A 55,894-nucleotide genomic window follows, 5' to 3' on the forward strand; every position below is an offset into this window, starting at 1 on the left:
GCCGAGCGCATGCCCGGCCTGAAGACCGGCGAGCGGACGGGGTCAAGGCCGCACGCCGCCGGAGGCGGGGGCGCGCAGCGCCAGCCTTGAGCCCGGCCGATCACCGGTCTAACAACACAGTTGCTTCCCGGTGACCGGGCTTTCTTGCCACCGTCATCTCTCGCGCGAACTTCTTCGCGCCAAAGATTTAGCGCCAGCGTCGGGGCGCCAGAACCACACGACCTCGCCGTCCACGGATACTCACGCTCGTCAGTCGCAACATCCGCGTCCACCGCATCTCACCGCAACGTTCGTGACGATCGCGAGCCGCCCCTCATTCGGGTGAGACGCGCGGAGTTAAATCACTGATTTGCCCGACGACGGAAGCGGAATGTTTTTTGCGGCAGGGCTGGACGGGGCAAATCACGTTGGAATTATTGGCGAATTTTTCGCGTCTGTCATTCCGGGGCGATGCGAAGCATCGAGCCCGGAATCCATTTCTCCACCTGCGCCTGCGGCCCGATGGATTCCGGCTCGCGACTTCGTCGCGCCCCGGAATGACGAAGAGTGATAGACCGTGGTCTATCCCGCGAGACGCCGCTTCGCGGCCCCTCGGGATGAGGATTCGGGACCAACGGCCGCCACTTGACGGCGAGAGCTGAAGGCCGCCAGTTACGGGCGGCTCAGCTCACGCGTAGCGGCCGTGGCAGTGCTTGTACTTCTTGCCGCTGCCGCAGGGGCAATCCTCGTTGCGGCCGACCTTGCCCCAGGTGGCGGGGTTGTTCGGATCGCGGTCGGAGGGGGCGGTCTTCGGCACCAGCGAGGCATTGGCGAAGGACATCTCGTCCTCGCCGGTGTTGGGATCGAACTTGTGCGCTTCCATCGCCGGCAGCACCGGCTGCTGCTCCTCCGGTGGGATGATCTCGACCCGCATGAGCTGCGCGGTGACGGCCTCGCGCAGATGCGCGCTCATCTCCTGGAAGAGGTTGAAGGCCTCGGTCTTGTACTCCTGCAGCGGATCGCGCTGCCCATAGCCGCGCAAGCCGATCACCTGACGCAGATGGTCGAGCATGATCAGGTGCTCGCGCCAGAGGTGGTCGAGCGTCTGCAACAGGGTCGTCTTCTCGACGTAACGCATCACGTCTGGACCCCATTGCGCGACCTTCGCCGCCATGCGCTCGTCGACATGCTTCTCGATCCGCGCAAGCAATTCCTCGTCGGCGATGCCCTCTTCCTTGGCCCATTCGTCGACCGGCAGGTCGACATCGAGCACGCGCTTCAATTCGTCCTTCAGCCCCGCCGTGTCCCACTGCTCGGCATAGGCATGCTCGGGGATGTGCTTGGCCACCATGTCCTCGATGAAGTCGTGGCGCATGTCGGTGACGGTCTCGGCGACGCTGTCCTCCTTCATGAAATCGACGCGCTGGTCGAAGATCACCTTGCGCTGGTCGTTCTGGACGTTGTCGAACTTGAGCAGGTTCTTGCGGATGTCGAAGTTGCGCGCCTCGACCTTCTGCTGCGCCTTCTCCAGCGCCTTGTTGATCCAGGGATGGATGATCGCCTCGCCCTCTTTCAGGCCGAGCCGGGTCAGCATGCTGTCGAGCCGGTCGGAGCCGAAGATGCGCATCAGATCGTCTTCCAGCGACAGGAAGAATTTCGAGCGGCCGGGGTCGCCCTGACGGCCGGAACGGCCGCGGAGCTGGTTGTCGATGCGGCGGGATTCATGCCGCTCCGAGCCGATGATGTAGAGGCCGCCGGGCTTGGTCACCGTCTTCGCCGGCTTGCTCCCCTTGGCGGGCTCGATTTCGACGACTTCCTCGGCCTTCAGGACGATCTCGCGGAAGCGCTCGATGTCGGCCTTGATCTGCTCGATCTTCCTGGCCTTCTCGGCTTCATCGGTGATGCCAGCCGTCTCCTGCTGGATCCGCATCTCGAGCGAGCCGCCGAGCTTGATGTCGGTACCGCGGCCGGCCATGTTGGTTGCGATCGTGATCGCGCCGGGCACGCCGGCTTCGGCGACGATATAGGCTTCCTGCTCGTGGAAGCGCGCGTTCAAGACCGCGAACAGCTTCGCCGGCTTGCCGGCGCGGGCCGCGGCATAGAGCTTGTCCAGCGCGCCGTGATTGCCGAAATCGATCTGCTTGTAGCCGTGCTTGCGCAAGTACTCGGCCAGCACTTCCGACTTCTCGATCGAGGCGGTGCCGACCAGCACCGGCTGCAGCCGCTTGTTGGCGCGTTCGATCTCGGAGAGGATCGCGGCGTATTTTTCGGTCTGGGTGCGATAGACCTCGTCGTCCTCATCGAGGCGCGCCACCGGCAGGTTGGTCGGGATCTCCACCACCTCGAGCTTGTAGATGTCGAACAATTCGTCGGCTTCGGTGGCGGCCGTGCCGGTCATGCCCGCCAGCTTCTCGTACATGCGGAAGTAGTTCTGGAAGGTGATCGAGGCCAGCGTCTGGTTCTCCGGCTGGACCTGGACGTGCTCCTTGGCTTCCAGCGCCTGATGCAGGCCTTCCGAGTAGCGGCGGCCCGGCATCATGCGACCGGTGAACTCGTCGATGATGACGACCTCGCCGTCGCGGACGATGTAATCCTTGTCGCGGGTGAACAGCGTGTGCGCGCGTAGTGCCTGGTTGACATGGTGGACGACGGAGACGTTCTCGACGTCGTAAAGCGACTCGCCCTTGAGCTGGCCGGCGTCGCGCAGCAATCCTTCGAGCTTTTCCATGCCGCCTTCGGTCAGCGTCACCGTGCGCTGCTTCTCGTCGACCTCGTAGTCCTTCTTGTCGAGCTGCGGAAAGAACGCGTCGATGGTGTTGTAGAAATCCGAGCGGTCATCGAGCGGACCGGAGATGATCAGCGGCGTCCGCGCCTCGTCGATCAGGATCGAGTCGACTTCGTCGACGATGGCGTAATAGTGCCCGCGCTGGACCATGTCCTCCAGGCGGTACTTCATGTTGTCGCGGAGGTAGTCGAAGCCGTATTCGTTGTTGGTGCCGTAGGTGATGTCGCAGCCATAGGCCGTCTTGCGCTCGGCATCGTCGAGCCCATGGACGATGACGCCGGTGCTCATGCCGAGGAAGGAATAGATCTGGCCCATCCAGCCGGAGTCGCGGCGGGCGAGGTAGTCGTTGACAGTGACGACATGGACGCCCTTGCCGGCAAGCGCGTTGAGATAGACCGCGAGCGTCGCCACCAGCGTCTTGCCTTCGCCGGTTTTCATCTCGGCGATGTCGCCCTCATGCAGCACCATGCCGCCGATAAGCTGCACATCGAAATGGCGCTGGCCGAGAGTGCGCTTGGCGGCCTCGCGGACGGTGGCGAACGCCGGAACCAGCAGGTCATCGAGGGTCTTGCCGTTCGCCAGCTCCTGCCGGAATTCGGCGGTGCGGGCCTTCAGCGCCTCGTCCGAAAGCTTTGCGAGCTCAGGCTCCAATGCGTTGATGGCGTTGACTCGGGCCTGATAGCCCCTAACCCGCCGGTCGTTGGCGGAGCCGAACAATTTGCGGGCGAGCGCGCCGATCATGCGTAGTTCCTGTTCTTCTGCGTTGCAACCAGAGCGTGGTGCAGCCGGTTGTCTATCAACTCACCGTGACGCGCCCCGGCAACGGCCCCAACCTGGGGCCCGATCCGCCAATTGAGTGGGAAGCAAGCAATCCAAGGTTCAACGGCCAAAAACGTAAGCAAAATGAGCGCTATCGCCATTGACACGACGGGGCACAGATATGGCCCGCCCCGGGGGTTGTCAACGCTCGCAGGATGTCAAGGAATTCATCATTTTGACAGACTTTTCGCGTTGCCAAGCCGCCTTGATTGGGCGAGTGTCCGCCGCGCTCAAGACAACGTCCTCCCGTTCGAGACAAGTTAAGGATTTTGCATGACCACCTCGTTCGCCGAAATGAAGCCCGGCTTGCGCATCGGCCTCGCGTCCCTGGCCGTGACCGGCTCGATCGCCGCGGTTCTCGCCTTCGGCCTGCCGGTCCGCGCCCAGGATTCCAACCCGGTGCTCGCAAAGGTCAATGGGCAGGAAATCCGCCAGAGCGACGTGGCGATCGCCGAGGAGGAACTCGGGCCGAGCCTGCAGCAGATGGATCCCGCGGCGCGGAAGGACAACATCCTGGCCTTCCTGATCGACATGAAAATCGTCGCCAAGGCCGCCGAGGACAAGAAGGTCGACAACACCGATGAATTCAAGAAGCGCCTCGCCTTCACCCGCAACCGGCTCCTGATGGACAGCCTGCTCTCCAGCGAGGGCAAGGCCGCGACCACCGACGACGCCATGAAGAAGGTTTATGAGGAGGCGTCCAAGCAGATCACCGGCGAGCAGGAAGTGCACGCCCGCCATATCCTGGTCGAGACCGAGGACGAGGCCAAGGCGATCAAGGCCGAGCTGGCGAAGGGCGCCGATTTCGCCGAGCTCGCCAAGAAGAAGTCGAAGGATCCCGGCGCCTCCGATGGCGGCGATCTCGGCTTCTTCACCAAGGAGCAGATGGTGCCGGAATTCTCCGCCGTCGCCTTTGCGCTCGAGCCGGGCAAGATCTCCGATCCCGTGAAGTCGCAATTCGGCTGGCACATCATCAAGGTCGAGGAAAAGCGCAACCGCACCGCGCCCCCTTTCGATCAGGTCAAGAGTCAGATCGAGACCTATGTGACGCGCAAGGCGCAGGCCGACTATGTCGCCAAACTGCGCGAGGCCGCCAAGATCGAGCGCATGGACAAGCCGGAAGAGACCGCAAAGAGCGACAGCAAGCCTGATACGACGGCGCCCGCCGCCAAGCCGTCCGACTCCAAGATGGCGCCGCCGGCGAAGAAGTAAGAATTCGCTGTCACTTCAGCGGCGCCAATAGTATCTACACTCGTCATGGCCGGGCTTGTCCCGGCCATCTACGTCTTGACGCCTTGCCGGCTGGGAAAGGACGTGGATGGCCGGGACAAGCCCGGCCATGACGATCATTCATTACTCACGTCCCGCCGGATTCTCAGCCATGTCCACCGCCGTTTCTCCCCTCGCCCCGACAGACGTTCCCGATTTGCCCGCAATCGCGGGCGTCAGGCTTGCGACGGCGGCGGCCGGCATCCGCTACAAGAACCGCACCGATGTGCTGCTCGCGGTGATGGACAAGGGCACCGCTGTCGCCGGCGTCTTCACCAAGTCCAAGTGCCCCTCGGCCCCGGTCGAATGGTGCCGCGCCAAGCTTGGCAATGGACAGGCTCGCGCGCTGGTGGTCAATTCCGGCAACGCCAACGCCTTCACCGGCAAGACCGGCAAGCAGGCGACCGCGCTGACGGCGCAGATCGCCGCCAAGGCGGTCGGCTGCGGCGTCAACGAGGTGTTTTTGGCCTCGACCGGCGTGATCGGCGAGCCACTGGATGCGACCAAGTTCGACGGTGTGCTGGCGACGCTGGCCGAGACGGCGGCGCCCGACGACTGGATGGGCGCGGCCAAGGCGATCATGACCACCGACACCTTCCCGAAGGTCGCAACCGCAACCGTGAAGCTCGGCAAGGCCAAGGTGACGATCAACGGCATGGCCAAGGGCGCCGGCATGATCGCGCCGGACATGGCGACGATGCTGTCCTTTGTGTTCACCGACGCGCCGCTGTCATCGGCTGCGCTGCAACAGCTCCTGAAGAGCGGGGTCGAGGACACCTTCAACGCCGTCACCATCGACGGCGACACCTCGACCTCCGACACGCTGCTGGCATTCGCGACCGGCACCGCCGCCGCCAACGGCGCGCCGAAGATCAGTCGCGCCAGCGATCCGCGGCTGAAAGCCTTTGCGAAGGCGTTCCGCGACGTGCTCGCCGACCTTTCCGAACAGGTGGCGCGTGACGGCGAAGGTGCGCGGAAGCTGGTCGAGATCATCGTCGATGGCGCCACCACGAAGGCGTCAGCGCGCAAAATAGCAATGTCGGTGGCGAACTCGCCGCTGGTGAAGACCGCGATCGCGGGCGAGGACGCCAATTGGGGCCGCGTGGTGATGGCGGTCGGCAAAGCCGGCGAGCCCGCCAACCGCGACAAGCTCTCGATTGCCTTCAACGGCATCCGCGTCGCCAAGAGCGGCGCCCGCGATCCTTCGTATAACGAGGCGGAAGTGTCGCAGGCGATGAAGCAGCCGAAGATCCAGATCAAGGTCAACCTTGGGCTGGGCAAAGGCCGCGACCGCGTGCTGACCTGCGACCTCACCAAGGAATATGTCGCGATCAACGGCGATTATCGGTCGTGACGTCACCGGTGAAATCGGCGGGACTACTAGACCCTCATGGTGAGGAGCACGTAGCGCGTCTCGAACCATGAGGCCCCGCCGGTGGCCTCGCCCTTCGAGACGGTCGCTTCGCAACCTGCTCAGGGTGAGGAGCGAGAGTGGGCGTTGCGAGTTGTAGGGTGGGCCAAGCGCAGCGTGCCTACCATGCGAGCAGAGTGTTGACGGTGGGCACGCTGCGCTTTGCCCACCTCACGATTCAAGCGTGTGGTGCATGACCGATATCAAACTCACCCTCGTGGTTGCCTGCGCGCTCATTGACGCCGACAAGCGCGTGCTGCTGGCGCAGCGGCCGGCGGGCAAGCCGATGGCCGGGCTCTGGGAATTTCCGGGCGGCAAGGTCGAGGCGGGCGAACGGCCGGAGGCGACGCTGATCCGCGAATTGCACGAAGAGCTCGGCATCATCGTCGCCGAGCCCTGCCTGGCACCGCTGACCTTTGCGAGCCATGCCTACGAGACGTTTCACCTGCTGATGCCGCTCTATATCTGCCGGCGCTGGGACGGCATGGTGACGGCGCGCGAGGGACAGAACCTCGCCTGGGTCCGCGCCAACAAATTGCGCGACTACGAGATGCCGGCCGCGGACATTCCGCTGATCCCGCATCTGATTGATCTATTGTTGTAGATGTGGACGAGGCGGGCCTCATGGTTCGAGACGCGCCGCAAGCGGCGCTCCTGACCATGAGGGTCTAAGATTCCGCCGCGAAACAGACCTCATCCTGAGGAGCCCGCCAAAGGCGGGCGTCTCGAAGGATGGACAGCAAAGGGACCGCCCACCAAGTTCTATTTCTTATGGGATGGCCCTCCCCTTTCAGGGGTGGGTGAGAGACGCTTCACCGCTTCTTCCAGACTCGCTTTCGCCGAACCCGGGCGCAGCGGCTTGGGCTGGCTTTCATGCGGCGCCCAGCCGGAGAGCCAGATCACGTCGAAGGTGGCGCGGATGCGGCCGTCAGGATCGGCGAAGCGCTCGGCATAGATCTGCGCCATCCGCAGCAGCGTGCCGCTGCGGGTCGGCGCGCGGCGCCGCTCGACCAGGACGTTGGTCGCGCCCATACGCCGCAATTCCTGCATCAGCGCGAACGCGTTGTCGTAGCGCACCACGATGCGGTCGACATCGGTCACCGGCAGCGCGAAGCCGGCACGCTGCAGCAGCGCGCCGATGTCGCGCAGATCGGCGAATGGCGCGACGCGCGGCGAGACGCCACCCTCGCATTCGGCTTCGGCCGCGGCGAAGGATTGCCGGAGCTCGGTCAGCGTATCGCCGCCGATCATCGCCGCCAGCAACAGCCCGTCCGGCCGCAGCGCGCGACGGATCTGCGCGAGCACGCCGGGCAGATCGTTGACGAACTGGAAGGCGAGCGCGGAAACCGCGAGATCAAGCGAAGCCGGCTGCAGCGGAAGCACCTCCGACGCCTCGAATGCAACCTCGCGGACAGACTTGCATCGCGCGCGCAGGAGATCATGGAGCACGTTGCCCGGCGTCCAGATGTCGGCGCCATCGGCAAACTCCCGCGTCACCGCCTGCAACCGCTCCGCCATGTCCTCGGCGATGCGCTCCAGCAGGAACGTCACTGCGCCATCGCGCCGCGCGCGCTTCAGCCGCTCCGACAGCAGCGCACGGTCGAACAGCTCAGGAGTGGTCGGATTTGCGGCCATGCCGGGTTGGTACGCCTTGGCTCTGCCTCTGGCAACGCAATGCTTGAGCGGGCACGCTGGTGACGCTAAGGCGGGATGACATTTCCTCGAATCGTCATCCCGCCTTAGCGCTTCGTTTGAGCATGATCTGCGCGCAAACGCTTCGCGTTTGTCGCGAGGGAAAAACCGGTTTCCACTTTTCCGGATCATGCTTTACCCTCGTTCCATGGGCGCCGAGGCATCACCATCCCGCTCCGTCACAAGCCATCTGCGCGGCGCGCTGAGCGTTGCGCAGGGAGCATGGACGCATGCGGCACGGCTGGTGCTCGACATCGCGCTGCCGACGCTGTGCGTTTCGTGCCGCGAGCCGGTCGACGGCGAGGGTGTCTGCGCCGCCTGCTGGGCCAAATTGTCGTTCATTGCACCACCGTTCTGCCCGCGGCTCGGCATTCCCTTTGTCTACGATCCCGGTCCGGAGCTGCTATCGATGGAGGCGATCGCCAGCCCGCCCGCCTACCAGCGCGCCCGCGCCGTCGTGCGCTATGACGAGGTCGCGCGCACGCTGGTGCACGCATTGAAATACCAGGACCGCACCGATCTGGCGCCGGCAATGGGCCGCTGGATGGCGCGGGCGGGGAAGGAATTGCTCCGCGACGCCGATATTTTGGTACCAGTTCCCCTGCACTGGCGGCGCGGCTGGAGCCGCCGCTATAACCAATCAGGCGCGCTGGCCCGCGTCATTTCGCGCCAGAGCGGTATTGCGCTCGCCTCCGATGCGCTGCGCCGCGTACGGTCGACCGAGCAGCAGGTCGGGCTATCGCGGGCGCAGCGGGCGACCAATGTCCAGGGCGCGTTCAAAGTGGCGCCGGACCGTGCAGCCGAAGTGCAGGGCCGCCGCGTGATCCTGGTCGATGACGTCCTGACCTCGGGGGCGACGGTGGACGCCTGCGCGCGGGCGCTGCTGCGCGCCAAGGCCGCGCAGGTCGACGTGCTGGTGTTTGCCCGGGTTGTCGATAGCCACAAAGCTCCCATATAATCGCGAACAAAATCACAACCGAGCGCGCCATGACCGCTGCGATTGAAATCTATACCCGCCCGGGCTGCGGCTACTGCACCGCGGCCAAGTCGCTTCTGACCCGCAAGCAGGCGGCCTTCACCGAATTCAACGTTGCCAGCAACCCGGCCTATCGCGACGAGATGTACCAACGGGCCGGCGCCGGTTCGACCTTTCCGCAGATCTTCATCGGCAACACCCATGTCGGCGGCTGCGACGAGCTCTATGCGCTCGACCGCGAGGGCAAGCTCGATGGCCTGCTCGCCAGCGAAGGCGCGGCCTGATGGGCGGCGACAGCACGTTCACAGCCGCCATGGTGCAGATGCGCACCTCGCTGCTGCCGGAGCCGAGCCTCGAGCAGGGCATGAAGCTGGTGCGCGAGGCGGCGGCGCAAGGCGCGGATTATGTGCTCACGCCCGAAGTGAGCAACATGATGCAACTGAACCGCAAGGCGCTGTTCGAGCATCTGGCGACCGAGGAAGATGACAAGTCGCTGAAGGCCTATCGCGCGCTCGCGTCCGAATTGAAGATCCATCTTCATATCGGCTCGCTGGCGCTGCGCTTCTCGCCGGAGAAGGCCGTCAACCGCTCGTTCCTGATCGGCCCCGACGGCAATCTGCTCGCCAGCTACGACAAGATCCATATGTTCGATATCGATCTGCCCGGCGGCGAGAGCTATCGCGAATCCGCCAATTACCAGCCGGGCGAGACCGCCGTGATCTCCGACCTGCCCTGGGGCCGGGTCGGATTGACGATCTGCTACGACGTGCGCTTCCCGGCGCTGTACCGTGCGCTCGCCGAGAGCGGCGCGTCGTTCCTCACCGTGCCTTCCGCCTTCACCCGCAAGACCGGGGAGGCGCATTGGCACATCCTGCTGCGTTCCCGCGCGATCGAGACCGGCTGCTTCGTGTTCGCCGCCGCGCAAGCCGGCCTGCACGAGAACAAGCGCGAGACCTATGGTCATTCGCTGATCATCGATCCCTGGGGCGAGATCCTCGCCGAGGGCGGCATCGAGCCGGGCGTGTTCCTGGCCAAGATCGATCCGGCCAAGGTCGAGACCGCGCGCAGGGCGATTCCCTCGCTGCAGCATGGGCGGCGCTTCACCGTCGCCGACCCCAAGGCAGGTCCGGAGCATCTGCACCTCGTTCGGGGTTCGGCATGATCCGATACAACCTGCGCTGCGACCGGGGCCATGCTTTCGAAAGCTGGTTCCAGAGTTCGTCGGCGTATGATTCACAGATCCGCCGCAAGCTCGTGATCTGCCCGACCTGCGGCACCGCCAAGGTCGAGAAGGCGATCATGGCGCCGCAGATCGTGAGCAAGAAGGGCCGGGATAGCGCCCCACCCGTTCCCACCGAGCAGCCGGCGCCGCCAGCCGAGTCCACGCCGCTGATGATGGCGCAGGAGCGCGAGCTGCGCGCCAAGCTGAAGGAATTGCGCGACCACATCGTCAAGAACGCCGACAATGTCGGCGAGCGCTTCCCCAACGAAGCCCGCGCCATGCACTACGGCGACAAGGAACACCGCCCGATCTACGGCGAGGCGTCGCCGGACGAGGCGAAATCGCTGATTGACGAGGGCATCGAGGTCTCGCCGCTGCCGGTGCTGCCGGACGACCGCAACTGATCGCCGACGTCACGCCGCGATCAACAGCGCCACACCGACCACGATCAGGACGATGCCGGAAAGTTCGCGCACCGAGATCGGCTGCTTGAACGAGTAGTGCGCCACGGCTTGCGCGAACAAGACTTCGATCAGCGCCAGTGTTCGCACATTCGCCGCCGCCGTCAGCCCGAGGGCAAGGAACCAGAACTGCGAGGCGAACGCGCCCATGAAGCCCGCCAGCATCGATGGCCGCCACAATCCGAGGATCGCCTTGAGCACGCCGGGCGCGCGCAGCAAAAGATAGATCGACAGCACCAGCGTCTGCACGAACAGGCTGAACACCAGCGTATAGGACGATGCCGTCACGAAGGAGACGCCGGGCACCGCGATGATCGCGCCGCGAAAACCGATCGCCGACAGCGCGAAGGCGGCCGCCGCGACCAGGCCCATGATGGTCGGCCTCAGCTCCGCAAACCCCTTCTCGCCGCCCGGCCGCAGTGCGGTGATGACGACGCCGATGGTCGCGATCAGGATCGCGATGACCTTGATTGAGGTGAGGTGATCGCCGAGGAAGACGAAGCCGAAGATCGCGGTCTGGATCGCCTCGGTCTTCAGATACGCCGTGGTCACCACGAAGGAGCGCTCGTTCATCGCCAGCAGCATCAGGCCGGTGCCAACGATCTGGCTGAGCGCGCCGAGCAGGAGCCACGGCCAGAACACCGGCGGCGGCCACGGAACGGAATCGCCGGTCGCCGTTATCACCAGCGCGAAGAACAGGATCGAGAACGGAAAGCCGAACAGGAAGCGGATATTGGTCGCGCCCCAGGTCCCGAGCGGCCCGGTCAGCGAGCGCTGCATCGCATTGCGCGCGACCTGCCCGAGCGCCGCGACGACGGTGAAGGGAATCCAGAGCGAGGAAATCGTCAGCATGTGCAGGAGAATCGCGGGCGGGCTGGAAAATCGTGGCCACCGTGGCGGGCGCCGCGCGCGCGGTCAACCAGAACAGCGCATGACAGGATTGCGCTGCTGCACAAATTCATGCCCGTCATTGCGAGCGGAGCGAAGCAATCCATGGCGCCGCTTGCGGAAACGTGGATTGCTTCGTCGCTGTCACTCCTCGCAATGACGGGGATGGGCCCCCTCTCTTCGAAGGGACGACAGCGGTCTTGGGCGACTAATTCGCCAGATTACCCCTCCTCCGCGACCACCATGTAGTTCACGTCCATATCCGACGAGATCGTCCAGTTGTCGGCGAGCGGGTTGTAGACCACGCCGGCCTGGTCGGTGATGGTGAGGCGGTTGTCTTGCAGGTAATGCGCGAGTTCGTCGGGGGTGACGAACTTGCTCCATTGGTGGGTGCCGCGCGGCAGCCAGCGCAGCACATATTCGGCGCCGACGATCGCGAGCGCAAAGCTCTTCCAGTTGCGGTTCAGGGTCGAGAGCACCATCAGCCCGCCGGGCTTGAGCATCGCGGCGCAGCGCTTGACGAACATGCCGACATCGGTGACATGCTCGATCACCTCCATCGCCAGCACGATGTCGAAGCGCTCGCGCGCGTCTACCTCCTCCACGGTGGTGCAGCGATAATCGATCGCCAGATGGCTCTTGTCGGCATGCAGTTTCGCGGCGGCGATGTTGGTGGCGGAGGGATCGATGCCGATCACCTGCGCCCCTAACCGGGCCAGCGGCTCGCACAACAGCCCGGCGCCGCAGCCGATATCGAGGATGCGCAAGCCGGACAGGCAGCTCAGGCTCCGCGCGTTGCGATCGAACTTGCGGCAGGCGGCATCGCGGATATAGCCGAGCCGTAGTGGATTGATCTTGTGCAGCGGCGCCATCTTGCCGCGCGGGTCCCACCACTCCGCCGAGAGCTTTGAGAATTTTGCGACCTCGGCCGGATCGACCGTGGTGCCGGAAAAGTCAGATTGCATGGCCATGATGCACGTTGCCCCTATCGCGCAGTGATGGAATTGCGGAACGCCAGCGGCGAGGCGATCGTCTCGATCTTCTGTCTGCCTTCGCCCACGCCCTTGATGATCACGTCTCCATAGTTGAGAAAACGCCCCATGATGCTTTGGCTGACATCGACGCTTTCGACCTTGTCGAGACTCATCTCGAACGTTTTCCGGGTGATGAAGCCGGTCTTGTGGACGACCCGCAGGTTGGTGACGTCGGTCTCGGTGGTCGAGCGATGGAACCAGGCCCTGACGGTCCAGTAGAGCGCCGGGACCGCCGCCACCGCCGCTGCCACCAGGCAGACCTTCATAAGCGCCTCATTGGTCGTCATGCCCGACAACACCAGCAGGATCGCAGCCACGATCCAGGCGCCGATGGCCGGCAGGTAGAACACCCAGTGCGCATTGGTCGAATACAGCACCCGCTCGTCCGGCTGCAGAATCTCGTCGATATAGCGCCCCATGGAAACGCCTCAGTTAACCGCCGCACCAGAGCCACCCCATGCCCGATTCCGGGCGCCGCAGGAACCCGCTTGCCCCCGGCCGCATCGCTCTGTATACGCGCGTTTCAGCCCCCGCGCTCGGATTAAAGCGCGGGCACTCTACCTATCCTCACAGGGAATGCACGCGTCGTCATGGGCCGCCTCGTGATGAAATTCGGCGGCACCTCCGTCGCCAATATCGACCGAATCCGCAACGTCGCACGCCACGTCAAACGCGAGGTCGATGCTGGCCATGACGTCGCCGTGGTGGTCTCCGCGATGTCCGGCAAGACCAACGAGCTGGTGGCCTGGTGCAGCGAGGCCTCGCCGATGCACGATGCGCGCGAATATGACGCCGTCGTGGCCTCCGGCGAGCAGGTCACCTCGGGCCTGCTGGCGATCACGCTGCAGAGCATGGGCATCCAGGCGCGCTCCTGGCAGGGCTGGCAGATCCCGATCAAGACCTCGGACGCACACGCCTCCGCGCGCATCCTCGGTATCGACGGCACCGAGATCATGAACCGCTTCAAGGAGCGGAAGGAGGTCGCCGTCATCGCCGGCTTCCAGGGCATCAATCCCGACACCGGCCGCATCACCACGCTCGGCCGCGGCGGTTCCGACACCTCGGCGGTGGCGATCGCGGCGGCGGTCAAGGCTGACCGCTGCGACATCTACACCGACGTCGACGGCGTCTACACCACCGACCCCCGCGTGGTGCCGAAGGCGCGCCGGCTCGAGAAAATCGCCTTCGAAGACATGCTGGAATTGGCCTCGCAGGGCGCCAAGGTCCTGCAGGTGCGCTCGGTGGAACTCGGCATGGTGCACAACATGCCGATCTTCGTCCGTTCCAGCTTCGACAAGCCCGAAGATATCGATCCGCACGGCACGCCGCCGGGCACGCTGATCTGCAGCGAGGAGGAAATCATGGAAATGCACGTCGTCACCGGCATCGCCTTCTCCAGGGACGAAGCCCAGATTTCCGTGCGCCAGATCGAGGACAAGCCGGGGGTTGCGGCTGCGATCTTCGGCCCGCTCGCGGATGCCAACATCAATGTCGACATGATCGTGCAGAACGTCTCCGAGGACGGCAAGACCACCGACCTCACCTTCACCGTTCCGGCGAGCGACTATAACCGCGCCCGCGACACCATCACCGCGGCCAAGAGCAAGATCGGCTATCAGCGCTTCGACAGCGCCACCGACGTCTCGAAAGTGTCGGTCATCGGCAGCGGCATGCGCAGCCATGCCGGCGTCGCCGCCAAGGCCTTCGCCGCGCTCGCCGCGCGCAACATCAACATCCGCGCCATCACCACCTCCGAGATCAAGTTCTCGGTGCTGATCGATGCCGCCTACACCGAACTCGCGGTACGCACACTGCACACGCTGTACGGTCTCGACCAGGCCTGAGGCACGCCCCCTTCGGCTCGAATCTCGTAGCCCGGGTGGAGCGAAGCGAAACCCGGGGACTTTTGCCTCAGCATTGAAGAGCCGTCCCGGGTTACGCTGCGCTTCACCCGGGCTACGCGATTGTTCCAACGGCGTCCCGAGCCCACATTTTTCGCTGTTGCGAGTAAGAATTTCTCTTAGCTACTGCAGCATTGGGCTGACAGAGACGTTATATCTTTTGGCAGGCGTTTTGCTTGGCAAAACAAGCCTCGATTGGCTATACGGCCTGATCGGAGGGTGCCGCAAACTGTGTCACAGTCTTGGCGAATCCGATTCGGCCGGGTTGCGAGCTTGCGGCGGCGCCGATGGATAAAATTGTTGGATTAGTCGAGTTTCTCGCCAGCTACCGGCCACACGGCCTGCTGGCCATGTGGGGGAGGGTTTCAACCTATGCGGAGCGCTTCGGGAGGTCCCCGCGTCCTGTTGAGACGGCTCCGCGAAACCATGGCGGAGCAGGTCTCGGCCCAGGAGCGGCTGGACAAGATCGTGGTCCTGATCGCGGCCAACATGGTGGCCGAGGTCTGCTCGGTCTATGTGCTGCGCGTCGATAACACCCTCGAACTCTACGCCACCGAAGGTCTGAACCGCGACGCTGTCCATAGGACGGTGCTCAGCGCCCATGAGGGCCTGGTCGGCCTCGTCGCCAGCGAGGCCACGCCGCTCAACCTGAGCGATGCGCAGAGCCACCCGGCCTTCTCCTACCGACCGGAAACCGGCGAAGAGATCTATCACTCCTTCCTCGGCGTGCCGATCCTGCGCGCCGGCAACACGCTCGGCGTGCTGGTGGTGCAGAATCGCGCCAAGCGCACCTACGTCGAGGAAGAGGTCGAGGCGCTGCAGACCACCGCCATGGTGCTGGCGGAGATGATCGCCTCGGGCGAATTGGCGGCGCTGGCGCAGCCGGGCGCCGAGCCGGCGGCGCGGCATTCGCTGCACAAGACCGGCGCCGTCCTCTCCGAGGGCATCGCGCTCGGCCATGTCGTGCTGCACGAGCCGCGCGTCGTCATCACCAACTATATTGCCGAGGACCTGCCGAAGGAGATCAAGCGGCTGGACGCGGCGCTGACCAAGCTGCGCGCCGATCTCGACCGGCTGCTGGAGCGCGGCGACGTCGCCGATGGCGGCGAGCATCGCGACGTGCTGGAAGCCTATCGGATGTTTGCCAACGACCAGGGCTGGTCGCACAAGCTGCATGAGGCGGTTGCCACCGGCCTCACCGCCGAAGCCGCAGTCGAGCGCGTGCAGTCCGACACCCGCGCGCGCATGCTGCGTTCGACCGATCCCTATTTGCGCGACCGGCTGCACGACCTCGAGGATCTCGGCCATCGATTGATGCGGCAACTGGTCGGCCAGGACCACGCGCCGTCACGCGAACAATTGCCCGACAACGCGATCCTGATCGCCCGCGCGATGGGCCCGGCGGCGCTGCTCGACTACGACCGCAAGCGATTGCGGGGCCTCGTGCTGGAAGAAGGCACCGCCAATTCACACGTCTCCATCGTGGCGCGCGCGCTCGGCATTCCCGCGGTCGGCGAGGTGCCGAACGCGCCCGGCATCGCCGATCCAGGCGACGCCATCATCGTCGATGGCATCTCGGGCGAGATCTATGTCCGTCCATCGGCCGAGATCGAATCCGCCTATGCCGAGCGGGTCCGGTTCCGGGCGCGGCGGCAGGCGCAATATTCGGCGCTGCGCGACAAGCCCTGCGTGACCAAGGACGGCCAGCCGATCGAGCTTCTGATCAACGCCGGCCTGACCATCGACCTGCCGCATATCGACGACACCGGTAGCGCCGGCATCGGCCTGTTCCGCACCGAACTGCAGTTCATGGTGAGCCCGAACCTGCCACGCTCGAGCGACCAGCTCGCGCTCTATCGCACCGTGCTGGATGCGGCGGGATCGAAACCCGTCACCTTCCGCACCCTCGACATTGGCGGCGACAAGGCGCTGCCCTATATGGAGACCGTCGTCGAGGAGAACCCGGCCCTCGGTTGGCGCGCGATCAGGCTCGGCCTCGATCGTCCGGGATTGTTGCGCGGCCAGATCCGCGCGCTGCTCCGCGCCGCCGGCGGCCGCGCGCTGAAGATCATGTTCCCGATGATATCGGACGTGGCCGAGTTCGATCAGGCCAAGGCCATCGTCGAGCGGGAGCTGACTTATCTGCGCCAGCACGGCCATTCGCTGCCCGAGCGCGTCGATGTCGGCACCATGGTCGAGGTTCCGGCGCTGCTCTACCAGCTCGACGAATTGCTCAAGCGGGTCGATTTCCTTTCGGTGGGATCGAACGATCTGTTCCAGTTCCTGTTTGCGGTCGACCGCGGCAACGCCAAGGTCTCGGAACGGTTCGACACCCTGTCCGCGCCGATCCTGCGCGCGCTGCGCGACATCGTGCGCAAGGCGCAGGCCTGCAGGAAGGTCGCCTCGCTGTGCGGAGAGATGGCCTCGAAGCCGATCGGCGCGCTGGCGCTGATCGCGATCGGCTACCGCTCGCTGTCGCTGTCGGCGACCGCGCATGGTCCGGTGAAGGCCATGATCCTCGATCTCGACGCGAAGAAAGCCGAAGCGATGATCAACCCGCTTCTGGACGCGCCGACCGGCAGCGTGTCGATCCGCGAGAAGCTGACGGAATTTGCGGAAGCCGAAGGGCTCACCTTGTAGCGACGCTCTCCTCGACGCCGCCGCCCTGCCCTTTCCGTAATTTGAGAACGACCCATGCTGCCCGAAGCCAAACTCGATGTCCTGCTCGCCCATCACGCCTCGCTCGAAGCCGAACTGCTCGGCCAGGTGAATTCGGAACGCTATGTCCAGATCACCCGCGAGCTTGCCGAGCTCAATCCGCTGATCGAGGCAGTGAAGGCCTATCGCGCCGCGCGCAGCGAGCTTGCCGACACCCAGAGCCTGATCGCCGATCCCGCAACCGAGCCCGACATGCGCGGCATGGCGGAGGCCGAGCTCGAGATGCTGCATGCGCAGCTTGCCGAGCTCGAGCAGAAGATCCGTATCGCGCTGTTGCCGAAGGACGCCATGGACGACCGCAACGTCGTGCTGGAAATCCGCGCCGGCACCGGCGGCGACGAGGCTTCGCTGTTCGCGGGCGACCTGTTCCGCATGTATGAGCGCTTCGCCGCGCTGCAGGGCTGGAAGGTCGAGGTGATCTCGGCGAGCGAGGGCACGGTCGGCGGCTACAAGGAAATCATCGCCGAGGTGCAGGGCCGCGGCGCGTTCGCGAAACTGAAATTCGAATCCGGCGTGCATCGGGTGCAGCGCGTGCCTGATACCGAGACGCAGGGACGCATTCACACCTCCGCAGCCACTGTGGCCGTGCTGCCCGAGGTCGAGGACGTCGACGTCGACATCAAGAACGAGGATTTGCGGATCGAGACCATGCGCGCGCAGGGAGCCGGCGGCCAGCACGTCAACAAGACCGAATCGGCGATCCGCATTACCCACATCCCGACCGGCATCGTGGTGATGATGCAGGACAGCCGCTCGCAGCACAAGAACCGGGCCTCCGCGATGAACATCCTGCGCTCGCGCATCTATGATGCCGAACGTCAGCGCGCGGAGGCGGCGCGCTCGGCCGACCGCAAGGAGAAGGTCGGCTCCGGCGACCGCAGCGAGCGCATCCGCACCTATAATTTCCCGCAAGGGCGCGTCACCGATCACCGCATCAACCTGACGCTCTACAAACTGCCGCAGGTGATTTCGGGCGAAGCACTCGGCGAATTGGTCGACGCGCTGACAACAGAGCATCAGGCCGCGCAACTCGCCGCGCAGGGTGCGGCCGCCTAATTCTGTCGTCCCTGCGAAAGCAGGGACCTATAACCACAGGGGGAGTAATGTCCTCAACATTCCACCCAGACTACTCGTGACAACGCAACTGATGGTTCACGCGACAATGAAAGCCGGTGGTTATGGGTCCCTGCTTTCGCAGGCACGACGGTGAGGGCGTGGGCGCTTTTGTCGGTCTCAATGTCGAGACAGCACGGCGCGCGCTCGCGGCACGTTTGAAATCTGCGGCGATCGATTCGTCCGAGCTTGATGCGCGCATGCTGCTCGGCGCAACGCTCGGCCTCGACCTGACCGGCATGATCACGGCGGCGGGCCGGACGCTGACCGAGAGCGAAGCAGCAAAGCTCGAATCGTTCGCGCGCCGTCGCCTCGCCGGCGAGCCGGTCGCGCGCATCCTCGGGCAAAAGGAGTTCTGGGGGCTGCCGCTGAAACTCTCCGCCGCGACGCTGGTGCCGCGACCTGACACCGAAACCGTGGTCGAGTTCGCACTCGACATTGTGCGCGCGGACGGAGCTTTGCGAAAGCCGTTGCGGATCGCTGATCTCGGCACCGGCACCGGTGCGATCCTGCTGGCGCTGCTCTCCGAGCTGCCTTCGGCGACCGGGATCGGCACCGACATCAGCACCGATGCGTTGCAGACGGCGCGCGATAACGCGCTGGCGTTGGGCCTTGGCGAGCGCGCCACTTTCATCGCCTGCGACTATGCCTCGGGCCTGACCGACCGCTTCGACCTGATCGTGTCGAATCCGCCCTATATCCCGTCGGCGGACATTGCGGACCTCGCGATCGAGGTACGCGAACACGACCCGCTTGCCGCGCTCGATGGCGGCGACGACGGGCTGAATACCTATCGCGCGCTGATCCCACAGGCCGCCGGTCTGCTGGCCCCCGGCGGCGCCCTGGTTGTCGAATCAGGCATCGGTCAGAGCGGGGCGATTGAAGCTTTGATGACGGCAGCCGGGCTTGTCTCGGCCGGTCCGCCCAGGGCCGATCTGGCAGGTATCCCTCGGGCGGTGGCGGGCCGCAAAATGCCGCGATAAAGTCCTATTGGAACGCAAAAAAACCTCTTGGAATATCCCCCGGGAACGACTACGTTCCAGTCATGACATCGGTTTGGCCCCGTACCGTTAACGGGTGAAGACCAGGGTTCTCGCCGCGAGAGCCCGCCGATCAAAGGTTCCAAAACGCAGGTCTATTTGAGCGCAATAGCTGGGGCTGTGCTGCTCTCGACCGCCAAGCGAACGAAAGCCTGATTGCGCTTGAAGACTTACGTGAGAGAACTGGGCTTGCCTTGGCAAGCTGAATAATTGATCCGCAGGCCGACCGGCCGGCGGGTGGGGAACGCGTCTTTGCTCAACGCGATGGTTGGCGAACTTTGGCATTGATCCGAATGGCGTCGTGATTCGGTGCGCGCGAGCGCGTGCCGGCCGGATTGACGGGCGGCTTCCACCACGACGGCAATTTCAACGCTGGTAACTTAGGGCTGGAATAAAAGGCGAGACATGAGAAACGGTCAAAACAACAAGCGGATGCGTAACCGGAATAACAATAACAACAACAACCGGCGTGGTCAGAACCCGTTGACGCGAGTGTTCGAATCGAACGGACCCGACATCAAGATCCGCGGCACCGCTTCCCACGTTGCGGAAAAATACGTTCAGCTGGCGCGCGATGCACGCTCCTCCGGCGATCCGGTCGCCGCAGAGAACTACTATCAGCACGCCGAGCATTACTTCCGCATCATCGCCGCGGCCCAGGAACAGCTTCGGCAGAATCAGCAGCAGCCGCGTGTCGACAACAACAACGATGTGGCGACGACCGACGAAGGCGACGATGACGACAGCTATTCGAGCTTCGGTCAGGAGCCCGGCTTCGTGCCGCAGCCGCCCTATGCGCGCGAAAATAATCAGCAGCCCTATCAGCGCGAGCAGCAGCCGCGCGAGCATCGTCCGCAGCCGCAATATCAAGCGCCGCCGCAGAACCAGCCGCAGCCGGTGATATCGGACAATGGCGGCGTCGACCGCCTGCCCTCCTTCATTACCGGCGGCGCGCAGCCGCAGGTCAATGGCAATTACGAGGGCAATGGCGGCGGCGAACGCGGAGAACGCAGCGAGCGTAGCGAGCGCTTCCCGCGCCGCCGTCGCCGCCCCCACGGTCCTCGCGCGGACATCGCTGCGCAATCGCCGCCGAGCGAAGACTTCAATCCGGGGAATGAGTAGTCAGCCTCCGCGATAGAATCGCGCCGTGCCCGCCATCAACGCTCCGCTCGTGATGGTGGGCGCGCTTCGCTTTGCCCCTTACTCTCCTGCTGTAGCCCCCCGGGTGAAGCGAAGCTAGCCCGGAGTCCGGTCGCGTCAACTGCGACGGTTGTCCCGGATTGCGCTGCGAGGCTGAGCAAGTATTCAATCGTCCAGCAGCCCAGTAGAAATCTGTTCGCCCCAGCAGCCATTGATGTGAGGAATATTCTGTCATCGGCACTGTACAGGCAACATAGAGGAACGGTGTTCTACGAGGTCGACAGCGGCCCGAGTACTTGCTCAGCCTCTGCGCTCCATCCGGGCTACGAGTCTCATCCCCGCGACGATGACGGCACGAGTACCGGCTGCAGCGACGGGATGAGCCGCGCGCGTTCGCGGTTCGCGGGAATCGCGCGATAGACCTGCTTGGTCGCTTCCACGATGTGGACGCCCGCGAACGGCAATGACAGCGCCGCACCGAGGCGCTCCCACGCCATCGCCCAGCGCAAGAACCAGCTACCCGCGAGCGGCGGCATGAACAGCGCCTCTCCCCAGGCGGTCGGCGTGAACCAGGTCTGCCGCAGCAATTGCGTGATCTGCGCCCGCGAATAGGGCCGGCCGTGGCCGAATGGCGTGTTGTCGGTGCGCGTCCATACACCGCGGCGATTGGGTATCACCGCGATCAGCCGGCCGGACGGCGCCAGCACCCGCCACACCTCGCGGAGCAGCCGCTCCGGATCATCCGACATTTCCAGCGCATGCACGAGCAACACGCGATCGACCGCGGCATCCGCGAGCGGCATCGAGAATTCGTCGACCAGGGTCGCCAGTGCCGGCCGGCCCGTCGGCCATTTCAGAACCCCCTGTGATGCCGGCATGAACGCGATGCAGCGCTCGCAGTCCTCGCGGAACAGGCCGAGATAGGGGGTGGGATAGCCGAGCCCGAGCACGCGCTGGCCTTCAGCCCCGGGCCATCGCTCACGGATGCCGCGATTGATCAATTGGCGCGCCACGATGCCGAGGCGCTGCGAATAGAAATCGCGAAGATCAATGACGTCCATACACCCAACCTAACACGCCGCCGTTACGCGCGTGTTCCTGAAAATTGCGTTGCCGCGCGAGCGTTAACGCCATATTTCCTGCGCATATTGGGCGTGTTAGCGTTACCGCCCTGGCCGTTCGCGGGAGATATCATGACTGCGGAAATCCGTCTCTTCACCTGCCTGACCGACAATTTCGGCTATCTGGTCCACGACCCCGCCACCAAGGCCACCGCCTCGATCGATGCGCCGGAAGCCGGCCCCATTATCGCGGCGCTGGAGCGCGAGGGCTGGACCCTGACCGACATCCTGATCACCCATCATCATCATGATCATGTCGGCGGGGTTGCCGAACTGAAACAGAAATATGGTTGCCGCGTCGTCGCACCGCACGACAAGACCACGGCGATCGCCGATGTCGACCTGCGCGCCGCCAATGGCGACGTGATCAAGGTCGGCAGCCTGCTCGCGCGGGTGCTGGAGACGCCGGGCCATACGCTCGACCACATCTCCTATGTGTTCGACGGCGAGAAGGCGGTGTTTGCCGCCGACACGCTGTTCTCGATCGGCTGCGGCCGGGTGTTCGAGGGCAACTATCCGATGATGTGGGATTCGCTGCTCAAGCTGCGCGCGCTGCCGGACGATTTCCGCCTCTATTGCGGCCACGAATACACCGCCTCCAACGTCAAGTTCGCGCTCACGGTGGAATCGGACAATCCCGCATTGAATGCCCGCGCCGAGGAAGTGACGCGGCTGCGCGCGGAGAACAAGCCGACGATCCCGACGCTGCTTGGCGAGGAGAAAAAGGCCAACGTGTTTCTGCGCGCCGACGAGCCGGCGGTGGCCGCCAAGCTGCACATGAAGGGCGCCGATGGAGCCCAGGTGTTCGGCGAATTGCGCGAGCGCAAGAACAAGTCGTGATGCCAAAACCGACCGCAGGCGAGATCATCGCGCAGCTCGAGCTGAAGCCGCATCCCGAGGGCGGTCATTATCGCGAGACGTTTCGCGATGACGCAGCGGATGCGAATGGGCGATCGCGTTCGACCGCGATCTATTTCCTGCTCGCGCGCGGCGAGCGATCGCACTGGCATCGCGTCGATGCGGTGGAGATCTGGCACTATTATTCGGGCGATGCGCTGACCTTGCGGATCGCCGATGCGGACGGACAGCGGACGATCCGGCTCGGCCCCGATCTCGCAGCCGGCGAAGTGCCGCAGGCCATCGTGCCGGCACATGCATGGCAGGCGGCAGAATGCACCGGCGAGTGGACGTTGGTCGGATGCACCGTCGCGCCGGCGTTTGAGTTCACGAAATTCGAGCTGGCGCCGAAGGATTGGCAGCCCAAGTAGGGCTGTCATTCCGGGATGCGCCGCAAGGCGCAGGCCCGGAATCCATCGGGCCGCAAACGCAAGTGGAGGAATGGATTCCGGGTTCATGCTTCGCATGCCCCGGAATGACGGCGGCAAGAGCGATCACCGCTTCCAGACCATGTCCTTCGCGGCGACGAGGCCGCCGCCGGCGATCAGGATCGCGGCGATGGCGATCGCGGCCGTCGGCTCTGCGAAGCCGGCGAAAATCAGGAAGGCGGTCGACAGCAGCGGCGTGGCGTAGGAGGCGGCGCCGAGCACGCGGATGTCGCCGCGCTTCATGCCGATATCCCAGGTGAAGAACGCGGCGCCGACCGGACCGAGGCCGAGTGCTACGATCGCAAGCCATTGCCCTGATGTCTCCGGCCAGACCGTGGTCTCGACCATCCTGTGCACGATCGCCGCGAGCAGCGCGGTGACAAGACAGAAACCGGCCACTGCATTCGTCGGCACCGATTTGAGCCGGCGCGACAGCACCGAATAGCTGGCCCAGACAAAGGCCGCGACGAATGCCGCGGCAAGGCCGGGAATCTGGCCCGGCGCAAAGCCGCTGGTGTTGCCGGCGAACAGCAGCACCGTCCCCACCAGCCCCAGGATGGCGCCGATGATGTGATGCGGCGCGAGCCGCTCGCCCGGCAGGAATGAGGAGAACAGCACGATCAGGAGCGGCCAGAGATAGTTCAATAGTCCGGCTTCCGCGGGCGGCGCAAAACGCAGCGCCAGGAAATACAGCGCGTGATAGCCGAACAGGCCGCCGACGCCGACGACCCAGGCGACCGGCGGCTGCTTCAGCGCAGCGAATGCGGAAGGGCGAAAGATGAAGGTCGCAAAAGCAACCAGCGCGCCGATCCCGAACGTCATTGCTGCAAGCTGGAAGGCAGGAATCTTGCCGGTCGCGACCGTCAGCACGGCGAGCAGCGACCACATGATGATCGCGGTCAGGCCGATCAGGGTCGCGGTGCGGGGAGTCATATGCGTCATTGCGAGCGAAGCCGGAATCAATCCGGCCTCTATATCAGAAAGGCCGGATTGATTCCGCAATGACGCGAGAGAACATCACACGTGGTATTGGCCGCCATTCACGGTCAATGTCGAGCCTGTGATGAAGCCGGCATCGTCGGCGGCCAGGAACACTACCGCGCGCGCGATCTCCTCGGGCTCGCCGAGGCGGTTGACCGGGATCTGCGGGATCACGTTCTTCTCCAGGACGTCCTTCGGCACCGCCTGCACCATTTCGGTGTTGATGTAGCCCGGCGCGATCACGTTCACGGTGATGCCGCCCTTGGCATTCTCGAGCGCGAGGGCCTTGGTGAAGCCGATGTCGCCGGCCTTGGCCGCGGAATAGTTGACCTGGCCGAATTGGCCTTTCTGGCCGTTGATCGAGGAGATGTTGATGATGCGGCCGAACTTGCGCGCGCGCATGCCCTCGATCACCTGGCGCGTCATGTTGAAGAGCGAGCCGAGATTGGTGTTGATCACCTCGTTCCACTGCTGCAGCGTCATCTTGTGGAATGCGGTGTCGCGGGTGATGCCGGCATTGTTGACGAGCACGTCGACCGGGCCGACCTCGGCCTCCACCTGCTTGACGCCGGCGGCGCAGGCATCGAACGAGGCGACGTCCCATTTGTAAACGGGGATGCCGGTCTCCGCCTTGAACTTCTCCGCCGCCGCATCATTGCCGCCATAGGTCGCCGCAACCTTGTAGCCGGCCGCCTTCAACGCCTTGCTGATCGCAGCGCCAATGCCTCGCGTCCCTCCCGTTACCAATGCAACACGTGCCATGTCCGTCTCCTCCTTGGCCGTCTTTTCTGTAAGCCGACATTGTGCCGGTCTTTTGAAATTGATCTCTCTATTGGGCACGATCTTTTCGGAAAACCGGCGTCCGCTTTTCCGAAATCGTGCTCTGCAAAATGCAAAATGCCCGGCGCGAGACCGGGCATTTTTCTTATCAGCTTGAACTGCGGTTGACAGACGATCTTTTCATCATTCAACCCGGCATGTTGCCTCTTGTTCAGTCGCGTGCAACGCACATCGCGATGCCCATGCCGCCGCCGATGCACAGCGTGGCGAGGCCCTTCTTGGCGTCGCGCTTCTGCATCTCGTGCAGCAGCGTCACAAGGACGCGGGCGCCGGACGCGCCGATCGGGTGACCGATCGCGATCGCGCCGCCGTTGACGTTGACCTTGGACGTATCCCAGCCGAGGTCCTTGTTGACAGCGCAGGCCTGCGCCGCGAACGCCTCGTTGGCCTCGATCAGGTCGAGGTCGGCGACACTCCAACCGGCTTTCTTCAGTGCGCTGCGGGAGGCGGGAATCGGGCCGGTGCCCATGATCTTCGGGTCGACGCCGGCCTGGCCCCAGGAGACGATGCGCGCCAGCGGCTTCCTGCCTTCCTTGGCCGCCTGCTTTGCCGTCATCAGCACCACGGCGGCGGCGCCGTCATTGATGCCGGACGCGCTGCCGGCGGTCACCGTGCCGTCCTTCTCGAAGGCGGGCTTGAGCTTGGCCATGGCGTCGAGCGTAGCGCCGTGGCGCGGATATTCGTCGGTGTCGACCACGACGTCGCCCTTGCGGGTCTTGATGGTGACGGGGACGATCTCGTCCTTGAAGCGGCCGGCCTTCTGCGCGGCTTCGGCTTTCTGCTGCGAGGAGACCGCGAACTCGTCCTGCTGGGCGCGGGTGATCTGATATTGCCGCGCCACGTTCTCGGCGGTGTTGCCCATGTGGTAGCCGTTGAAGGCGTCCCACAGGCCATCCTTGATCATGGTGTCGATGAACTCGAGGCCGCCCATCTTGACGCCGCCGCGCAGATGCTGCGCGTGCGGGGCCATGCTCATGGATTCTTGGCCGCCGGCGACCACGATGTCGGAATCGCCGTTAACCAGCGCCTGGTAGCCGAGCGCGACCGAGCGCAGGCCCGAGCCGCAGAGCTGGTTGACGCCCCAGGCCGGGCTTTCCACGGGGATGCCAGCCGCGATCGACGCCTGGCGGGCCGGGTTCTGGCCCTGCGCCGCGGTCAGGATCTGCCCCATGATGACCTCGGACACGCGGCCCGGCTCGACGCCGGCACGCTCCAGCGCCGCCTTGATGGCGATGGCGCCGAGATCATGGGCGGGGGTGTTGGCGAACGCACCGTTGAAACTGCCGACCGGGGTGCGGGCGGCGCTGACGATGACGACATCGTCTGACATGGGCATCTCCTAAGAGCTTGAGGTTTGGCCTTGGCTAGCTTGGCGGCGGGCGGCCGGACGCGGGCCTATCTTTCAATCTTATCCTGTTAACCTCCTTGAGGCATGTCAATCGGCCAGACGGCCGAATCCTGCCGCGGCGCACTTAAATTGACCCCGTTGGAGCTTTCCTGAGCAATAACTATGCTTTGGAATTAACCGTGCCGCACAAATCGTTGCCGAGCCGCTTTGAAAATGCTTACCTTTGCTGCGATGCGTGTGCATCACCCCTGCAGCAATGCTGCACAGGGTCCCCCTTGGTGTTGATATGTGAGCCCCCATGGCAAAATCAGAACACCCTACGACGATCAAGAAATACGCCAACCGGCGGCTCTATAATACCGGAACCAGCACTTACGTGACGCTCGAGGATCTCGCCGCGATGGTGAAGGAAGGCGAGGATTTCCTCGTCTACGACGCCAAGACCGGCGACGACATCACCCGATCGGTGTTGGCGCAGATCATCTTCGAGCAGGAGAACAAGGCCGGCCAGAATCTGTTGCCGACCACTTTCCTTCGGCAGTTGATCCGCTTCTACGGCGACAGCATGCAGATGGTGGTGCCGAAATATCTCGAGCAGTCGATCGAGACGCTGACGAAAGAGCAGGAGAAATTCCGCAAGCAGATCGCAAGCACGCTGAGCGGAACTCCCTTTGCGCCGCTCGAGGAACAAGTTCGGCGCAACATGGAGCTGTTCCAGCAGACCTTCTCCATGTTCAAGCCATTCGTGCCGCCGCGCACGGGAACCGCAACGCCCGAGCCCGAGAAAGTGCCGGAGCCGGCGCCGGATGAAGACAATATCGACGACCTGCGCCGCCAGATGAAGGAGATGCAGGAGCGCCTCGAGCGGATGTCGCGCGAGACGACGACCACGACGAAAAAGGAAGAGTGATCGTGTCGTCCCGGACTTGAGCCGGGACCCATCGCCCCGACCGTTGGTGCGTCGTCAGCGGTGCATCCGCTTGCGTGTCTGGCAACACGCATCGGCGGCTACGGGTCCCCACTTTCGTGTGGACGACCGATCAGCCGGCGGCCGGCATCGCCTTGCCCGCCGCGTCCCATGGCCGCTTCGGCGAGGCCAATCCGATCAGGCGGCCCTGGATGTAGTCGCAGCCCCATTCCCGCAGCATCGCCGCGGAGGCTTCATCCTGGACCCATTCCGCAACGGTCTTAATGCCGAGCCGGCGCGCGAGGTCGAGCAGCGTCTGCACGAAGGCGCGGTCGTCGGCGGAATGCGCGATGTTCTGCACGAACGCGCCGTCGATCTTGACGATGTCGACGCCGAGCTTGCGCAAGTTGCGGAACGAGGTGTAGCCGGCGCCGAAGTCATCAATCGCGATCCGGCTGCCGAAATTCTTCAACCGCGCGACGAAGCCGCGCACCTCGTCGAGATTGCGGATCGCGACCGTCTCGGTGATCTCGACGATCAGCCGCTCGCCGATGCCGGGATGCGCGGCCATCAGCGACTCGATTCCGGAGAGCCAGTCCGGATCCATGGTGGTGTCCGGCGAGATGTTGAGGCTGAGCTGAACCTTTGGCGAAGCGGCAAGCTCGGCCACCGCAAGCTCGAGCACGCGATGATCGACCAGCCGGATCAGGCCGAGACGCTCGGCAACCGGCACGATGTCGGGCGCCGACAGCGCCCGGCCGTCCTCCTGCTGCATACGCACCAGGCACTCATAGAAAGCGGGCTGCCGCGACTGCACCTCGACCACCGGCTCGAACGCCACGACGATGCGCCGCTCGTTCAGCGCGGTGACGATCTCGTCGGTGACGCGGATGTTGACGCGGCGCTGGGCGTCGCGCTCGACATTCGGCTTCCACAGCAGGAACGAGCCGGCGCGTCGGCCCTTGGCGGCGTCGAGCGTCTCCTGGGCGCGGTTGATCGCCTCGTCGGCATTGCGGGCGTGGCGCGGCACGCTGACCGCGCCGATCGACACCGTGACCGAGACCGGGCCCGACTTGGTCGGCACGATCTCCTCGCGCACGGCCGCGAGAAAACGTTCGGCGGCGACATTGGCATCGTCGACGCTGCAGTTGCGCAGGATCAGCCCGAACTTGTTGCCGGAGAATCGCCCGAGCACGTCGCCGCCGCGCAGGCGCGCGCGGATGCGCTTGGCGATCTCGGCGATCACGGCGTCGGCGACATCGAAGCCGAAGGCATCGTTGATGCGCGCCAGATGGTCGATGCCGATCAGCATGAAGGCGCAGGACGAACGGAAGCGTACGGACTCCTCGATGGCCTCGGCGAGCGAGGCGGTCAGGTGGGTGCGGTTGAGCTCGCCGGTGAGCGGATCGTGCCGCGACAGCTTGACGAGCTGCTCGTCGCGGGCATGACGCTCATTATCGATCCTGATCACGCCCTGGGCGCGCACGGGCCGTCCATCGGCTCCGGCAAACCAGCAGCCGGTTTCCTCGATCCAGGTGACTGGCGCGGAGGTGCTCGCCCGCACGCCATATTCTATTCGGTAAGGCATGCCCTCGCCGCCGCGTAATGGCACGGGTTGCCCGAGCGCCTCGGACCGGATCGCGCGCGAGGGCTCGATCACGCTGGAAAATGCTGCGCCGCTTGCAAGCGCCTCCGGCGGCAGATCGGGGAAGACCGAGGCTACATTGTCGCTCCAGGAGAGCGCATCGGAGGCAATGTCCCAGGCAAAGGTCACTTGGCCGAGTGAAGCCAGGATGTCGGCGGCTGGCGGGATGGAGGGCATCTGCTGTCGCCTCGTTTCAGGACACGGCCAAGTAAGCTGCAGGCGGGCTGCAAGTGGCTATGGACGGGCGCACGTGGCAGTGGGTAAGTGATTCCAAGCCTGAAGTGTGCCTCTGCTTCCGGTCAGACCTTAGGTAATGTTCATAAACAATCTGGAAACCACGTTTTGCCGCTGCGGGGAACAAAAGCCCGTGCACCGGCATGGACCTTGCGAGTTGAGCTTCGAGGGGATGGTAGCGTCCCGAAACGTGACAATCGAGCGGGATCAGCAATGCCGGACACCGGCGGATCAAGGCAAGTGCTGGACGGCGACGTTTCGACCGGCGCCGCGGCCACCTCGGTTGAACTCGTGCCGGTAGCTCAAGCCCTGCACTACGTCTCTAAACAGCCGCTGCCACGGCCTGACGCGGGCTTTGTGACCCAGTTGATCGCGGCCGCAGCGCTGGCGCCGGAGACCGGCCCGCTGCGGCGCGGGACCCTTGCGGATGCGCGGACGGCCTATGGCGCCGGACCGCAGGAGCGGCGCGGCGTCGCGCGCCGCACGCGTCAGATCATCTGATCTTCGTTCAACGCTGTTCCGGCTCGGTGGGCGGATGGCGATCCGGCTGCAGGCCGGGCGAGGCGACTGCGGGTTGCGCCTGCGTCGGCTTGGAATGATCCGACAGCACTGATTCGGCAACTGACGCCGCCGCCGGCACCGTGTTCGCTGAAGTCGCTGGGGCAGCGGGTGGAGGAGCCGGCTGCGGGGCCGGCGCGGCAGCCGGCTGCGGCGCTGGCGCTGCTTGCGGCGGCGGGGCTGGCTCCGGCTCGATTTGCTGCACCCGTCTTGCGGGAGCGGGCGCAGCACGGCGGGCGCGGAGCGCGATCCCGGAGATGAAATCCACCAGCGCCAGCAGCGTCAGCAGGGCAAAGGTCGAAGTGCCGAATTTCGGCCACAGGATGAATTCGGCGGCTGCCGCGCCGAACACGATCAGCGACAGCAGATGATCCATCACGAATTTGGCGCCGGGCCGCGCGCCCTTGATGACCTCGAGCAGCAGCAGCAGGATGCCGAGCGCCAGCAGGATATCGCTCAGCGTTATCGGCCATTCCGCTCCCGACATCAGCGTCACCGTCAGCAGCGGATCGGCGAAGGAAACGCCGGGCATCAGGAAGACGACGATATTGTAGACGGCGAGCGGAATCAGCAGCAGCGGAAAACCGACCATGCGAGCGAGGCCTTAGCGATGGAAACCAGGAGCGAAATGCCTTCCGGATCACGCTCTACGCGCCGAGGCGAACGTATCGCACTCATTGGCCGATGTCAGGCGGGCCCGATCAATTGTGATCCCGGCCCTGCAGGCTGCAAAGCCGGGAATCCAGACGTCGTCGATCCGGCGGAGATCAGGACTCTTTCTTCTTCAGGACCTGCCGGCCCTTGTACATGCCGGTCTTGAGGTCGAGATGGTGCGGGCGACGCAGTTCGCCGGAGTCCTTGTCCTCGACATAGGTCGGCTTCTTCAGCGCGTCCGCCGAGCGGCGCATGCCACGGCGCGACGGCGAGGTTTTTCTTCTGGGAACAGCCATAACGGTCCTCTAGGGGTGTTGCGGAGGCATCCGTCCGAAATCAAGGACGCGCGTCGAAAGGCGAGCTGCGATGCCGATAAGGCCGCGCTTATAGAGGAAGGGATGGCGTAAAGCTAGGGCTGGCAGGGCCAAAAATCGCCCAAAATCGGCTCAGAAGCCGCGATTTTCGCTCCAGCAGCGCTGGACCGCGCTGGCGCGGGCCATATAGGTGGCGCCGAGACGGCGGACGCCGGGGCCGGGATTGCGGGCGCTGCGCCTGACCGGGTTGGGCAGGATCGCCGCGAGCAGCCCGGCCTCGCGCGGCGACAACGTCGCCGCCGAATGGCCGAAGGCATATTGCGAGCCGGCCTCGGCCCCGAACTGGCCGGACGGGCCGAGTTCGGCGATGTTGAGGTAGATTTCCAGGATCCGCTGCTTCGGCAGCACGAAATCGATCCACATGGCGAGCGGCAGTTCCAGCGCCTTGCGGACCACGCTGCGGCCCGGCCACAGGAACAGGTTCTTGGCGACCTGCTGGGTGATCGTCGAGCCGCCGCGGGCTGGCTCGCCGTCCTCGGCATCGTCGATCGCATCCTGCAGCGCGTCCCAGTCGATGCCGCGATGGCTGCAGAATCTCGAATCCTCCGATCCCACCACCGAGCGCGGAAGATGCGGCGAGATCGCGTTGAAATCGACCCATTGCCGAGTGACCGGCGCGCCCGTCAGGGTGCGCCAGGCCATCAGCGCCGAGACCGGGTGGCCGGTCCGGTAGAGCGGCGTCAGCACATAGGGCAGGAGCAGCACCGCCACCAGCAGCAGCAAAAGGATCCGGACAATGCGCAAATTGGAGGTTCCGGCTGGAAGCGGGGCGGCGCGGCCGGCAAAATCGGCCGGTTTCGGATGAGATTCCGTGACAATTGGCAGTTTTTCCAGCGCTTTTAAGGCGCTTCCGGCCGGCGGGCGGAATTGACGAAGCCGGTGCCATCAACGATTGTCCGCCCCCGGAATTCGACCTGGAGCAATTCTTAATGACGACCGGTACTGCAGAATTCGCCAAGCGGCTGGACCAGACCGCTGACGATACCGAGGCCCTGCTGGCGAAACTACTGGCCGATACCGTGGAGCAGGACGAGATCGTCCGCCCGAAACGGCTGATCGAGGCCATGCGTTATTCGAGCCTTGGCGGGGGCAAGCGCCTGCGGCCGTTCCTGGTGGTCGAGAGTGCCGCCGTGTTCGGTGTGCCGCGCAACGCCGCGCTGATGGCGGGAGCGGCGCTGGAATGCATCCACTGCTACTCCCTGATCCATGACGACCTGCCGGCGATGGACAACAGTGATCTGCGCCGCGGCCGCCCCACCCTCCACAAGGCCTATGACGATGCGACCGCGATCCTCGCCGGCGACGCGCTGCTCACGATCGCCTTCGACATCATCACCCGCGACGAGATCCATCGCGATGCCGGCGTCAGGCTGGCACTGACCCGGGCGCTGTCGCGCGCCGCCGGGGTCGGCGGCATGGCTGGCGGGCAGATGCTCGACCTTGCCGGCGAGGGCCGGTTCGGCGACCGCGAGCCGGTGGACGTGGCGCGGCTGCAGCAGATGAAGACCGGCGCATTGCTGCGTTTCGGCTGCATCGCCGGCGCCATCCTCGGCCAGTCCTCCGCGAAGGAATATCAGGCGCTCGACGATTTCGGCCGCGCGCTCGGCGAAGCCTTCCAGATCGCCGACGACCTGCTCGACGTCGAGGGCGATGCGGCCGCGCTCGGCAAGCAGACCGGCCAGGACGCAGCGCTCGGCAAGACCACCTTCGTCACGCAGCTCGGCATCGAGGGCGCCAAGCAGCGCGTCCGCGACCTGCTCGCCCGCGCCGATGCCGCATTGTCGGTGTTCGGACCAAGGGGTGACGTGCTGCGCGCGGCGGCGAGGTTCGTCGCGGAGCGCAAGAATTAGAATTGGATCGGGTAGCGACCAAGACAAAGCTGCGCTCCCTCTCCCGCCTGGCTTGCGGGAGAGGTGAACGAGTTCGCGGGCTGACCGTTACAATCAAATAAAGCAAGCAAGGCGAACAAATGAACAAGGAATTCGACGAGCACCTTGTTCGCTTCCGGAAACTGCCGAAGGCCGTCCGCGTGGTGTATTCGCGGCCGCGCATCTTCATCTCGATCGCAGTCGGCATCGCCGCGTTCTTCCTGATGCCTCACGCGCCGCGCCCGGTGACGCGGCTCGTGGTAAGCTGGGACATCTTCGTCGCGCTGTATCTCGCCCTCGCCTTCATGATGATGCTCCAATGCAGCATCGCTTACATTCGCCGCAACGCGATCCTGCAGGACGACGGCCGTTTCCTGATCCTGCTTGTCACCGCGCTCGGCGCTTTCGCAAGCCTTGCCGCCATCGTCTTCGAGCTCGGCGCCTCCAAGAGCAGCCCGGAAGCGCTGATGCTCGCGATCGTCACGATCGTGCTGTCCTGGGCGCTGGTCCACACTGCGTTCTCGCTACATTATGCGCACGAATATTATCGCGGGAAGGAAGCCGGCGGCCTGCAGTTTCCCAGCGGAAAGGAACGCGTCGAGGCCGACTATTGGGATTTCGTCTACTTCTCGTTCGTGATTGGCATGACCGCGCAGGTCTCCGATGTCGGCATCACCGACAGGATCATCCGCCGGACCGCAACCGTGCACGGCATCGTCTCCTTCGTGTTCAACACGGCGCTATTGGCGTTGATGGTGAATATCGCGGCAAGCGCGATCTGAACACCGCCGTCATTCCGGGGCGCCTTGGCGCGAACCCGGAATCTCGAGGTTCCGGGTTCAACGCTAACGCGTTGCCCCGGAACGACGATGGTCTAATTGCAAACCTGGACGTTGCCGCCGCCGCCCTCGTACGGGCCGCCTTGCGCGGTGGTGCGGAATTCGAGGTGGCAGCCGCGCGCCACCGGGCGGCAGCCGCCGCGATCGCACACGATCTGGCCTCCGCCACCGCCGCCCGAAGAGGCGAGCGGCCGGGGAATGCGGACATTGGGCCGCTCGGCGCGCTCGCGCCGCGCCGGACCATCGTCGGAATCGCGCTTGGCGATCGGCTTCTTGGCGCGCCGCTTCTCGCACTCATTGTCGTCGTTGAGGAACGAGCCGTCGGCGCAAACGATCCTGGTGCAGCGGTCGCCACCGGCCTTGTAGCCATGCTCGCAGACGAGCGGGCAGACGCGCGAGGGTTTCAGCTTGATGGCATCGAGCGCATCGACATTGGCCACCTTGGTGTCGAGCCTGGTTCCGGCATAGCGATTGAACAGCGTGAGCGACCGTTGCGAAGCTGCGTTCCACTCGCCGTCGGCCGCGCCGGTGAGGCAGCCGACGCGGCGCAGCTCGGTCTGCACCGATTTGGTCACGTCGACTTGCGGTGAACCGGTGCTGAGCGCGGCGACATTCACCGCTTTGTCCTTGTCGGCCGACGCTGCTGCAGGCGGAGCGGCCGCCTGATCCGCGGCGACCTTGTCGGCGGCGGCCTTATCGGCGGCGATCTTGTCGGACAAAGCCTTTTCGGCCGCGAGCCGCTTTCGCTCAGCGACCGCCGCCTGCTCCTGCGCGACCTGCTTGGCCTTTTCGGCGGCGAGACGCGCCTGTTCGGCGGCCTTGGCGTCGGCGGCCGCCTTGGCCTGTTCGGCCCTTTGGGCACCTTCGGCGGCAAGCCGGGCACGCTCCTGCTCCGCCGCCCGCGCCTTCTCCGTGGCCGCGACGCGGGCGTCCTCGGCAGCGATCTTCTCGAGCTGGAGCCTGGCCAGGCTCGCATAGAAACCGTCGGGATATTGCGCGAGGAAGGCGTTGAGCGCGCTCTTGTTGCCGATCTGCAGCGCCAGTTCGTAGTCGCGGCGCACATCCGCTTGCGGGTTCGACGCGGGGGCGACTGGCGGTGCCGCCTTGGCCGGCGCCGGCACCAGCGGCACGTCCTCGCCGCCGAGCGAGCCATAGACGAAGGGCTCCTGGCGGTTATTGGTCGACTTCAGGACGTCATCGCGGACATAGCCGAATGCGCGCCGCACATCGAGCCCCGGCGTCGTCAGGTGCTTCGAGAGCGCCGTGGTGAAGGGGCTGTTGTTGCCGTCGCCATCGGCGGCGGTGGAGCCGGCCTTGGCGGAATAGGCGATCAGCACATTCGGGCTGGTCGGCTCGACCTTGGCGAGGCCCTGCCCGATCGCGCGAGAGGCGACCGTGCGCTTCATGGTCTTGGCAAAGGGATTGTCGCGGCAGGCGTCGAGGATGACGAGCCGCAGTTTCTTGGCCGGCTCGATCGCGATCAGGATGCGGTCGAGCGAAAATGCCTCGTCGTAAACGTCGGTGTCGCGCTCCAGCCGGGCATCGACCGGAATGAGGTAGTTGGCGCCATCGACCTCGATGCCATGGCCGGCATAGTACACCACGGCGATCTCGGCATCGCGCGCACGATCGGCAAAGTCGCGGAGCACCCGGCGGGTCTCGACAGCCGGAAGATCGCGGCGGAAATCCACCACGTCGAAACCGGCGTCTTTCAGCGTCGCCGCGATCAGGGCGCCGTCATTGACGGGATTGGGGAGCGGCGCGACGTTCTGATAGACGGAATTGCTGAGCACCAGCGCGACGCGCTTCTCGGCGAAGGCCGGCTGGCACGTCAGAAGCAGGAACAGCGTCAGAACGAACCGATGCAATCCTGAAAATCCAATCGATCTCATTATCGCACCTCTAAAAAGCCTGCCCTTTGTGGCACGATAGCAAAGCCTATCAGAAGCCGGGGCGGCGGTTCGTGAGCCAGGTCACGAACTGGGCGGCATCATCCGATAAGCTTTAGTACCGCGGGACGAACGATGGTTCGGCCTGCGAACGAGCTTGGCATTCACCGCAAGATCGCTCGCAAGCGTGATCCCAGGCGGTCGGTTCCGTTTACCTCGTCCGATCAGCGCGCATGCTCCTCATATTGCGGGAGGCCGTCGGTGATGGCGTACCACGGCGCCTTGGAGCCTACGAAGATGTGCGCGCTCGGCCGGATCGAGGGCTCATCCACCAGGGTTCCCATGGTGACATGGACGAAAGTGCCTTCGCGAACCACCGAATAGAGCAGCGAACCGCAGCTCCCGCAGTGGGCATCGTGCGTGGTGTCATCGCCGTAGATCAGCAGATGGTCGCTGCCGCTGATGACCTCGAAGCGGTCGCGCGCGATGCCGGCGAACGGCTTGAACGCCGAACCCGTCGCCCGTCGGCAATTCGAGCAGTGGCAGTTCAAGGCGTAGGCGAATTCGTCGGCTACCCTGTAGCGCACGGCCCGGCAGAAGCATTCGCCATGGAGGGCGCGGGCGTTCGATTTTTCTGGCTGGACCACAGGCGTCTCCGTCATAGATTCGAGGAAAATCCTCGATAGCCTGACGCATCACTTCATGGCTTAATTCAAGCCAGTCAAAAGGATGCCCCCAAAGGGAGGAACAACCATGAGCCAAGACCGATCGACCGTCGAAGCCGTCGTACAGAACTATTTCGACGGGCTCTATGAGGGCGACGCCAATAAGCTCGGCGCGATGTTTCACCCCTCCGCCGACTTGCGCTGGGTGGAAAAAGGCGAGCTTCAGATCCTGACCGTGCCGGACTGGCTCGATCGCGTCCACAAGCGGCCGTCGGCGAAGGCGGAAGGCAAGCCGCGGGAGGATTTCATTGTCACCATCGACCGCTCGGATGATTCTACCGCCTTCATCAAGGTCCGCTGCCAGTTGCCGCCGCGCTATTTCACCGACTATCTGGTGGCGATGAAGCTGACGGACGGCTGGCAGATCGTCTCGAAATCCTATCGATACGACCTGCGCGAGTAAGCTCGCCCAAAGCGGCGAATCGGACGGCCGCCTTTTTTCGATCTCGCACGGACGAGCCGTCCACCGCGCATTGACCTCGCCAGTGCTTCCGGGCCAATTGGAGCCGCCATGGAAGCCAAATTCCAGACCTTCCTGATCCTGCTCGCCATACTGGCAGGCACGGCGCTGCTGGCGCGGCGCCTCAACGTCGCCCCGGCCATCCTCTTGATGCTGGCCGGCATCGCGCTCGCCTTCGTGCCGGGCATGCCCGGCATCGAATTGCCGCCGGAACTGGTGCTGCTGTTGGTGCTGCCGCCGCTGATCTACACGGCGGCGGTCGCCATGAGCTGGCGCGAGTTCAAGAACAGCCTTCGTCCGATCGTGCTGCTCGCCGTCGGCTGCGTGATCTTCACGGCGGCGGCGGTGGCGACTGCGACTCATTACCTGATCGGGCTGCCCTGGAACGTCGGATTCCTGCTCGGCGCGATCGTCGCCCCGCCCGACGTGGTCGCGCCGCTTGCGATCGCCCGGCGGCTCCACATCCCGCGCCGGATCCTGGTCGTGCTCGAAGGCGAGGGGCTGGCGAATGATGCCACGGCGCTGATCCTCTATCGTTTCGCTCTGGCGGCAATCGTCGCCGGCACATTCTCGCTGCCGACGGCCACCGTCGAGTTTGCCGCCATCGTCGTCTGCGAGATCGCATTCGGCATCGCGGTCGGATGGCTGAGCCTGCGCGCCCGCCACCGCTCGCGCGATCCGCAGGTCGAGATCACGCTCTCGCTGATCACGCCCTATGTGGCCTATTGGCTGCCGGAGCACTTTGGCGGCTCCGGCGTGATCGCCACCGTCGCCTGCGGTCTCTATGTGAGCTGGAACGGCCCGCTGCTGATTCCTTCCGCCACCCGCCTGCAAGGCATCTTCTTCTGGGACCTGCTGATCTACCTGGTCGAAGGGGTCCTGTTCCTGCTCACCGGCTTCCAGATCCGCTCGCTCTACGAGAAGTCGAAGGCATTTCCGCTCGACGACATCCTCTCCACCACCGCGCTGGTGGTGGCGGTCATCATCGTCGCGCGCTTTGCCTGGGTGTTTCCCGCAACTTATCTGCCGCGGATGCTGAGCAAGCGCGTGCGGCAGCGCGATCCGTCGCCGCCCTGGCAATGGGTGTTCACGATCGCCTTCGTCGGCGTCCGCGGCGCGGTGTCGCTCGCCGCCGCGCTGGCGCTGCCGTTTTCGCTCGCCGAGGGAGATCCCTTCCCTTATCGCGACATGATCCTGTTTGTCGCCTTCGGCGTCATCTTCATCACGCTGGTGGGATTTGGCCTGAGCCTGCCCACGGTCGTGGGATGGCTGAACATCACCAAGGATGGCCGCGCGGAGAGTGTCGCCGAACATGAAGCCGAAATAGCCGCCCGGCGCGAGGCGCTGGCGGCCGGCCTCGCCTCGCTCGATGCCATCGTCGACGAGCGCGAACTTTCCGACGAGGTCGTGAAGCTGCTGCGGGCGCGCCACGACATCCGCACCAGCCAGTTGCCGGCCGCACTCGATCCGGACAAGCACGACGTCTCCGCCAACGGCACCGAGCTGACGCGGGAATTGATCGCGACCGAGCGCAAGTTCATCCACGCCCTGCTGCGCGACGGCAAGATCACCGATGAGACGCGGCGGCGCATCGAGCGCGATCTCGACCTCGAAGAGGCGAGCCTCGCAAACCGCGAATATCGCAAGATGCCGCTGTAGGCAGCGGCGGGATGGACTAGAGCATTTTCGGTTCTGATTGAATCAGAACCGAAGCTCTAGATTCTTGTTTTCACGCGTTTTCTTCACGCGAACCGGTGTCCACTTCGCTCGAAAACGCTCTAACGCGACCCGCAGAATTCCTTTACCGCACTGGCCACGGCCACGCCGATCATGTCCTGCCGTTCTGTGGACTCCATCGCCAGCTCTTCGTCCCGGTTGATGATCGAGCCGGCCTCAAACAGGACAGCGGGCACGCGCGTCCGCGCGAGCACGATGAGCTGGTCGTACCGATAGACCCCGACCTTCTTGTCCAGCAGTTTTCGCCGGTAACGCCCCATCAGCGGCTGCGCGTATTGGCGGGCATATTGCAGGCCCTGGGCTTTCATTTGCCTGCCGAGCAGCCGGGCAAACCTCAGGCTGGTCCAGAATTTCGGATTGTCGTGCGAAACGAACACCGAATAGCCGTTGAAGCGATCGCTGAAATGGCTCCTCGCTCCCTCGAACTCCCATTCCTCGAGAAAGGAATCAGGCACCGAGTCATGGTGGATCGACAAGGCCAGATCGGCCCTTGAATCGTTGATGGCAGCGGCGCGCTTGAACAGGCTCGGCCGTGCCGGTCCGTCCGTCACCAGCAGGCTGGTTTGGGCAAAGCCTTCCGACTTCAACTTGTCCTCGATGCGTTTCGCGAGGCGCAGATTGAAATCGAATTCCGGAAGGTTGCGGGCGCTCCTCGCACCGCGCGCTTCGGCGGTATGGCCGACATCCAGGATGACCTTGAACTTCGACCGGTCGCATTTCGATGTCACGACCTTCGCTGCGGCCCTGACATGCCCGCGCGACCATGCGGCATATGTCGCGTCGAATGACACGAGCGACAACACGACGAATGAAGTCATGATGACCGGACTGCGGCGCCACACGAGGGGCATCGTAGCCCGGATGCAGCGAAGCGCAATCCGGGATCACGCTACGCCCTACTCCGCAGCCGCGTTCTGGCCGGGACCGCCGACGAAGCCCGCGGGATCGCCGAAACGCTCGATCATGACCGCCGCCAGATCCTTCGCCTTGCTGGTGACGCAGGCGCCAGAACGGACGGTGTAACGATCCTGATGCGCAACATGCGGCGGGACTTGGCCCTGCTGCAGCGCGCGGGCTGCCTCCATCACCAGCTTGCGGAAATGCATGATGCCGAGGTCGGTCGGCCCGAGATGCTCTCGGGTGCGATCGGCGATCGGGCCCTGGCTGTCCTGCACCGCGGCGTCCTGCTCGGAGACGCCCTTGATGCCGGTGTAGCTCTTGGTCTTCTGCAGTTTGCGATCGATCAGGTAGTCGTTCCACTTGTTGCGCAGCGGCACATAGTTCTCATCGACCTCGGCGATCACGCCATTGCCGCGATCATAGGCGTCGCGCTCGGCCTGCGTGATCGGCCGCTCCGGATTCCAGGCATAGGTGTAGATCCAGCAATTGGTGTCAGTGACCGGCACGAAGCTCTGGCCGAAGATGTTTTCGCCCGGCATCGCGCTCGGCGCATAGGCGTGAAGCGGCATCAGGAACTGGGCGATGCGCCAATAGATGTTGTCGGTGCCGGTCAGGCGCCCGCCCGCGATCGTCAGTCCGGCATCATGCGGGTTGATCTTGATCACCGGCCGCGGGTCTTCGGCGATCCAGCGCATGTGCTCGGTCGCCACCCGCACCAGCGGATTGACGAAATGCTTCTTGATGTCGAGGATCTCGTTCTCCTCCTTCTCGAACGACAGATGCGCAAAGGTGAAATGCGCGGTGTCGATCGAACCTTCCAGCGCCTGCACCCAGTTGCAGTCCTGCCATTTCTTGCTGACGTAACGATGCGACGGCGGCACCAGCGCCATTTCCAGCGCCGGCAATTCCGGCACGGAATCGGCCGGACCCATATAGGCCCAGATCATGTCGCCCCATTCGCGCACCGGGTAGGACTTGATACGGATGTGATCCTTGGCGTTGAGATCGGGATAGGAGGTCGGCATGTCGACGCAGCGGCCGTCGGTGTCGAACTTCCAGCCATGATAGACGCAGCGGATGCCGCATTCCTCGTTGCGGCCGAGCCAGAGATTGGCGCCGCGATGCGGGCAGTATTGATCAATGACGCCGACGACGCCACGCGAGTCGCGGAAGGCAAGCAGCTCCTCGCCGAGCACGATGATCTTCTTGGGCTCGCTGTCAGGCTCCGGCAGCTCCTCCGAGAGCAGCACCGGAATCCAGAACCGGCGCAGCAGCTCGCCCATTCCGGTCCCTGCACCCGATTCGGTCAGGAACTTGTTGTCTTCCGCACGAAGCATAGGACGTCCTCCGAATTTGTTTTGGTTTTGCGGAAGCTTGGCGCAAGCGCATGCGCTGGTCAACGCGCGCTGCATCAACGTGTCACACATATCGATTGTGATCTTTATCACATGCAATTCCAGGTAAAAATGGTACCGACGATCGCACCGCCCATGCACCTTTCAGGAAAGGATAGTCACATGGCGACGTCGGAAGCAGAGGTCCAAACCGCCGTTCGTGGCGGATGCGCTCTGTTCAAGCGGATGATCGCAAATCTGGAAATCAGGATCCGCGACGAGCGGCGAAGGCTCGCCGTCCTCGAAGCCAGTCTGAAGAAGGCGGAGACTCAACCGACGCCAGATCCGGCGCTCATCGAGCAGCTCAAGCAGGCGATCGCATCATTGCAGAGCCAGATCGATGAGGATGAGACAAGCCTTGCCGACATCCGCATCGACTTCGAGATGTTCTGCACGTGACAGACTGCGGGCACTGTCCCGCGCTAACCACAGGATTGCGTTTTGCGACGACTCGGCGTGACAGCCGGCCTAACCATAAAATCCTGTGGCTATGGGTCCCCGCTATCGCGGGGACGACAGCGGTTCGTTCGGCGGAGTAATTTACTCCGCTGCGGTCACGGTGCTCGGCACGCCGCTACCCTGGCCGTAACGCTGGTCGATGTAGTCGATCACCAGCGCCTTGAAGTCGGTGGCGATGGTGGGGCCGCGCAGGGTGCGGAACTTCTTGCCGTCGACGAAGACAGGCGCGGCTGGCGCTTCGCCGGTGCCGGGCAGCGAGATGCCGATATTGGCATGCTTGGATTCACCGGGGCCGTTGACGATGCAGCCCATGACCGCGACGTTGAGCTGCTCGACGCCCGGATACTTCGTCTTCCAGCTCGGCATCTCGTCGCGAATGAAATCCTGGATCGAGCGCGCCAATTCCTGGAACGTGGTCGAGGTGGTGCGGCCGCAACCCGGGCAGGCCGCGACCAGCGGCACGAAGGTGCGGAAACCCATGGTCTGCAGCAGTTCCTGCGCGACCTGGACTTCCAGCGTGCGGTCGCCGCCCGGCTCCGGCGTCAGCGAGATGCGGATGGTGTCGCCGATGCCGCCCTGCAGCAGAATGCCGAGCGCGGCGGAGGAGGCAACGATGCCCTTCGATCCCATGCCGGCCTCGGTGAGGCCGAGATGGATCGCATAATCCGAGCGGCGCGCCAGCTCCTGGTAGACCGCGATCAGGTCCTGCACGGCCGAGACCTTGGCCGACAGGATGATGCGGTTCTTGGGCATGCCGAGCTCGATGGCGCGGGCGGCCGAGAGCAGCGCCGACTGCACCATGGCTTCGCGCGTGACCGCGCGGGCATCGCGCGGATTCGGCGAGGCCGTGTTCTCGTCCATCAGCTTGGTCAGGAGTTCCTGGTCGAGCGAGCCCCAGTTCGCGCCGATGCGCACCGGCTTGTTGTTCTTGTTGGCGATCTCGATGATGTCGGCGAACTGCGAATCGCGCTTGTTCTTGAAGCCGACATTGCCGGGGTTGATGCGATATTTGTCGAGCGCCTCGGCGCAGGCCGGATATTCGGCGAGCAGCTTGTGGCCGATATAGTGGAAGTCACCGATCAGGGGCGTGTTGATGCCGCGCTTGCGCAAACCGTCGCGAATATGGGGGACGGCGGCGGCGGCTTCCTCGCGGTCCACCGTGATGCGGACCATTTCGGAGCCGGCGCGTGAAAGGGCTGCGACCTGTGCAATCGTGCCATCGACGTCGGCAGTATCGGTGTTGGTCATCGACTGCACGACGATCGGGGCGCCCCCGCCGACCGCGACCTGGCCGACCATGACCTGGGTTGTCTGATGCCGGGGCTGCGGGCCGGCGACATCGCTCAATAGTTCGGGCTTGTTCATGGCATCTCGAATATCAGGTTTTGGTGACATTCACCAAGGGGGCACAAAAGCGGACTTCCGCTTTATTGGATCACATATTTTCTAACGGAGATTCAACGGGTTGCGCCTGAAACGGGACCGAGTGCGAGACCGGCGGCCGTTCGACCGGCTGAGCGGTATATCGTCCGAAATTCGAGGGATTTAAAGGGTCTGCCGACATCGGAGGGCGGCTTTTCATCCCGCGCCGCGCGCCATAGCTTGAGGCGAACACACCATGCGGGAGGCGCAGATGGCGACACGGAATGGGCTCATCACCACAGCGGAACTTGCCGATAGCCTGCACCAGCCCGATCTTCGCCTGTTCGACTGCACAACCTATCTGGAGCCCGCACCTGAGGGCAGCAGCACTCCCTATATCGTCGTGCCGGGGAAACAGACATTCGAGGCCGGCCATATTCCGGGCGCTGACTTTCTCGACCTGCAGGGCGAATTCTCCGACTCCGGCACGGAACTGCGCTTCATGATGCCGCGAGTGGCGCAGCTCGAAACCGCCTTCGGCCGCCACGGGATCGGCCCCGATAGCCGGGTGGTGCTGTATTCGATCGGCACCCCGATGTGGGCGACGCGCTTCTGGTGGATGCTGAGATCCCTGGGCTTCGATGGCGCCTCGGTACTCGACGGCGGCTTGGACAAATGGAAGGCGGAAGGCCGTCCCCTGGAGACCGGCCCCGCCAAGGGCTATCCGCGCGCGACGTTCGCCGCGAAACCGCGCACGGGATTCTTCGTCGGCAAGGACGATGTGCTCGCCGCGAGCGAGGATGAGTGCACCGTCACGGTCAATGCACTGGGTCCGCAATTCCACCTGGGGCTGGAGCCCAGCCGCTATGGCCGGCCGGGACGCATTCCCGGCAGCGTCAATGTGCCGGCGGCGACATTGCTCGATCCGGCAACGAAGACGTTCGTTGCACCGGCGAAAGCGGAACCAATATTTGCGAGCCAGGGCATCAGCAAAGACAAGCGCGTGATCGCCTATTGCGGCGGCGGCATTTCCGCCACCGTCGACCTGTTCCAGCTGCATCAGCTCGGTTACGACAACCTCACCCTCTATGATGCATCGATGGGCGAATGGGCGAAGGACGAGACGCTGCCGATCGAGCGGGGGTAGGCGCGGGTTCTCTCCCCGTCATTCCGGGGCGATGCGAAGCATCGAGCCCGGAATCCATTTATCGACTCGCGCATGCGGCCCGATGGATTCCGGGCTCGCGACTTCGTCGCGCCCCGGAATGACAGTTGGGTTCACGCCGGCACGTTGGGATCCGGCGTCACTTTCGGATCTGGCTTGTTGACGAGATAGAGGCCGACGATCACCAGCAGCGCGGCGACGCCGAACACCGGCGTCAGTGTATCGTGCATGATGACATAGGCAGCGACGACGCCGAACAGCGGCGTGATGAAGGTGAAGGCCGACAGCTTGCTCGCGGAATACATCTTCACCATCGCAAACCAGATCACGAAGGTGCAGCCCACCACCCAGATCGCCTGATACGCCATCAAGGCGAGCGAAAGCGGACCGGGAAAATGGCTGATGGTCTCGCCTGCAAGCCACGAGGCGATACCGAGGATTGGAATCGAAAGCGCGACCTGATAGCCGAGCGCCTTTTCCGGCGCAGCCTTGCGCAGCGCCGTTCCCTTGGCGACCAGGGTGGTGGCCGCCCATAATGCGCCGCCGCCGACCACCATCAGATCGCCCAGCAACACTTTCGCATCGACATCCGGCTGCGGCACGCCGATCGCGAGCGCAACGCCGGCAAAGCTCAAGGCAAGCCCGCTCCACTGCAAAGCGGAGAGCCGCTCGCCGAGAAACTGATGTGAGCCGAGAGCTACGAAGAACGGCGCCGTATAGAGGAATACCGCCGCGCGGGAGGCGGAGGTGAACACCAATCCGCTGAAGATCAGCACGAACTCGATGCCGAACATCAGGCCCGCGACCAGACCGGCCAGAAGCGTGCCATCACGTTCGAAGAATTTCACGCCGCGCAGCCAGCCGACGATCAGCATCACCGGCAACGCGCCGGCGGAGCGGAACATCGCCTGCAGCATCGGCGGAATGTCCGGCAGCGCGAGCTTGACCGCGATCTGGTTGAATCCCCAGCTCACGCACAGCATCAGCATGATCGCGACCGCGCCCGGGGTGAGCGCGCGCCCGGTTGCGGCGGCACTGGAGATGGTTTGCGTTGACATGTTTCCTCGGTTTCCGGCTTGGCGCCGTGTTATCGTTGAATTCCGGAACAGGGGGCTTCCGGCTCTAATTCAATCAGAGAATTGCCCGGGCCTCTTTCTGGCAATGCGCGCAAGTGCCGGCGATCTCGACCACCGACAGCTTCGGCGCAAAACCCGCCGCGCGCGCCGCGGCCTTCAGGCTTTGTGCCACGGGCGCCGCCGGGATTTCGCCGACAGCGCCGCAGCGATCGCAGATCAGGAAGGCCACCATCGAGGTCTCGTCGTGATCATGGGCGCAGGCCAGAAACGCGTTCCGGCTTTCGATACGGTGGACGAGGCCGTTTTCCATCAGGAAATCGAGCGCGCGGTAGACGGTGATCGGCGCCGGCCGCGGCATCGACTTGGCGAGCTCGTCGATCACCTCATAGGCGCCGAGCGGACGGTGGCTGGACAATAGCGCCTCGAGCACCTGACGGCGGATCGGCGTGAACTTTTGCGACCGCCGCGCGCAGACCTCCTCGGCATGCGCGATCCCTTCCGCAGTGCAGCGGCCGTGATCATGGTCGGGAGCGGGAAATGTGGGTTTTGCCAACGTCATCTGTCTCATTTTAGCAGCCCGATCGGCGATCCCAAAGCCCTGGGGTCCGTGGCTTCCCAGCCATGTTCTGGAAGCGGAGCTGCCTTCCGTTAACCGGGCATGCGGAAATCATAAGCTAGCTTATTATAGTCCAAGCTTATGGAGAGTGGGATGATGTCCGGTTCAGTCGACGCGAACTTCATGTTCACGCTCGGTGAGTTGTTTCGGTTGATCCGCGTCTACGCGGACAAGGAGGCTGCGCGCTACGGAATTACCCGTGCGCAATGGGCGGTGCTGGCCAAGGTCGAGCGCAACGAGGGCATGAAGCAGACGGAGCTTGCCGAGCAGATGGAGGTGCAGCCGATCACGCTGACGCGGCTGATCGACAAGCTCTGCGACAATGGCTGGATCGAACGCCGCGGCGACGAAAACGACCGCAGAGTCAACCGACTCTATCTGCGCAAGGCGGCGCGCCCGCTGCTCGCCAAGCTCGCCGGCCTTCGCTCCGAACTCACCGCGACAGCGCTGGAAGGCATCAATCCCGCCGATGCCCACCGCCTGCTCGCCCAACTCGAATCGATCAAGGAAAACGTCCGCAATGCTATCCAAACCCCAGCCGGCGAAACTCCCAGAAAAGAGCAGCGCTATGGCTGACCCCGTGCTGAAACTCGCGCCCGAACAGCGGGACAATCCGGCCTCGCCGTCGCCGAAGACCGATCAGCCGCGCGGACTGGTGGCGGGCTTGCGGCGCTATCGCCGATTCCTGCTCCTGGTCGTGGTGCCGCTGGTGGCGCTGGTCGGCGGCGTCGCGTTCTATCTCAATGGTGGCCGCTACGTGTCGACCGATGACGCCTATGTCGGCGCGCAGAAGGTGCTGATCACGCCCGATATCTCCGGCAAGATCGAGAAGGTCGTGGTCAAGGAAGGCCAGCAGGTCAAGCAGGGCGACGTGCTGTTCGAGATCGACCCGGTGCCGTTCCGCCTTGCAGTGGACCAGGCCAAAGGCGCGCTCGACCAGGCACGCACCAACTACGATAACCTCGTCGCCAACATCAAAATCTACGGTCAGATGCTCGACCTCGCGCAGCGCGGCGTCGACCTGAAGCAGCGCGACGTCGATCGCAAGCAGACGCTGGTCAAGAGCAATTTCGGCTCGCAGCTCGACCTCGACAACGCCGCGACGTCGCTGGTCACCGCGAGCGCGCAGGCCGAGCTGATCAGGCAGCAGATCTCGAGCGCCCGGGCGCAACTGCTCGGCAATCCCGACCTACCGCTCGAGCAATTCCCGCCTTACGCGCAGGCCAAGGCCAAGCTCGATGAAGCCCAGCGCAATCTCGACCACACCGTGCTGCGCGCGCCGATGGCGGGCACCGCCACGCAGGTCGAGCAGATCCAGCTCGGCCGCTTCGTCGCCGCCGGCTCGCCGGTGTTCTCCATCATCGACGTGGCGAACCCCTGGGTCGACGCCAATCCGAAGGAATCCGATTTCACCTATGTCGCGGTCGGCCAGCCGGTCGAGCTCGAGGTCGACGCCTTCCCCAACCATGTGTTCAAGGGCACGGTGGGCTCGCTTTCGCCCGGCACCGGCGCGCAGTTTGCGATCCTGCCGCCGCAGAACGCGACCGGCAATTTCGTCAAGGTCGTGCAGCGCGTGCCGGTCCGGATCTATTTCGACAACAACGACAAGATGGTGCGCAAGCTGAAGGCGGGCATGAGCGTCTACGCGACCATCGACACCAACCATCGCCGCACGCTGGCCGGCCTGCTCGGCCTGTCCTCCGCCGCGGCAACCCACGAACAGGACTGACCTGAGCGATGTCGACGGCGACACCCTCGCCCAGCATGGTGCCCGGCCTGCGCCGCAACATGGTGACCGTCTGCGCCATGACGGCAACCGTCATGCAGGCGCTGGACACCACCATCGCCAATGTCGCGCTGCCCTATATGCAGGGCACGCTGTCGGCGTCGCAGGACCAGATCAACTGGGTGCTGACGTCCTACATCGTGGCGGCCGCGATCATGACCGCCCCGGTGGGCTGGATCGCCAACCGGTTCGGCCGCAAGCGCATCTTCATCATCTGCTCCGCCGGCTTCACCGTTGCTTCGGTGCTATGCGGCCTCGCGCAGGACATCAGCCAGATGGTGCTGTTCCGCCTGCTGCAGGGCGTATTCGGCGCGGCGCTGGTGCCGCTGTCGCAGGCCGTGATGCTCGACTCCTACGCGCTGCATGAGCGGGCGAAGGCGATGTCGATCTGGGGCATGGGCGTGATGATGGGCCCCATCATGGGCCCCTCGCTCGGTGCCTGGCTGACCGAGACCTATTCCTGGCACTGGGTATTCTTCGTCAACCTGCCGTTCGGCGCCATCACCGTGCTCGGCCTCATCATCTTCATGGACGAGACCAGGCAGGATTTGAACCTGCGCTTCGACTGGTTCGGCTTCGGCGCGCTCGCAGTCGCGATCGGCTCGCTGCAACTTGCGCTCGACCGCGGCGAGCAGCTCGGTTGGCTCGAGTCCAACGAGATCATCGCCGAATTCATCATCTGCGGCATCGGCTTCTATTACTTCTTCGCCCATTCGTTCACCGCGTCGAAGCCCTTCATCCAGTTCGAGCTGTTCAAGGACAAGAATTTCGTCGGCGGCTGCGTGTTCATGACCGTGATGGGGCTGGTGCTCTACTCGACCATGGCACTGTCCTCGCCTTACCTGCAGAACGTGATCGGCTATCCCATCATCACCGCCGGCGTGCTGCTGGCGAGCCGCGGCTGCGGCACCTTCGTGGCAATGATGCTGGTCGGGCGCATGATGCGCTTCATCGAGGCGCGCACGCTGATCATCTCCGGGCTCGCGCTGACCGCGGCGTCGCTGTTCGTGATGACCGCCTGGACCGACCAGACCAGCGCGACCGAGATCGTTGTCGTCAGCATCGTCCAGGGCTTTGGCTTCGGCCTGGTATTCGTGCCGCTCTCGACCGTGGCGTTCCTGACCCTGCCCAATCACCTGCGGACCGACGGAACCTCGATGCTGACGCTGCTGCGCAACGTCGCGAGCTCGATCGGCATCTCGATCGTGATCGCGCAGCTCACGGAAGGCTCGCGGCGCATCTATGCGACGCTGTCCGAGCACATCAACCCGTTCAACCACGCGCTGCAGATGCCAAACGTTGCCGGCATGATCAATCTCAACACCGACTCCGGCCGCGCGATGGCGGACAAGATGGTCGCGGTGCAGGCGCAGATCATCGCGTTCGCCCACGACTACCAGCTCGTGATGGTGTTCATCCTGGCCTCGATCCCGCTTGCGATCATGATCGGCTCGACCAAGGCGACGCTGCGGTCGCAGTCACAGTCATCATCGGATCATGCGGCAGTGATGGAGTAGTCCAGACTCGCTCACGAAGCCGTTACGCTCGGCGTGGCCGCTCTGGCCGATGCACCGAGCAGTCTTATCTCCTCATCCAGACTCGAGGAGATTGGAACATGGCGGGTTCAGCGCTGGTCGTGGGTGCGAGCGGCATCGTCGGCAATAATCTAGCCCGCCACCTTCATCGGAAGGGATGGCAAGTCTACGGGCTGGCGCGTCGACCGCCGGCCAATATCGACGGAGTGCAGCCCGTAGCGGCGGACCTGCTCGATCCTGCATCGGTTCGCGAGGCGCTGCAAGGGTTGAGACCGACGGACGTCTTTCTTAGCACATGGTTGCGGCAGAACACCGAGGCCGAGAATATCCGGGTCAACTCGGCGATGGTGCGCAACCTGCTCGACGCGTTGTCGCCTGCAGGCTCGGTCAGGCATGTCGCGCTCGTGACCGGGCTGAAGCACTATCTTGGTCCGTTCGAAAACTATGGCAAAGGCAAGCTGCCCGCCACGCCGTTTCGCGAAGACCAGCCACGGCTCGATATCGAGAATTTCTACTATGCCCAGGAGGACGAAGTGTTCGCCGCAGCCGAGCGCGACGGCTTTAGCTGGAGCATCCATCGGCCGCACACCATCATCGGCTATGCCGTGGGCAATGCGATGAACATGGGCGTGACGCTCGCTGTCTACGCAGCCGTTTGCCGCGAGACCGGCCGTCCCTTCCTGTTTCCCGGCTCCGCGATGCAGTGGAATGGTCTTACCGATATGACAGATGCGAGGCTGCTCGCACGTCATCTGGAATGGGCGGCGACAACTCCGGCCGCCCGCAATCAAGCGTTCAACGTCGTCAATGGCGATGTGTTTCGCTGGAGCTGGATGTGGCAGCGGCTGGCCGACTGGTTCGAACTAAAGCCGGCACCGTTTCCAGGCGAAGGGATTCCGCTGGAGCGGCAATTGGCCGATGCGGGTCCGATCTGGTCCGACATCGCGCGCAAATATCGGCTGGCCGAGCCCAATCTCGGCATGCTCGCTTCGGCCTGGCACACCGATGCCGACCTCGGCCGTCCAATCGAGGTCGTCACCGATATGGGCAAAAGCCGCAAGCTCGGCTTCCTGGATTACCAAGCGACCGACGATAGTTTCTTCGATCTGTTCGCCCGCCTGCGCGACGAGCGGATCATTCCGTGAGGCTTGCCAGTTACGTAAGTGCTTGGTCAGGGTCGTAGCCCGGGTGAAGCGAAGCGCAACCCGGGGGCGTCTGCATCTCCATTTGGCGACGGCCCGGGTTACGCGGGCGCTCCACCCGGGCTACTGCACCCAATATGCGACCTCCGTCAGCTCATCGACGGCGAACAGCGCTTCCGAGCAGTCATCGTCGCGGAAGTAGGCGCTGCGGGTGAACAGCACGGGAATGCCGGCGCGCGAGGCTGCGAGCAATCCGTTGCGCGAGTCCTCGATGGCGATGCAGCGGGACGCGGGGAGCGACAGTCGCGCCAGCATCACGAGATAGACGTCGGGCGCCGGCTTCTTCTCGGGCACATCGTCACCCGCGACGATCGCCTCGAACCATTCGGCCCAATCGTCGCCCAGCGCGACCGACAGCAACGCATCGATATTGGCATACGAGGTCGTCGTCGCGATCGCCAGCCGCTGGCTGCGCCTTCGCGCGTTTCGGAGCAGGGCTTCCACCCCGGGCCGCAGCGGGCAGCCGCCCGTCGCGATCAGTTCGGCATAGCGCACGGTCTTGATCCGGTGCAGCTCTGCGATCTCGCGGTTGGTCAGCAGGGGCATGGTTCGCTTGCGCATGGCAAACGCGCGTATTCGCTCCTTGCCGCCGGCGACACGCAGCAACTGTCCGTAGATCGCCTGATCCCAGTACCAGTTGAGGCCCGCGCGCGAGAACGCGTCGTTGAATGCGCGGCGATGCACCTCCTCCGTCTCGGCCATCGTGCCGTCGACGTCGAAGATCAGTGCGTGGGCGCGGGCGACGAGGTCGCGGCAGCCCGTCGCGCGCACGGCTGCCAGCGTCTCGCTCATGTCCTTTTGTCCGTCGCGGTTTTTGAAAACACCCGGCTTGCCAGCACGTCGCCGGCCTCGATCGACATCACGTCGTCGGCCGTGAGCACCCGGTCGAGCCGCGAGACGATCCGGTTGGCCTGGCGGAGCCGGATGCGATCGAGCGCATTGCGGATCGAGCGCGCGTTGGAGAACAGCGGCTGGGTCTTGCGCACGGCGATGTAGCGGATGAAGGCATCGCGCGCCGCCGACGAGAACCGGTAGTTCTGCTGCTGCAGCATCAACTCGGCGATCGCGAGCAGCTCGGGGTCCGAATAATCCGGGAAGTCGATGTGATGGGCGATGCGGGAGCGAAAGCCGGGATTGCTCTGGAAGAATTTCTCCATCCGCTCGCCATAGCCGGCCAGGATGACGACCAGATCCTCGCGTTGCTGCTCCATGATCTGCAACAGGATCTCGATCGCCTCCTGGCCATAGTCGCGCTCATTGTCCGGGCGATAGAGATAGTAGGCCTCGTCGATGAACAGCACGCCGCCCATCGCCTTCTTCAATATTTCCTTCGTCTTCGGCGCGGTGTGGCCGATATATTGCCCAACCAGATCGTCGCGGGTGACGCTGATGACATGGCCGCGGCGTACGAAGCCGAGCCGGTGCAGGATGCTGGCCATCCGCAACGCCACCGTGGTCTTGCCGGTGCCGGGATTGCCGGTGAAGGACATATGCAGGGTCGGAAAGGTGGTGGCGAGCGCCATCTTCTGCCTGATGCGCTCGACCAGCAGCAGCGCCGCGATCTCGCGGATCCGGGTCTTCACCGGCGCCAGGCCGATCAACTCGGAATCGAGCTGATCGAGCACGGCGCCGATGCCAAGGTCGGCGAATTCGCGCCTGACATCGACGGCCTTCAGCGGCGCTTCGTTGGTCTGTGATTGTGGTTGCGTCATCCTGCTCTCGTGTCGAAAAGCTCCGTCGTCGCACCTGGCGACGACGGAGAAGTGCATCCGGACCAGGTCGGCCGAGGGAGCCATCCGCCTGGCTTCAACCGGACGCGGGGATTAACGATCGGCGTAGCGCTCTCCTTCAGGCCGCTCCGCCGCATAGGCATGCGTCGAATAGCGGAGGTTGCGCCCGACGGCCTCCTGCCGGTCGAGCCGGAAGCCGGGCTCGTTCTTCGGCCGGTTGACGATGAAGGAGATGCGGACCGACTCCCATCCGTGGCTCGAATCGAATCCGGAGATCCGGATGTAGCGGTCGCCATAAACACGCCGGCATTCGGCGAGCTCCCGCATGATGCCGGCGGCGTCGGGCAGATCAAACATCGGCAGGCCCCACATCTCCCAATAGGTGTTGCGGGGATGCGGATCGTCGGTGAACTCGATGTTCACCGCCCAGCCCTTGTCCAGACAATATTGGACCTGCGCGGTGATCTGCTCGTCGGTGAGATCCGGCAGGAAGGAGAAGCAGCCCTGGGTTATGCGCATGATCAAGCTCCTTTCAGACCGCGATGCTCGGCGTCGGCACAAAATCGGGCGCATCGGTCGATTCGTAATTGAAGGTGACATCCTTCCAAACCTCGAGCGCCTCGCGCAGCGGCGTGCAGCTTTGTGCGGCCTTGGCCAGGATCTCCGGACCTTCGTGGACGTAGTCGCGCCCTTCGTTGCGGGCGAGGATCATCGCCTCCAGCGCGACGCGGTTGGCGGTGGCGCCGGCCTGGATGCCCTGCGGGTGACCGATGGTGCCGCCGCCGAACTGCAGCACGACGTCTTCGCCGAGCAGGTCGAGCAACTGATGCATCTGGCCGGCATGGATTCCGCCCGAGGCCACCGGCATCAGCTTGTTGAGGCTGGCCCAATTCTGGTCGAAGAAGACGCCGTGCTCGAGCTGCATCGGATTGAAGTCTTCACGGCAGATGTCGTAGTAGCCGCGCGTGGTGTTCGGATCGCCCTCGAGCTTGCCGACGACGGTGCCGGCATGAATGTGATCCACGCCCGCCAGCCGCATCCATTTTGCGATCACGCGGAACGAGACGCCGTGGCTGCGTTGCCGGGTGTAGGTGGAGTGGCCGGCGCGGTGCAGATGCAGGATCATGTCGTTCTTGCGCGCCCACTTCGCCATCGACTGGATCGCGGTGTAGCCGATCACGAGATCGATCATGACGATGACGGAGCCAAGCTCGCGGGCGAACTCGGCGCGCTCGTACATGTCCTCCATCGTCGCTGCGGTGACGTTGAGATAGGTGCCCTTGATCTCGCCGGTCGCAGCCTGCGCGCGGTTGACTGCCTCCATGCAGTAGAGAAAGCGCTCGCGCCAATGCATGAAGGGCTGCGAGTTGATGTTCTCGTCGTCCTTGGTGAAATCGAGCCCGCCTTTCAGCGCCTCGTAGACGACGCGGCCGTAATTGCGGCCGGAGAGGCCAAGCTTCGGCTTCACGGTGGCGCCGAGCAAGGGACGCCCGAACTTGTCGAGCCGCTCGCGCTCGACCACGATTCCGGTCGCCGGGCCCTGGAACGTCTTCACATAGGCAATCGGCAGCCGCATGTCCTCCAGCCGCAGCGCCTTCAGCGGCTTGAAGCCGAAGACGTTGCCGATGATCGACGCGGTGAGGTTGGCGATCGAGCCCGGCTCGAACAGATCGAGGTCGTAGGCGATGTAGGCGAAATAGCTGCCGGGCGAGCCCGGCACCGGATCGACGCGGTAGCATTTTGCGCGGTATTTTTCCGCCGCTGTCAGGCGATCGGTCCACACCACGGTCCAGGTTGCGGTCGAGGATTCGCCGGCGACCGCGGCGCAAGCTTCGGTCGGATCGACGCCGTCCTGCGGCGTGACGCGGAACAGCGCGATGACGTCGGTGTCCTTGGGCTCGTAGTCGGGCTCCCAATAGCCCATGCGCTTGTACTCGAGCACGCCTGATTTATAGCGATCCTTGCCGCGCAGGGTCATCGATTGCATGTTCATGTGGTCCTCCTGAAATTTGTTTGGCATGCCCCTCACGCTGCTTCGGTCATGGCCCCGATCCGTGGGTCGAGCGCGCCAGCGCGGTAGCGCCTGGCCATCTCGGATAGCGGGATCACCTTGATCCTTGCGGCGTTGCCCGCTGTGCCGAACTGCTCGAAGCGGTCGCGGCAAAGATCGCGCAAGGCCTCCATCGCGGGTTTCAAGAATTTGCGCGGGTCGAATTCGCTTTTCGATTGGGTCGCGACCTTGCGGAAGGCCGCGGCCATCGCGAGGCGGCAGTCGGTATCGATGTTGACCTTGCGCACGCCGTGCTTGATGCCGCGGACGATCTCCTCGACCGGCACGCCCCAGGTCTGCGGCATCTCGCCGCCGAACTGGTTGAACATGTCCTGCAATGACTGCGGCACCGAGGACGAGCCGTGCATCACCAGATGCGTATTCGGCAGCCGCCGGTGGATCTCCTCCACCACGCGCATCGCGAGGATGTCGCCGTCCGGCCGCCGCGTGAACTTGTAGGCACCATGCGAGGTGCCCATCGCGATCGCGAGCGCATCCACCTTGGTGGCACGGACGAAATCGACCGCCTGGTCGGGATCGGTCAGGAGCTGGTCATGGCTGAGCTTGCCCTCAGCGCCATGGCCGTCCTCCTGCTCGCCGCCGCCATGCTCGAGCGAGCCGAGCACACCGAGCTCGCCTTCGACTGACGCGCCGACCCAGTGCGCGATCTCGACGACGCGCCGGGTGATGTCGACATTGTAATCATAATCGGCCGCCGTCTTGGCATCCGCCTTCAGCGAGCCGTCCATCATCACCGAAGTGAAACCGAAGCGGATCGCGGTGGCGCAGGTGGATTCCTCGTTGCCATGATCGAGATGCAGGCAGAGCGGCACGTCCGGATACATCTCCTCGAGCGCGTCGATCATCTTCGACAGCATGATGTCGCCGGTATAGGCGCGCGCGCCGCGCGAGGCCTGGATGATGACAGGCGCATCGCAGGCGGACGCCGCCTCCATGATCGCGAGGCCCTGCTCCATGTTGTTGATATTGAAAGCCGGCACGCCGTAGCCGCGCTCGGCGGCATGATCCAATAATTGCCTCAGGGTTATCCGCGCCACGCTTATCTCCTTTCGTTTTCCCGCTGGATCACGCGCCTGGCCGCGGCAGCGACAGCGGCCGGTGTGATGCCGAACTCGCGGTAGAGCACGTCGGCCGGCGCCGATGCACCAAAGCCGCTCATGCCGACGAACTCGCCGCCGTCGCCGAGCCAGCGCGCCCAATCGCCCTCGACGGCGGCCTCGATGCCGACGCGCGGCGCATCGCCCAGCACCTTGGCCTGGTAGTCGCGCGGCTGCTTGCGGAACAGATCGAAGCACGGCGCGGAGACGATGGCGGCGCGGATGTTCTCGCTTGCGAGCAGCTTCGCTGCCTCGAGCGCAATCGACACTTCCGAGCCCGTCGCAATCAGCGTGACGTCACGGCCGCCATCCGGCTCGATCGCCACATAGGCGCCAAGCGCGACATGGTTGGTATCGGTCGCGTCGCGGAAGGCGGGCAGCGCCTGCCGCGACAGGCACAGGATCGACGGCGATGTCTCCGCCTTCAGCGCACAATCCCAGGCTTCCGCGGTCTCGATCGGATCGGCAGGGCGGAACACCAAGAGATTGGGAATCGCCCGCAGCGCCGCGAGATGCTCGACCGGCTGATGGGTCGGACCATCCTCGCCTAATCCGATCGAGTCATGGGTCATGACGTGGATAACGCGGATGCCCATCAACGCGGCGAGCCGAATCGCGGGGCGGCTATAGTCGGCGAATGCGAGGAATGTTCCGCCATAGGGGATGAAGCCGCCATGCAACGCGATGCCGTTCATCGCCGCCGCCATGGCGTGCTCGCGGACGCCGTAATGAATGTAGCTGCCGTGCAGCCAGCCCGAGCGAACCGGCACCTGCGTCTTCGCCAGCGTGAGATTGGAGTGCGTCAGGTCCGCCGAGCCGCCGAGCAGGTTCGGCAGCACTTCGGCGATCGCGTCGATCACCTGTTGCGACGCCTGCCGCGTCGCAAGCTTCGGGCGCTCGGCGGCGAAGCGCGCCTTGAGATTCGCCATCGCCTCGGCATAGGCGCAAGGCAGCTTCTTGTTCAGCGCGTCGTGGAACGGCGACCGTCCGGTCGCGCAGGCGCGGCGTGAACGCTCGATCCAGGCACGGCGCGCCGCGCGGCCGCGCGCGCCGATCTCGCGCCATTCCGCAAGCACCGCTGGCGGAACCTCAAACGGCTGGTAGCGCCAATCGAGCGCCGCTCGCGTCTTGGCCACCTCCTCCGATCCAAGTGGAGCGCCATGGACCTTCTCGCTGCCTTGCCGGTTCGGCGCGCCGAAACCGATCACCGTCTGGCAGGCGATCAGCGACGGCAGGTCACTCCTCCTGGCTTCATCGATCGCCCTCGCAATCGCTTGCGGGTCGTGGCCATCGATCCGGCACGCCGACCAGCCGGAGGCCCTGAAGCGGGCGAGCTGATGGTCCGAACAGGACAACGAGGTCGCCCCGTCGATCGAAGTCCGGTTGTCGTCGAACAGAATGATCAGCCGGTTCAGGCGGAGATGCCCGGCGAGCGAGATCGCCTCGTGGCTGATGCCTTCCATCAGGCAGCCGTCGCCGGCGATGACATAGGTGTAGTGGTCGACGAGTTCGTTGCCGAACCGCGCATTCATCAACCGCTCGGCGAGC

52 protein-coding genes (1 of these 52 cut by a window edge) are annotated in these 55,894 nt (G+C 64.4%); 26 read left to right on the forward strand and 26 right to left on the reverse strand.

The genetic code is table 11. From position 1 onward, the window contains the following. Positions 1 to 667 precede the first annotated feature (667 nt). The gene (secA, locus tag I6F35_RS16250) at positions 668 to 3,505 is read right to left on the reverse strand and encodes a preprotein translocase subunit SecA (protein ID WP_225118695.1); all 2,838 of its coding nucleotides are present in this window, start codon (positions 3,503 to 3,505) and stop codon (positions 668 to 670) included. Positions 3,506 to 3,856: 351 nt separating this feature from the next. Between secA and I6F35_RS16255 the strand changes: the two genes are divergently transcribed. The 3 genes from I6F35_RS16255 (at position 3,857) to I6F35_RS16265 (ending at position 6,867) form a co-directional block, all read left to right on the forward strand. After that, positions 3,857 to 4,795, forward strand: a complete 939-nt coding sequence (locus I6F35_RS16255; protein WP_225118696.1) for a peptidylprolyl isomerase — start codon at positions 3,857 to 3,859, stop codon at positions 4,793 to 4,795. A gap of 169 nt (positions 4,796 to 4,964) precedes the next feature. Beyond that, positions 4,965 to 6,206, forward strand: a complete 1,242-nt coding sequence (argJ, locus tag I6F35_RS16260) for a bifunctional glutamate N-acetyltransferase/amino-acid acetyltransferase ArgJ (RefSeq protein ID WP_225118697.1) — start codon at positions 4,965 to 4,967, stop codon at positions 6,204 to 6,206. A gap of 250 nt (positions 6,207 to 6,456) precedes the next feature. After that, positions 6,457 to 6,867 carry a (deoxy)nucleoside triphosphate pyrophosphohydrolase gene (locus I6F35_RS16265; protein ID WP_225118698.1) on the forward strand — a complete coding sequence of 137 codons (411 nt, stop codon included), beginning with the start codon at positions 6,457 to 6,459 and terminating at the stop codon, positions 6,865 to 6,867. A 158-nt stretch (positions 6,868 to 7,025) separates the two neighbouring features. On the opposite strand, the gene I6F35_RS16270 is transcribed toward I6F35_RS16265, so the two are convergent. After that, the gene (locus I6F35_RS16270) at positions 7,026 to 7,898 is read right to left on the reverse strand and encodes a methyltransferase domain-containing protein (protein WP_225118699.1); all 873 of its coding nucleotides are present in this window, start codon (positions 7,896 to 7,898) and stop codon (positions 7,026 to 7,028) included. 205 nt (positions 7,899 to 8,103) lie between these two features. Here I6F35_RS16270 and I6F35_RS16275 point away from each other — a divergent pair, with 205 nt between their 5' ends. The 4 genes from I6F35_RS16275 to I6F35_RS16290 are packed head-to-tail and all read left to right on the forward strand — an operon-like array spanning position 8,104 to position 10,557. Next, a complete protein-coding gene (locus tag I6F35_RS16275; RefSeq protein ID WP_225118871.1) occupies positions 8,104 to 8,913 on the forward strand; it encodes a ComF family protein in 810 nt (269 codons plus the stop codon). Between the two features lie 29 nt (positions 8,914 to 8,942). Further along, entirely contained in the window at positions 8,943 to 9,215 is a 273-nt protein-coding gene (grxC, locus tag I6F35_RS16280) for a glutaredoxin 3 (RefSeq protein ID WP_225118700.1), read from the forward strand. Further along, positions 9,215 to 10,093, forward strand: coding sequence for a carbon-nitrogen hydrolase family protein (locus I6F35_RS16285; protein ID WP_225118701.1), 879 nt, complete (start codon positions 9,215 to 9,217; stop codon positions 10,091 to 10,093). Before grxC ends, I6F35_RS16285 begins: the two co-directional genes overlap by 1 nt. Continuing rightward, entirely contained in the window at positions 10,090 to 10,557 is a 468-nt protein-coding gene (locus tag I6F35_RS16290) for a DUF1178 family protein (RefSeq protein ID WP_225118702.1), read from the forward strand. The genes I6F35_RS16285 and I6F35_RS16290 overlap by 4 nt, the downstream gene beginning before the upstream one ends. Positions 10,558 to 10,566: 9 nt before the next feature. Here the strand turns inward: I6F35_RS16290 and I6F35_RS16295 are convergent, their stop codons facing one another. From I6F35_RS16295 to I6F35_RS16305, 3 genes are all read right to left on the reverse strand, one after another. Beyond that, positions 10,567 to 11,466, reverse strand: a complete 900-nt coding sequence (locus I6F35_RS16295) for a DMT family transporter (protein WP_225118703.1) — start codon at positions 11,464 to 11,466, stop codon at positions 10,567 to 10,569. A gap of 257 nt (positions 11,467 to 11,723) precedes the next feature. Continuing rightward, positions 11,724 to 12,473, reverse strand: coding sequence for a bifunctional 2-polyprenyl-6-hydroxyphenol methylase/3-demethylubiquinol 3-O-methyltransferase UbiG (ubiG, locus tag I6F35_RS16300; protein ID WP_225118704.1), 750 nt, complete (start codon positions 12,471 to 12,473; stop codon positions 11,724 to 11,726). 14 nt (positions 12,474 to 12,487) lie between these two features. Continuing rightward, complete coding sequence (locus I6F35_RS16305; protein WP_225118705.1) at positions 12,488 to 12,955, reverse strand: PH domain-containing protein; 468 nt, start codon at positions 12,953 to 12,955, stop codon at positions 12,488 to 12,490. Positions 12,956 to 13,126: 171 nt separating this feature from the next. Between I6F35_RS16305 and I6F35_RS16310 the strand changes: the two genes are divergently transcribed. From I6F35_RS16310 to I6F35_RS16330, 5 genes are all read left to right on the forward strand, one after another. Next, positions 13,127 to 14,380, forward strand: a complete 1,254-nt coding sequence (locus tag I6F35_RS16310; RefSeq protein WP_225118706.1) for an aspartate kinase — start codon at positions 13,127 to 13,129, stop codon at positions 14,378 to 14,380. A 429-nt stretch (positions 14,381 to 14,809) separates the two neighbouring features. Beyond that, positions 14,810 to 17,077 (forward strand): phosphoenolpyruvate--protein phosphotransferase, encoded by a 2,268-nt coding sequence (gene ptsP / locus I6F35_RS16315; RefSeq protein ID WP_225118707.1) that lies wholly within the window; start codon positions 14,810 to 14,812, stop codon positions 17,075 to 17,077. 54 nt (positions 17,078 to 17,131) lie between these two features. After that, a complete protein-coding gene (gene prfA, locus I6F35_RS16320; protein ID WP_225118708.1) occupies positions 17,132 to 18,211 on the forward strand; it encodes a peptide chain release factor 1 in 1,080 nt (359 codons plus the stop codon). A 122-nt stretch (positions 18,212 to 18,333) separates the two neighbouring features. Beyond that, positions 18,334 to 19,251: a peptide chain release factor N(5)-glutamine methyltransferase gene (gene prmC, locus I6F35_RS16325; RefSeq protein WP_225118872.1), complete on the forward strand. Its 918-nt coding sequence runs from the start codon at positions 18,334 to 18,336 to the stop codon at positions 19,249 to 19,251. A 462-nt stretch (positions 19,252 to 19,713) separates the two neighbouring features. Next, entirely contained in the window at positions 19,714 to 20,430 is a 717-nt protein-coding gene (locus I6F35_RS16330) for a DUF4167 domain-containing protein (protein WP_225118709.1), read from the forward strand. A gap of 350 nt (positions 20,431 to 20,780) precedes the next feature. Here the strand turns inward: I6F35_RS16330 and I6F35_RS16335 are convergent, their stop codons facing one another. Beyond that, positions 20,781 to 21,509 carry a methyltransferase domain-containing protein gene (locus I6F35_RS16335; RefSeq protein WP_225118710.1) on the reverse strand — a complete coding sequence of 243 codons (729 nt, stop codon included), beginning with the start codon at positions 21,507 to 21,509 and terminating at the stop codon, positions 20,781 to 20,783. Between the two features lie 132 nt (positions 21,510 to 21,641). On the opposite strand from I6F35_RS16335, the gene gloB reads away from it, so the two are divergent. Both gloB and I6F35_RS16345 read left to right on the forward strand, forming a co-directional pair. Then, complete coding sequence (gene gloB, locus I6F35_RS16340) at positions 21,642 to 22,409, forward strand: hydroxyacylglutathione hydrolase (protein ID WP_225118711.1); 768 nt, start codon at positions 21,642 to 21,644, stop codon at positions 22,407 to 22,409. After that, the gene (locus I6F35_RS16345) at positions 22,409 to 22,837 is read left to right on the forward strand and encodes a cupin domain-containing protein (RefSeq protein ID WP_225118712.1); all 429 of its coding nucleotides are present in this window, start codon (positions 22,409 to 22,411) and stop codon (positions 22,835 to 22,837) included. The genes gloB and I6F35_RS16345 overlap by 1 nt, the downstream gene beginning before the upstream one ends. Before the next feature lie 123 nt (positions 22,838 to 22,960). Here the strand turns inward: I6F35_RS16345 and I6F35_RS16350 are convergent, their stop codons facing one another. The 3 genes from I6F35_RS16350 to I6F35_RS16360 all read right to left on the reverse strand — a co-directional run bounded on the left by I6F35_RS16350 (position 22,961) and on the right by I6F35_RS16360 (position 26,045). Beyond that, positions 22,961 to 23,827: an EamA family transporter gene (locus I6F35_RS16350; RefSeq protein ID WP_225118873.1), complete on the reverse strand. Its 867-nt coding sequence runs from the start codon at positions 23,825 to 23,827 to the stop codon at positions 22,961 to 22,963. 84 nt (positions 23,828 to 23,911) lie between these two features. After that, positions 23,912 to 24,637 (reverse strand): acetoacetyl-CoA reductase, encoded by a 726-nt coding sequence (gene phbB, locus I6F35_RS16355; protein WP_225118713.1) that lies wholly within the window; start codon positions 24,635 to 24,637, stop codon positions 23,912 to 23,914. Between the two features lie 229 nt (positions 24,638 to 24,866). Beyond that, on the reverse strand, positions 24,867 to 26,045 hold the full coding sequence (locus I6F35_RS16360) for an acetyl-CoA C-acetyltransferase (RefSeq protein WP_225118714.1): 1,179 nt from the start codon (positions 26,043 to 26,045) through the stop codon (positions 24,867 to 24,869). 316 nt (positions 26,046 to 26,361) lie between these two features. Here I6F35_RS16360 and phaR point away from each other — a divergent pair, with 316 nt between their 5' ends. Then, positions 26,362 to 26,973 carry a polyhydroxyalkanoate synthesis repressor PhaR gene (phaR, locus tag I6F35_RS16365; RefSeq protein WP_225118715.1) on the forward strand — a complete coding sequence of 204 codons (612 nt, stop codon included), beginning with the start codon at positions 26,362 to 26,364 and terminating at the stop codon, positions 26,971 to 26,973. A 130-nt stretch (positions 26,974 to 27,103) separates the two neighbouring features. On the opposite strand, the gene I6F35_RS16370 is transcribed toward phaR, so the two are convergent. Next, a complete protein-coding gene (locus tag I6F35_RS16370) occupies positions 27,104 to 28,792 on the reverse strand; it encodes a bifunctional diguanylate cyclase/phosphodiesterase (RefSeq protein ID WP_225118716.1) in 1,689 nt (562 codons plus the stop codon). A gap of 270 nt (positions 28,793 to 29,062) precedes the next feature. On the opposite strand from I6F35_RS16370, the gene I6F35_RS16375 reads away from it, so the two are divergent. Continuing rightward, positions 29,063 to 29,350, forward strand: coding sequence for a hypothetical protein (locus I6F35_RS16375; protein ID WP_225118717.1), 288 nt, complete (start codon positions 29,063 to 29,065; stop codon positions 29,348 to 29,350). A 7-nt stretch (positions 29,351 to 29,357) separates the two neighbouring features. Here I6F35_RS16375 and I6F35_RS16380 read toward each other — a convergent pair whose 3' ends face one another. From I6F35_RS16380 to mtgA, 3 genes are all read right to left on the reverse strand, one after another. Beyond that, complete coding sequence (locus I6F35_RS16380) at positions 29,358 to 29,999, reverse strand: hypothetical protein (RefSeq protein WP_225118718.1); 642 nt, start codon at positions 29,997 to 29,999, stop codon at positions 29,358 to 29,360. Between the two features lie 175 nt (positions 30,000 to 30,174). Beyond that, a complete protein-coding gene (rpmF, locus tag I6F35_RS16385; RefSeq protein WP_024509484.1) occupies positions 30,175 to 30,357 on the reverse strand; it encodes a 50S ribosomal protein L32 in 183 nt (60 codons plus the stop codon). 150 nt (positions 30,358 to 30,507) lie between these two features. Further along, positions 30,508 to 31,179, reverse strand: coding sequence for a monofunctional biosynthetic peptidoglycan transglycosylase (gene mtgA, locus I6F35_RS16390; protein WP_225118719.1), 672 nt, complete (start codon positions 31,177 to 31,179; stop codon positions 30,508 to 30,510). A gap of 185 nt (positions 31,180 to 31,364) precedes the next feature. Here mtgA and I6F35_RS16395 point away from each other — a divergent pair, with 185 nt between their 5' ends. Both I6F35_RS16395 and I6F35_RS16400 read left to right on the forward strand, forming a co-directional pair. Next, positions 31,365 to 32,285: a polyprenyl synthetase family protein gene (locus I6F35_RS16395; RefSeq protein ID WP_225118720.1), complete on the forward strand. Its 921-nt coding sequence runs from the start codon at positions 31,365 to 31,367 to the stop codon at positions 32,283 to 32,285. A gap of 119 nt (positions 32,286 to 32,404) precedes the next feature. Further along, positions 32,405 to 33,085 carry a DUF1345 domain-containing protein gene (locus tag I6F35_RS16400; protein ID WP_225118721.1) on the forward strand — a complete coding sequence of 227 codons (681 nt, stop codon included), beginning with the start codon at positions 32,405 to 32,407 and terminating at the stop codon, positions 33,083 to 33,085. Between the two features lie 92 nt (positions 33,086 to 33,177). On the opposite strand, the gene I6F35_RS16405 is transcribed toward I6F35_RS16400, so the two are convergent. Together I6F35_RS16405 and I6F35_RS16410 are read right to left on the reverse strand one after the other, a co-directional pair. Continuing rightward, positions 33,178 to 35,034 carry a caspase family protein gene (locus tag I6F35_RS16405; RefSeq protein ID WP_225118722.1) on the reverse strand — a complete coding sequence of 619 codons (1,857 nt, stop codon included), beginning with the start codon at positions 35,032 to 35,034 and terminating at the stop codon, positions 33,178 to 33,180. 221 nt (positions 35,035 to 35,255) lie between these two features. Next, positions 35,256 to 35,678 carry a GFA family protein gene (locus tag I6F35_RS16410; protein ID WP_225118723.1) on the reverse strand — a complete coding sequence of 141 codons (423 nt, stop codon included), beginning with the start codon at positions 35,676 to 35,678 and terminating at the stop codon, positions 35,256 to 35,258. Positions 35,679 to 35,784: 106 nt separating this feature from the next. Between I6F35_RS16410 and I6F35_RS16415 the strand changes: the two genes are divergently transcribed. After that, positions 35,785 to 36,159 (forward strand): nuclear transport factor 2 family protein, encoded by a 375-nt coding sequence (locus I6F35_RS16415; RefSeq protein ID WP_225118724.1) that lies wholly within the window; start codon positions 35,785 to 35,787, stop codon positions 36,157 to 36,159. A gap of 108 nt (positions 36,160 to 36,267) precedes the next feature. Continuing rightward, positions 36,268 to 37,875: a Na+/H+ antiporter gene (locus I6F35_RS16420; protein WP_225118725.1), complete on the forward strand. Its 1,608-nt coding sequence runs from the start codon at positions 36,268 to 36,270 to the stop codon at positions 37,873 to 37,875. A 119-nt stretch (positions 37,876 to 37,994) separates the two neighbouring features. Here the strand turns inward: I6F35_RS16420 and I6F35_RS16425 are convergent, their stop codons facing one another. Continuing rightward, entirely contained in the window at positions 37,995 to 38,771 is a 777-nt protein-coding gene (locus tag I6F35_RS16425; RefSeq protein WP_225118726.1) for an N-acetylmuramoyl-L-alanine amidase, read from the reverse strand. Between the two features lie 78 nt (positions 38,772 to 38,849). Further along, positions 38,850 to 40,190, reverse strand: coding sequence for a Rieske 2Fe-2S domain-containing protein (locus tag I6F35_RS16430; RefSeq protein ID WP_225118727.1), 1,341 nt, complete (start codon positions 40,188 to 40,190; stop codon positions 38,850 to 38,852). 21 nt (positions 40,191 to 40,211) lie between these two features. On the opposite strand from I6F35_RS16430, the gene I6F35_RS16435 reads away from it, so the two are divergent. Then, on the forward strand, positions 40,212 to 40,646 hold the full coding sequence (locus I6F35_RS16435; protein WP_225118728.1) for a hypothetical protein: 435 nt from the start codon (positions 40,212 to 40,214) through the stop codon (positions 40,644 to 40,646). A 141-nt stretch (positions 40,647 to 40,787) separates the two neighbouring features. Here I6F35_RS16435 and ispG read toward each other — a convergent pair whose 3' ends face one another. Further along, positions 40,788 to 42,071 (reverse strand): flavodoxin-dependent (E)-4-hydroxy-3-methylbut-2-enyl-diphosphate synthase, encoded by a 1,284-nt coding sequence (ispG, locus tag I6F35_RS16440; protein WP_225118729.1) that lies wholly within the window; start codon positions 42,069 to 42,071, stop codon positions 40,788 to 40,790. Positions 42,072 to 42,339: 268 nt separating this feature from the next. Between ispG and I6F35_RS16445 the strand changes: the two genes are divergently transcribed. Then, positions 42,340 to 43,215: a sulfurtransferase gene (locus tag I6F35_RS16445; RefSeq protein ID WP_225118730.1), complete on the forward strand. Its 876-nt coding sequence runs from the start codon at positions 42,340 to 42,342 to the stop codon at positions 43,213 to 43,215. A 131-nt stretch (positions 43,216 to 43,346) separates the two neighbouring features. Here the strand turns inward: I6F35_RS16445 and I6F35_RS16450 are convergent, their stop codons facing one another. Both I6F35_RS16450 and I6F35_RS16455 read right to left on the reverse strand, forming a co-directional pair. Further along, positions 43,347 to 44,291, reverse strand: coding sequence for a DMT family transporter (locus I6F35_RS16450; protein WP_225118731.1), 945 nt, complete (start codon positions 44,289 to 44,291; stop codon positions 43,347 to 43,349). Between the two features lie 73 nt (positions 44,292 to 44,364). Next, positions 44,365 to 44,868 carry a transcriptional repressor gene (locus tag I6F35_RS16455; protein WP_225118874.1) on the reverse strand — a complete coding sequence of 168 codons (504 nt, stop codon included), beginning with the start codon at positions 44,866 to 44,868 and terminating at the stop codon, positions 44,365 to 44,367. 150 nt (positions 44,869 to 45,018) lie between these two features. Here I6F35_RS16455 and I6F35_RS16460 point away from each other — a divergent pair, with 150 nt between their 5' ends. From I6F35_RS16460 to I6F35_RS16475, 4 genes are all read left to right on the forward strand, one after another. After that, on the forward strand, positions 45,019 to 45,501 hold the full coding sequence (locus I6F35_RS16460; RefSeq protein ID WP_225118732.1) for a MarR family transcriptional regulator: 483 nt from the start codon (positions 45,019 to 45,021) through the stop codon (positions 45,499 to 45,501). Beyond that, positions 45,494 to 46,654 carry an HlyD family secretion protein gene (locus tag I6F35_RS16465; protein ID WP_225118733.1) on the forward strand — a complete coding sequence of 387 codons (1,161 nt, stop codon included), beginning with the start codon at positions 45,494 to 45,496 and terminating at the stop codon, positions 46,652 to 46,654. The genes I6F35_RS16460 and I6F35_RS16465 overlap by 8 nt, the downstream gene beginning before the upstream one ends. A gap of 8 nt (positions 46,655 to 46,662) precedes the next feature. After that, positions 46,663 to 48,228 (forward strand): MDR family MFS transporter, encoded by a 1,566-nt coding sequence (locus I6F35_RS16470; protein WP_225118734.1) that lies wholly within the window; start codon positions 46,663 to 46,665, stop codon positions 48,226 to 48,228. Positions 48,229 to 48,326: 98 nt separating this feature from the next. After that, positions 48,327 to 49,391: an SDR family oxidoreductase gene (locus tag I6F35_RS16475; RefSeq protein WP_225118735.1), complete on the forward strand. Its 1,065-nt coding sequence runs from the start codon at positions 48,327 to 48,329 to the stop codon at positions 49,389 to 49,391. A gap of 120 nt (positions 49,392 to 49,511) precedes the next feature. Here the strand turns inward: I6F35_RS16475 and I6F35_RS16480 are convergent, their stop codons facing one another. The 6 genes from I6F35_RS16480 to tkt form a co-directional block, all read right to left on the reverse strand. After that, positions 49,512 to 50,240, reverse strand: coding sequence for an HAD family hydrolase (locus I6F35_RS16480; RefSeq protein WP_225118736.1), 729 nt, complete (start codon positions 50,238 to 50,240; stop codon positions 49,512 to 49,514). Beyond that, positions 50,237 to 51,160 (reverse strand): CbbX protein, encoded by a 924-nt coding sequence (gene cbbX, locus I6F35_RS16485; protein WP_225118737.1) that lies wholly within the window; start codon positions 51,158 to 51,160, stop codon positions 50,237 to 50,239. The genes I6F35_RS16480 and cbbX overlap by 4 nt, the downstream gene beginning before the upstream one ends. 111 nt (positions 51,161 to 51,271) lie before the next feature. Next, entirely contained in the window at positions 51,272 to 51,697 is a 426-nt protein-coding gene (locus I6F35_RS16490; RefSeq protein ID WP_225118738.1) for a ribulose bisphosphate carboxylase small subunit, read from the reverse strand. Positions 51,698 to 51,710: 13 nt separating this feature from the next. After that, entirely contained in the window at positions 51,711 to 53,171 is a 1,461-nt protein-coding gene (locus I6F35_RS16495) for a form I ribulose bisphosphate carboxylase large subunit (RefSeq protein ID WP_225118739.1), read from the reverse strand. 32 nt (positions 53,172 to 53,203) lie between these two features. After that, positions 53,204 to 54,286, reverse strand: coding sequence for a class II fructose-bisphosphate aldolase (fba, locus tag I6F35_RS16500; RefSeq protein WP_225118740.1), 1,083 nt, complete (start codon positions 54,284 to 54,286; stop codon positions 53,204 to 53,206). Positions 54,287 to 54,288: 2 nt separating this feature from the next. Continuing rightward, on the reverse strand, positions 54,289 to 55,894 hold the 3' portion of the coding sequence (gene tkt / locus I6F35_RS16505) for a transketolase (protein WP_225118741.1). Its footprint extends 416 nt past the window's final position; 1,606 of the gene's 2,022 nt are visible here — the last part of the coding sequence; its start codon lies off the right edge, out of view; the stop codon is at positions 54,289 to 54,291.

It is taken from the genome of Bradyrhizobium sp. BRP22 (genome assembly GCF_020194175.1).
GTDB lineage: Bacteria > Pseudomonadota > Alphaproteobacteria > Rhizobiales > Xanthobacteraceae > Bradyrhizobium.

Bases quoted from the DNA above. Each gene is read 5' to 3' on its own strand.
- secA (WP_225118695.1), bottom strand. From the start codon at position 3,505: ATGATCGGCGCGCTCGCCCGCAAATTGTTCGGCTCCGCCAACGACCGG.
- I6F35_RS16255 (WP_225118696.1), top strand. From the start codon at position 3,857: ATGACCACCTCGTTCGCCGAAATGAAGCCCGGCTTGCGCATCGGCCTC.
- argJ (WP_225118697.1), top strand. From the start codon at position 4,965: ATGTCCACCGCCGTTTCTCCCCTCGCCCCGACAGACGTTCCCGATTTG.
- I6F35_RS16265 (WP_225118698.1), top strand. From the start codon at position 6,457: ATGACCGATATCAAACTCACCCTCGTGGTTGCCTGCGCGCTCATTGAC.
- I6F35_RS16270 (WP_225118699.1), bottom strand. From the start codon at position 7,898: ATGGCCGCAAATCCGACCACTCCTGAGCTGTTCGACCGTGCGCTGCTG.
- I6F35_RS16275 (WP_225118871.1), top strand. From the start codon at position 8,104: ATGGGCGCCGAGGCATCACCATCCCGCTCCGTCACAAGCCATCTGCGC.
- grxC (WP_225118700.1), top strand. From the start codon at position 8,943: ATGACCGCTGCGATTGAAATCTATACCCGCCCGGGCTGCGGCTACTGC.
- I6F35_RS16285 (WP_225118701.1), top strand. From the start codon at position 9,215: ATGGGCGGCGACAGCACGTTCACAGCCGCCATGGTGCAGATGCGCACC.
- I6F35_RS16290 (WP_225118702.1), top strand. From the start codon at position 10,090: ATGATCCGATACAACCTGCGCTGCGACCGGGGCCATGCTTTCGAAAGC.
- I6F35_RS16295 (WP_225118703.1), bottom strand. From the start codon at position 11,466: ATGCTGACGATTTCCTCGCTCTGGATTCCCTTCACCGTCGTCGCGGCG.
- ubiG (WP_225118704.1), bottom strand. From the start codon at position 12,473: ATGGCCATGCAATCTGACTTTTCCGGCACCACGGTCGATCCGGCCGAG.
- I6F35_RS16305 (WP_225118705.1), bottom strand. From the start codon at position 12,955: ATGGGGCGCTATATCGACGAGATTCTGCAGCCGGACGAGCGGGTGCTG.
- I6F35_RS16310 (WP_225118706.1), top strand. From the start codon at position 13,127: ATGGGCCGCCTCGTGATGAAATTCGGCGGCACCTCCGTCGCCAATATC.
- ptsP (WP_225118707.1), top strand. From the start codon at position 14,810: ATGCGGAGCGCTTCGGGAGGTCCCCGCGTCCTGTTGAGACGGCTCCGC.
- prfA (WP_225118708.1), top strand. From the start codon at position 17,132: ATGCTGCCCGAAGCCAAACTCGATGTCCTGCTCGCCCATCACGCCTCG.
- prmC (WP_225118872.1), top strand. From the start codon at position 18,334: ATGGGTCCCTGCTTTCGCAGGCACGACGGTGAGGGCGTGGGCGCTTTT.
- I6F35_RS16330 (WP_225118709.1), top strand. From the start codon at position 19,714: ATGAGAAACGGTCAAAACAACAAGCGGATGCGTAACCGGAATAACAAT.
- I6F35_RS16335 (WP_225118710.1), bottom strand. From the start codon at position 21,509: ATGGACGTCATTGATCTTCGCGATTTCTATTCGCAGCGCCTCGGCATC.
- gloB (WP_225118711.1), top strand. From the start codon at position 21,642: ATGACTGCGGAAATCCGTCTCTTCACCTGCCTGACCGACAATTTCGGC.
- I6F35_RS16345 (WP_225118712.1), top strand. From the start codon at position 22,409: ATGCCAAAACCGACCGCAGGCGAGATCATCGCGCAGCTCGAGCTGAAG.
- I6F35_RS16350 (WP_225118873.1), bottom strand. From the start codon at position 23,827: ATGACTCCCCGCACCGCGACCCTGATCGGCCTGACCGCGATCATCATG.
- phbB (WP_225118713.1), bottom strand. From the start codon at position 24,637: ATGGCACGTGTTGCATTGGTAACGGGAGGGACGCGAGGCATTGGCGCT.
- I6F35_RS16360 (WP_225118714.1), bottom strand. From the start codon at position 26,045: ATGTCAGACGATGTCGTCATCGTCAGCGCCGCCCGCACCCCGGTCGGC.
- phaR (WP_225118715.1), top strand. From the start codon at position 26,362: ATGGCAAAATCAGAACACCCTACGACGATCAAGAAATACGCCAACCGG.
- I6F35_RS16370 (WP_225118716.1), bottom strand. From the start codon at position 28,792: ATGCCCTCCATCCCGCCAGCCGCCGACATCCTGGCTTCACTCGGCCAA.
- I6F35_RS16375 (WP_225118717.1), top strand. From the start codon at position 29,063: ATGCCGGACACCGGCGGATCAAGGCAAGTGCTGGACGGCGACGTTTCG.
- I6F35_RS16380 (WP_225118718.1), bottom strand. From the start codon at position 29,999: ATGGTCGGTTTTCCGCTGCTGCTGATTCCGCTCGCCGTCTACAATATC.
- rpmF (WP_024509484.1), bottom strand. From the start codon at position 30,357: ATGGCTGTTCCCAGAAGAAAAACCTCGCCGTCGCGCCGTGGCATGCGC.
- I6F35_RS16395 (WP_225118720.1), top strand. From the start codon at position 31,365: ATGACGACCGGTACTGCAGAATTCGCCAAGCGGCTGGACCAGACCGCT.
- I6F35_RS16400 (WP_225118721.1), top strand. From the start codon at position 32,405: ATGAACAAGGAATTCGACGAGCACCTTGTTCGCTTCCGGAAACTGCCG.
- I6F35_RS16405 (WP_225118722.1), bottom strand. From the start codon at position 35,034: ATGAGATCGATTGGATTTTCAGGATTGCATCGGTTCGTTCTGACGCTG.
- I6F35_RS16415 (WP_225118724.1), top strand. From the start codon at position 35,785: ATGAGCCAAGACCGATCGACCGTCGAAGCCGTCGTACAGAACTATTTC.
- I6F35_RS16420 (WP_225118725.1), top strand. From the start codon at position 36,268: ATGGAAGCCAAATTCCAGACCTTCCTGATCCTGCTCGCCATACTGGCA.
- I6F35_RS16425 (WP_225118726.1), bottom strand. From the start codon at position 38,771: ATGACTTCATTCGTCGTGTTGTCGCTCGTGTCATTCGACGCGACATAT.
- I6F35_RS16430 (WP_225118727.1), bottom strand. From the start codon at position 40,190: ATGCTTCGTGCGGAAGACAACAAGTTCCTGACCGAATCGGGTGCAGGG.
- ispG (WP_225118729.1), bottom strand. From the start codon at position 42,071: ATGAACAAGCCCGAACTATTGAGCGATGTCGCCGGCCCGCAGCCCCGG.
- I6F35_RS16445 (WP_225118730.1), top strand. From the start codon at position 42,340: ATGGCGACACGGAATGGGCTCATCACCACAGCGGAACTTGCCGATAGC.
- I6F35_RS16450 (WP_225118731.1), bottom strand. From the start codon at position 44,291: ATGTCAACGCAAACCATCTCCAGTGCCGCCGCAACCGGGCGCGCGCTC.
- I6F35_RS16455 (WP_225118874.1), bottom strand. From the start codon at position 44,868: ATGACGTTGGCAAAACCCACATTTCCCGCTCCCGACCATGATCACGGC.
- I6F35_RS16460 (WP_225118732.1), top strand. From the start codon at position 45,019: ATGATGTCCGGTTCAGTCGACGCGAACTTCATGTTCACGCTCGGTGAG.
- I6F35_RS16465 (WP_225118733.1), top strand. From the start codon at position 45,494: ATGGCTGACCCCGTGCTGAAACTCGCGCCCGAACAGCGGGACAATCCG.
- I6F35_RS16470 (WP_225118734.1), top strand. From the start codon at position 46,663: ATGTCGACGGCGACACCCTCGCCCAGCATGGTGCCCGGCCTGCGCCGC.
- I6F35_RS16475 (WP_225118735.1), top strand. From the start codon at position 48,327: ATGGCGGGTTCAGCGCTGGTCGTGGGTGCGAGCGGCATCGTCGGCAAT.
- I6F35_RS16480 (WP_225118736.1), bottom strand. From the start codon at position 50,240: ATGAGCGAGACGCTGGCAGCCGTGCGCGCGACGGGCTGCCGCGACCTC.
- cbbX (WP_225118737.1), bottom strand. From the start codon at position 51,160: ATGACGCAACCACAATCACAGACCAACGAAGCGCCGCTGAAGGCCGTC.
- I6F35_RS16490 (WP_225118738.1), bottom strand. From the start codon at position 51,697: ATGCGCATAACCCAGGGCTGCTTCTCCTTCCTGCCGGATCTCACCGAC.
- I6F35_RS16495 (WP_225118739.1), bottom strand. From the start codon at position 53,171: ATGAACATGCAATCGATGACCCTGCGCGGCAAGGATCGCTATAAATCA.